Origin of the sequence: Eisenbergiella sp. OF01-20, assembly GCF_003478085.1 — a bacterium.
Lineage (GTDB): Bacteria > Bacillota > Clostridia > Lachnospirales > Lachnospiraceae > Eisenbergiella.
Genome location: NZ_QUES01000013.1, coordinates 115,343 through 169,598 on the forward strand (window position 1 = coordinate 115,343; position 54,256 = coordinate 169,598).

Sequence of the window (54,256 nt, forward strand, 5' to 3'; positions counted from 1 at the left end):
CGTGTCATCCTATTCCTCCCTCATGCGTTTAAGATAATATCAAGTAAGTATCTTTATTGTTTGCTTGTCCTTTTTATTTTTGAGGACATCACATGTGTTGTTTGATATATCTATACACAGTAACGGCCATAAACAGTAACAGAACCACTCCAATGACTATCAACAGAGGATGCTGATGCATCATTCCTAAATAAACAAACAAGCCGACTAAACCGCTACAAAGCCCAATCAGAACGAATCCGGCGATGATTCGTAGTATCATAGGAACCTTTTTACTGCCAATTAGCTCCAGTGTCCCCTCCACAATCAAATCCAAAATCTCAGATATAATTTCCATCGTATTCTCATTATAATCTTTCAACAACCGTAACACAAATCTCTGTAAATCCTCATTTTGAATCGGCGGTTCCGCTTACCGTGCTTTCTCCGCCAGGAGACAAATCCAGTGTTGTTTCCGATTTACATGTGCGGCTATCTGGGAAAAGCCTGCATCTTTTAAGTATTGTGTCAACCGCTCCTGCGTAAAAATACGCATTCCATCGATGATACCAGCCCATTTTTCGTCTTTTGTGTTCCTACCATCCGATTCATTCACAATCATAAATGTGCCACCCGGTTTCAGTACCCGCCAGACTTCTTGAAAGCTCTCCACTGGCCCCGGCCAGAAATAGACCGTTTCAAAGGCAGTGATTACATCAAATGTCGCTGCTTCAAAGGGGAGACGAGATACATCCCCCTGCACAACGTTACATCTCCCAATCTGTACCTCATGCCGGTTGAACTGCTTTGTTTTATCACAAGCGACCTTGGAATAGTCCAGCGCTGTGACCGTTGCAGCCGGAAACCGCTTTAAAAGCGCTGCGGTATTGCGTCCTCCACCACATCCGAAATCTGCGACCATGGAATGCGCCGCCACCGGTATATCTGGAAAATAGGAAAGTCCCCAATCGGAAACAGCGGCATGCCCTTGATTCATACCGTTGACCATCAATTTCCCCATCCAACCGTCCGGCTTTCTGGTGTTGTTAAAAAACTGTTTGAAAATCCCCATGGAATCACCGATCCTTTCTTCTTGTATTACCACGAGTTCCGTGCTGTTTGAATTTCACCCTGATTTCTAAATAAACAAAACCGGGTCAAGCATTATAAACACGCCTGCGATAATAAATAACGTTATATAAATATATTTTGCTTTTCGGGAGATATCGGATATCCATATTGCTCCAATATTTCCTAAACTAAAAGCCAGCCATGCTATGTCACTTTGCATTGGAAACAAACGCAGACCGAATAAATTGCAGCTCAACAAGATGGCACTTAAAATAAGAACAACATCAAATATGATTTTCAATATATTCTTCCGCTTCAAAGCGTCTTGATTGCTTTTACGAAATCCCGGTCGAATTAAGAAATAGACTGCAATTTCCAGGAGAATCAATGTAACAAGACTATACCACCAAGGATATGATACATAATATCCAATGATCTGATCTGCTCCCCCGACAATAAGGGCAACACCTCCATAGCCAAATGCACCGTAAATTCTAAGGCCCTCTTTATCTTCCTTGCTTTTACGAAAGAGTGAGTAACTCAGCCCAAATAGCCCTATACCAAAAAATATCAAAAGAAGATTTAACCATAGGAGCAATCTCTATCCGCCTCCTCTTTTTTGTTAGTTTCAACTAACTGAAATATGTACTTTGCCTGCTGGATCAATGGAACTTACCCACTATCAAAATCAAAGCCAATTAAATGGATTAAGCATCTCTCCAAGAAACTCTATGAAGCAATTCCAAAACGTTTCTTTAAATGTTTTCCTGGTGTTTTCCCGCCCTTTCCTGCTTGCTATCCATGCCCGTATTGATGCAAGCAGCATCACGATAGCAAGATATAGCAGCAATACAAGAACCGCTATTTGCAAAATTCCCATATGTAAAGTTCCTTTTAATGCCCTGATTCGCATTCGTTTTTTCTATTGTACCACAATTCCAAGGGGATGGAAACATATTCTTTGTATGCAGATTTAAAATATATCTAAAAAACGAATTGACAAATTCATAAATTTTCCGTATTATATAACAGTAATATATAACATTGTTACAACAAGGATGAAGTAATGAACAAAAAGGAACAGACAACCTTAAACCGAATATTTTCAGCCGCATTACAGGAATTTCTTGAAAAAGGCTATCAGTCCGCTTCGCTGCGGAATATCGTCAAGATGGCAGGTGTGACAACCGGCGCGTTTTATGGCTACTATAAAAGCAAGGAAGAATTATTTGAAGCACTGGTAGGAAAACATTACAACTTTTTATTGGATCGCTTTTGCAAGGCGCAAAAAGAATTTGCAGAAACATCCCCGGAGGAACAGCCGGACAAGCTTACCTCCACTTCCGGCGAGTGTATGTATGAGATGCTTCTATACGCTTACGATCATCTGAATGAATGTAAGCTTATTCTTTGCAAATCGGAAGGAACTCGTTTTTCAAGGCTGATTGATGAAATGGTGGAGATCGAAACAAAAGGGACGCATGATTATTTGAAGGTGCTTGAAAATCTGGGCAGGCCGTCACCGCACATTGATGAACGGCTGGAACATATCTTAATTACGGGAATGTTCAACACCTTTTTTGAGCTGATTATACACGAAATGCCACTGGAAGAAGCAAAACACTATTTGGAAGCAATGAGAACCTTTTATACTGCTGGATGGATGAAGCTTATGGGGCAATAAACAAAGTCGATCCTACCTAGCATTCATACATAATGGGAAGCACACGCTTTCCATTATATTTGGCGCATTAGTTAGCTGCCGCTAACTATGTAAAACGCAAAGTACTACACAAGGATATTCGAGGGAGGATCATTCCCTGCATATCATAAAAATTTATTAAGGAGGGTTTCTGATGAAAAAACAGTCTAACTTATCCCAATTGATGGGGTATGCCGGGAGGCATAAAATATTGACCTATCTTTCCTGGGTGCTGTCTGCCATGAGTGCGCTGTTGGCGCTTGTGCCATTTTGGTATATATGGCGTATCATTCATGATGTACTGAAAGTTGCCCCAGACTTCGCACGGGCGGAGAATATCACAAGATACGGCTGGTCTGCTGTATTGTCTGCGATTCTCTCGATTCTTGTCTACATAGCCGCTTTGATGTGTTCGCATATGAGCGCGTTCCGGGTTGCAGCTAATATCCGAAAAGAGCTTATGCAGCATATCACAGCCCTGCCGCTTGGTATAACGGAAAAGTATGGAAGCGGAAAACTACGGAGGATTGTAAACAGTTCCAGTGCCGCTACGGAAACGTATCTGGCGCACAGGCTTCCCGACAAAGCGGGGGCAATTGCCACCCCCATAGGATTGATCTTTTTACTGCTTGGGTTCGATTGGAGGTTAGGTATTTTAAGCCTTATTCCCGTTGTGCTTGGTTTTCTAATTATGATGAAGATGACCGGGAAAGATATGGTTGAGAGCATGGAACAGTACCAAAATGCACTTTCCGACATGTCGAATGAAGCCGTTGAATATGTCAGGGGCGTCCCCGTTGTAAAGACGTTCGGGCAGACAATCTTTTCTTTCAAACGCTTCAAAGGAACTATTGATAATTATGAAAAATGGGTGATCGCCTACACAAAGAGGCTCCGCCTTCCCATGATGTTCTATACAACTGCAATCAACGGCGTATTCGCTTTTCTGATTGCCGGTGGGATTCTCTTTACAAGGAATGGCGTAACAAATGAACTGCTACTAAATCTGATCTTTTATATTGTGATTACTCCTGTCATCGGTACGACACTTACAAAAATCATGTTTATGAGCGAGGATGCAATGATTGTAAGGGACGCGCTCAATAGAATTGACGAAGTGATGAACGAAAAGCCGTTATCCGAAAGTCCAATGAAGCATGTACCAAATGACAACGGCGTGACATTGGAACACGTTAGTTACAGCTATGACGGCAAGAAAAATGCCCTCAATGATGTGTCATTGCGGATTGAACCGGGGCAGACAATCGCCTTGGTAGGCGCTTCCGGCGGCGGCAAAACGACCCTTGCGAATATCGTTACAAGGTTTTTTGATCCGCAAGAAGGACGCATACGGATAGGCAATATTGACATACGCGATATTCCAAAAGAAACGCTGATGAATACGGTATCGTTTGTGTTTCAAAACAGCCGCCTTATCAAAGCCTCCATTTTGGAAAACGTGCGTATGGCAAAGCCTGACGCGACACGGGAGGAAATTAACCAAGCCTTGCAAGCGGCACAGTGCATGGACATCATTGAAAAATTACCGAATGGCATCGATACGGTGGTCGGCACAAACGGCGTGTACCTGTCTGGCGGTGAACAGCAGCGAATCGCGATCGCCCGCGCTATTTTGAAAAACGCGCCTATTTTAATCCTTGATGAAGCGACCGCTTTTGCCGATCCCGACAATGAGGTGCGTATACAACAGGCTTTATCGGTTCTTTCAAAAGGGAAAACCGTGATTATGATTGCACACAGATTATCATCCATTACAGACGCGGACTGCATTTATGTGCTGCAAGACGGGGAGATTGCCGAAAGCGGCACGCATAGCGGACTGATACAGAAGAACGGAATCTTTACACGGATGTGGAAAAATTATTCCGAAGCAGCAGAATGGAAGATTTCAAAGGAGGTAAGCGCATGATTCAGATATTACAAAGGCGTTTTGCGTTATCAAGGCAAGGGGCTGTCGATTTGATCAAAGGCTGTATCGCTTGTGTTTTTCAGGACATATCCTTTATGCTCCCTGTCGGGCTTCTCTATAGTTTTGTCATTGATCTCATGAACAGGGGCGTAAATGGGAGCCGCATTGCTTTCTATGCGGTTGGCGCTTTGGCTTGCCTTGTACTCATATTCATAGTAACGTATTTTCAATACAATGCCACCTATTTAGCAACTTATGTGGAAAGTGGGGTAAGGCGTGTTTCCTTAGCGGAACAGCTCCGGAAAATCCCCCTGTCCTTTTTTGGCAAAAAAGACCTTGCTGATTTGACAAATTCCATCATGGGTGATTGTGCCACCCTGGAAACAGCGTTCTCCCATTATGTGCCCGCTTTGGCAGGCTCCCTTATTTCCACAACACTGATTGCAGTCTGCCTTTTTGCCTATGACTGGCGCATGGCGCTTGCGGCTGTTTGGGTTTTACCGATCGCGTTTGTAATCACATTCTTTTCAGCCCGCATCCAAACATACTTTAACCGTAAATCGGTAGAGGCCAATGTCGCGCTGGAAAGCGGTGTGCAGGAGTGTATCGAAAGTTTACAGGACTTAAAGGCGAACAATGCGGAAAAAAGCTACCTAAAAGGACTGAATAAAAAAATAGACTATGTGGAAAAACGGCATATTATAACAGAACTGGGGACGGCCCTGTTTGTTGTGTCCTCCACTCTGATATTAAAATTCGGGATTGCCACAGTTGCGCTTGTCGGTTCAGTGCTGCTTATTCGTGGGGAGATTGATGTTCCACTGTTCTTTCTGTTTTTACTTGTAGCTTCCAGATTGTACGCTCCGCTTGAGGGGGCATTACAAAATCTTGCTGCGGTAATCTCCACAAAACCGAATATAAACCGCATGAATGAAATCCTTGACAAACCTATCCAAACAGGCAGTAACAGGCTAACGAATCAAGGCTATGATATTGTGTTCGATCATGTAGGATTTGCTTATAATACCGGAGAAACCGTATTGAAAGACGTGTCCTTTACTGCAAAACAGGGAGAAGTGACCGCCTTAGTCGGCCCGTCTGGTGGCGGAAAAACTACGGTATCACGCCTTGCCGCTCGGTTTTGGGATATCGGCAAGGGGAAAATCACTGTCGGCGGTATGGATATATCGGAAATAGAACCGGAAACCTTGCTGTCGCTGTACTCGATCGTATTTCAAGATGTGACGCTGTTTAACAACACAGTCATAGAGAATATCCGAATCGGCAGAAAAGACGCAACGGATGAAGAAGTGATTGCAGCGGCAAAGCTGGCAAATTGTGATGAATTTGTTGTAAAGCTCCCGGACGGTTATAGTAGTATGATCGGTGAAAATGGCTGCGAACTATCAGGCGGTGAACGGCAGCGTATTTCAATCGCCCGCGCTTTCCTCAAAAATGCCCCCATCATTTTACTGGATGAAGCAACGGCGAGCCTGGACGTGGAAAATGAAACACTGATACAGACCGCTTTATCAACGCTGATCAAGGATAAGACCACACTTGTAATCGCACACCGTATGCGCACCGTAAGCGGTGCAGACAAAGTGGTTGTGCTTTCAGGTGGTTTGGTTGCGGAACAGGGAACTCCGGAAACTCTGATGAATACAGGAACGATTTATCCCCATATGGTCAAGCTGCAAACGTTGAGTAGGGATTGGGGAATTTAGAAAGTACAATCTATTTCCGGCTGAATTGGTCAAACAATCCTCGATTGCTTTTTGGTTGCCTATTTGTAGAAAAAGTAAATGCCGTTTCCGGGGGGGGATAGTAACACTCAGCCACACCTCCGACCAAGGGAAAAGGCCCAGAGATTTCAGGGCCTTTTCCCTTTACTTTTTCTACGCATGCCCCCTGTGTTTTCGCGCCCACAGCTTCTTGCTCCGGCGCTTGCGCATTTCAGCGCAGTATGGACAGTAAAGGCAGTTGGGCCGCCTGGGAGAAAACCGATTGTATTCGGAACTTGAAATTTGTATCGTATAAAAAAGGCAGCAGCCTTGAAATAAACTACTTCAAAACTGCTGCCCGCTATCTGGGACTTATTTGGAGATCCTGCGCCTACACATAGTTACTTCTGCTTGTATACGCTCTCAGAAACTTATACGATATTGCGGATACCCTCACATATTCGCCTTGCAACCAAGGGATTATTCATCGTATATAAATGAATCCCTTCCACATCGCTGACAAGCAGATCAATAATCTGGCTTAATGCGTAGGACATTCCCGCATCAAAAAGAGCCTCCTTATTCGATTCGTATTTTTGAATGATTTTTTGAAATTGGACGGGAAATGTTGCACCACACATGGTAATCATCCTCTTGATTTGTGCGGCATTGATCACGGGCATGATGCCTGGAATGATCGGAGCCTGAATGTCGGCAATCCTGCAAGCCTCCTGAAAGCGAAAGAACGCATGATTGTCAAAACATAATTGTGACAGCAACACCTCCGCGCCTGCGTTTACCTTTGCTTTTAAGTGCCTGATCTCACCGACTTTATCCTCAGATTCAGGATGACACTCTGGGTAACAAGCTCCTAAAAAGCAAAAGTCCCATTTGCCTTTCAGGTACGCAATCAAATCCGATGCATGACAAAACGATTCTTTTTCCCTCATATCCGGGTTTTTATCACCCCGAAGTGCAAGGACATTTTGCAGACCGGCGTTGGCAAGAACCCTTGCAAACTCATCAATTTCTGCTTTATCATAGTGTAGGCAGGTTAAGTGGACCACCGGCTCTACATGATATTCCTGTTTGATTCGTTTCGCAAGCTCTATGGTGCGGTTGCGGTTCGCACCACCTCCCGCACCGAATGTCACACTGATATAATCGGGATTCAGTTCACATAACACAGCCAGGGTTTTGTCAATGTTCTTTAACTCACTGTCCTTTTTTGGGGGGAATATTTCAAAGGACAAGGTTTTTTTAGAAGGGTTCCCCTGATTCTGTTTTGCTTGGTATAGTTCTGAAATCTTCATTTTGTTATACGTCTTTCCGAATCACTTTTGCCGCCTCTACCATATGTTTAAGGCTTTCCTCTGTTTCCGGTATCCCCCTTGTCTTTAATCCACAGTCAGGATTGACCCAGAGCTTGGTTGAGTCGATTTTGGTAAGCATGATATGAAGGGCCGCAACGATTTCCTCCACAGAGGGAACCCTTGGGGAATGTATATCATATACTCCCGGGCCCACTTCTGTTTCAAAGTTGTGTTCCCGCAGCGAAGTGAGTATTTGCAGATCAGAACGGGATGCTTCAAACGTAATGACATCGGCGTCCATATCGTCAATCGCCGGAATAATGTCTGTGAACTCACTGTAACACATATGTGTATGGATTTGTGTTTCCGGTCGGACGCCGCTGTGTGTCAGGCGGAACGCAGGAATTGCAAAATCCAAATATTCCTTCTGCCAGTCTGATTTCCGAAGCGGCAGTTTTTCCCGAAGAGCCGCCTCATCAATCTGTATGATTTTAATTCCGTTCTTCTCCAAATCCAATACCTCATCACGAATCGCTAGGGCAATTTGGGAAATGGATTCCTTGATAGAAATATCCTCTCGTGGAAATGACCAGTTGAGGATTGTTACAGGGCCAGTCAGCATTCCCTTCATTGCTTTTTTCGTCAAGGACTGTGCATAGACAGACCACTCAATGGTAATGGTTTTTTCACGATAGACATCCCCCCATATAATGGGTGGTTTTACGCATCGCGTACCATAAGACTGTACCCATGCTTTTTCTGTGAACAGAAAGCCTCCTAATGCTTCGCCAAAATACTCCACCATATCGTTTCGTTCATATTCTCCGTGAACCAGCACGTCCAGTCCGATTTCTTCCTGCCATCTGACGCACTCCGTAATTTTCTTTTTGATAAACTCCTTGTATTCTGTTTCCGATACTTCACCTTTGCGGTAAGTGGATCGCTTTACTTTTACATCGTTTGTCTGGGGAAATGAACCGATGGTTGTAGTTGGGAATTCCGGCAATGCAAGTTTCTGTTTCTGCAATACCTGCCGCTTGTTGCGACTGGGTTTTCTGATATAATCATCTTCGGTGATCCGGGAAAGCCGTTGATGCACATCTTCATTCACGCAATCTCTTGCTTGCGCAAACAGCTTTGTGTTCGCCTGATAAGATGACGCTACATGATAGTCCTCACATTGGGCAAGTTCTTTAAGCTGCGCAAGCTCGTCCAGTTTTTCTTCTGCAAATGCGAAATACGATGTGTAGTGTTTGGATAACATGTGCTCATGCTTTAATGTGTAAGGAACATGCAGGAGCGAACAGGAGGTCGATAATACACATTGGATACTCTTTGCCTGCAACATCTTTATCATCCGCAAGGTTGGTTCATAGTGGTTCTTCCAAATGTTTTTTCCGTTAATCAACCCGGCAAATAACTGCTTATCCTGCGGAAAACCATATGCTTCAATCAAGGAAGCGGTCTTTTTCCCCTCAATAAAATCCAAGCCGATCCCGTCAAAGGGCATGGTAAGAAGTTCCTGATAAATATCCCTGACATCTCCAAAATACGTTTGCAATAGAACATGGCAGTTTCTTTTGTCTGAAAGAATCGAATCATATAGTTGCTGGAACAAGGAGATGGCTTCCTGATCCATATCCTGCACAAGAGACGGTTCGTCAAACTGAATCCATGGGATTCCGATTTCTTCACAAGAGTGAAGAAACTCCTGATAGGCTTTCGCAACAGAACCTGCAATATCTTTCAAGGTTTTTTTGCCTGTATAACGGCATAATTTAAGCAGGGTATAGGCCCCGATTACAACGGGTTTTGTTTCAATTCCTAGGGCTTTTGCTTCTTTGTATTCTGCAAACGGCTTGTTCCCCGCAAGTATGATTTGCATATCATCCTCGATTTCCGGAACAATGTAATGGTAATTGGTATTGAACCATTTTTTCATCGCAAGAGCCTTGACATCGCCAGAAGTCCCCTGGTAGCCTCGTGCCATTGCAAAATAGGTATCCAAATCCGACAGGTTCAATTCTTTGTATCGTTTGGGAATTAGATTGAATAAAACCACTGTGTCCAGCACCATATCATAATACGAAAAGTCATTACAGGAGATATAGTCAATGCCAGCCTGTTTCTGTGTATTCCAATGTGTAACCCGCAGCTCTTTCCCTGTTTGTAGCAATTCCTTTTCGGAAATTTCCTTTTTAAAATATTTCTCAGAAGCGAACTTCAATTCCCGTAAGGTTCCGATTCTGGGAAATCCGATTACTGATGTCTGCATCCTTTCCTCCTTATCGTCTTATCTCTTATCGCAATAGAATCCACCAAACTCAAACGAGAATTGGGAACTCCATGAAATCAAACCGGCTATACACCAGATATGATCGTTGTTATCAGTATAAATCACATGACTGGATTTGTATAATATATATAAGTAGCGTCTATCCATAGCTTCAAGCTATGGATAGACGCTTTTCAATCAATGAACAGAGGATAGAAACGGACGTTTTAACTCTCGTTTGAATTACAGCCTCCCATGTGTTCTGCATCTACATAGTGTTTCAAGGCCTCCAAATAAGTCGTTCCCAGCCTACTGATTCTGCCCTTTTGGTGCGTAATATAACCGATGCGCATGTGGCTTTCTTCTGCGAGAGGAACCGCAATAATATCCTTGCCATTCAACTGTTCATCAATTACGCCGCTGCATACCGTATACCCGTTTAACCCGATTAAAAGATTAAACAACGTTGCCCTGTCCCGTACCCGGATCTGTTTTTTTCGTTCTGAAACGGAGAAAAGTTCTTCGGAAAAATAGAAGGAATTATGCTCCCCCTGCTCGAAGGACAGATAAGGATAGGGGGCAAGCTGCTCATTGGTCAGGATGGAACGGCCTGCAAACGGATGGTTTCGGCTGATAAACACATGTGGGGTTGCCACAAACAAAAGATGGAATTTCAAATCGCGGGACTTTAAAATCTTGTTAAGAACCGCTTCGTTAAAATCATTCAGAAACAGGATACCGATTTCACTCTTCATATGAGCCACATCCTCAATAATTTCACAGGTCTGTGTTTCTCTAAGAGAAAAATCATATGTATCCTGCCCGTATTCCTTAATTAAATCCACAAAGGCATTCACCGCAAAAGAGTAGTGCTGTGTGGAAACGCAAAATTGCTTTTTCCCACCGTCTCCGCCTTTATACTTATCTTCCAGAATTGCCGCCTGTTCCAATACCTGCCTGGCATAGCCTAAGAAATCTTCTCCCTCTTTAGAAAGTATGATTCCTTTCTTTGTCCTGTGGAAAATTTGAATCTTCATTTCTTTTTCCAGCTCACGGATGGCATTGGTAAGGCTGGGCTGTGAAAGAAAGAGCTTGTCCGCTGTTTCTGTAATCGTTCCGGTTTCTGCCACTGCTACTACATACCGCAACTGTTGTAAGGTCATTTTGTTCACCCGCTTTCTAATGAAACTGGCACATCGGTATCTTACCAATGTGTGATTACCGCACCCAATAAAGATAAATATATGTATCAGTATAACATGGATTTCTGCTGTTTCATAGGTTGGTCATGGAATGGCCGCCTTATAGAAAAAGTAAATGCCGTTTCCAGGAGAAAAGATATTAACATACGACCACCCATCCGACCAAGGGAAAAAGCCCTGCGAAATCAGGGTTTTTTCCTTTTACTTTTTCTACGCATAGCCCCTGTGCTTCCTCGCCCACAGCTTCTTGCTCTGACGCTTGCGTTTTTCGGCACAGGCCGGACAGTAAAGGCAGTTGGGCCGTCTGGGAGAAAACAGCTTTCCGCACTCCCGGCAGCGCAACGCCTGGCTCCGCTCCATTAGTTCGGCATAAAGCGCCGCGTCCAGTGGGAGGACGGCGGCCTGAAACCATCGGCACAGAACGGAATAGGAAATGCTCTGCACACAAACACATTCCTCTCCATCGTCCAGCAGGAGGCAGTTTCCGTCACAGTAATTGCAGCACTCATGTGTGAGCCTGCGGGCCTTGCGATACTGGCGGTAATTCATTCTCGGTATGTTCATAGCTCCTGTATATGCTCCTTTCCCGGCGTCACCCGCAAAATGCTATCCACGTTCTGCTTGATAATGCCGTATTCTTTCAGCTCTTTCTTTACCTCGTTATACTGTTCTGACAGCCGTTCCCGTTCTTCGTCCAGCTTTTTGTATTCGGCTTTGAGCGCGTATAGGTTGGGGAGTTTCTTCACCCCGGCCTCTTTAAGCGACTTTGCCGCCGCCTCATACAAGATCAGTTGGCTTTCATGCTGCCGCCGGAACGCGGCCTTGTCTTTGGTGTTTCGCAGTTCCAGCGCCACAGGCCGGAGCTGCTTGTAGGCGGAGAGGTTTTTTATCTGCAGCGCTATATCCCCAAGGCGGCATTCCGTGTCTTTCAGGGCGGAGGCCGCCGCATCGTTTGCCGCGCTGATCTCGGCCATTCTGCTTTCCAAGCCCTCGTAGCTGTCGATCTGGTGTTCCGTGATGAAGTTTAAGGAATTGGCGGCCTGCTTCAAGTTATGCAGCTTCGCCCACCGCGCATAGCCCGCACTCTGCTGGGCCTTGATACTGTCCTCCAAGGCAGTCCGCAGGGAGATTTCCCTGGCGCTTCTTCTGCGCGGCCCCCGGTCGATGGCAATGCCCTTGATCCGCTGGGTGATTCGTTCCTCGGTGTAATCCTCCCCCAAGGTCTTGCAGCGTGTAAAGCGTTCCTGTCCGGGACGGAGGCCGTCTGCCAGAGCGCGGAATGAAATATATTTGCCTTGTTTGACTTCATAGCCCTGGGCCTCCATTAGCCGCAGGAAGCCGTCAAAGTCTTTGGCCTGCGGGATAGCGGCGTCGATGGCGATTTTCAGTTTTGCTTTCCAGCTTTTGCCCTTTTTCTGTGCGTCCCACTCGGCGTAGGTCTTGCCCTTGGCTTTGCCGGGCTTTACCACAGACAGACCGTTTTCCTGGCACAGCCGGTCACTGGTGCGCCGGATATAGGCATAGCTCTGCCGGTTGGAATTGTACTTGCGGTGGTTCACCATATCCACGGCACAGAAAATCAGGTGATTGTGGACGTGGCCCTTGTCGATGTGTGTTGTCAGCACATAGGAGTATTTGCCTTGCAGCACTTCGTCGGCAAGCTGCTTACCGATCTCATGGGCCTGTTCCGGGGTGGTTTCCCCTGGCTCAAAGGCTTGTATCAGGTGGTGGGCCAGATTGTTGCCTTTTTTGAACGCCTGATCCAGCAGCATTTGAAACTCGATATCCGCCGTTTCATAGGAACAGCCATAGGAGGAGACAAACAGCTTTTCATCGGTCTTGTCCGGGTTCTCGATGTAGTCCAGCGCCTTTTTCAGCGTTGACTTGATAGGATGGATCTTTGTAACTGCCATATCTGTGTCAGCGCTCCCTTGATGTCCTCCAAGTCCTGCGCGTACACAGTCCCGGTACTGTTGATACGCCTTGCGATCTGGTTGATGTTGACGCCGATTTTTTGCAGCTCTGCGGTCTGCGCCCGGACAGGGCCGGTGTCGATATGGACGATATAGCCGTCGATCAGCATTTTCCGGGCGTAAGCAGAAAAGTTCTTTGTGCCAAGCTGGGCCATCTTCTGTTGGATCAGCGCCCGTTCCTCCGGCGTAACGGGGACGCGCAGCACAAACTTCCGCTTTCGGTTTGCCACATTCTCACCTCCATTCATTCAGGGGTTTGGGGACTTCCCCAAGACACAAACGGGAAGCCGTTTGTCGGGAGTGTAGCCACACTCCCTATGCTTGCTGTTTTTCTTTTTCCTCCACTACTACCAATCCAAGAAGCCCTTAAATTACCCGCAAACAATCAACTTTATTGAAAAAACGTTAAAAAAAGAGGCCCTTGGCCTCCATAGAATAAAGAATAAACCGTTGCCATATAATCCGATGCTTTCGTTCGACAGTCTGCGTCCTCCAGCACATCCGAAAACATGCCCGTTCTTTTGTTTTACCTTTGCTGGGAATACGGTATAAAAGATTCTGTCATATTGCTTTTATATGATCGTGTTAGCTGACAAAAGGTTAAAACTTCCCAGACATCGTTGCTGATACAATAGAGGGAAGATGTTTTATATCCAATGATTGATGAATCTTTCTCAGATGCTTTAAATGTCTGTTTGGCCATGAAATGCAGATGAGGTAAAGCTTGTTTGGGCAAACAATGAGAGGTTTTCATGAATAGCAAAAAATAATGAAAAAATATATTTCCTTTTTAGACGTTGCATGGTAATATAATAATGTGTAATAGTTAGCGATAACTAACTAAATCTAATTACATAATATGAAAGGAAAAATCACATGAAAACAAATAACAAATGGACGGTCAAGGATGTGATTACGACCGTATTGTTGACGGTGGTTCTCATCGGTATTCACTTTATTGTCATTACTGTCTCTATGGTAAATCAATTTTTCAACTGCGTTTTATCTCCTGGAGTATCAATGTTTTTCTCTGCCCCGGTATACATTCTGATGGTCAGCAGGGTAAATAAAAGATTTGTTTCTTTGGCGTCTCTGACGATTCTGGGACTTGTCTATTTGCTGACAGGCAACTGGTATCTTTTGCCGTATTTTGCTTTGCTAGGCTTACTATGCGAGGTGGTGTTATGGAAGCGGGGCTCCTATCGCAATGCAAAGAGACTGACCTTTACATGGTCAATGGTGAGCCTGTTTTACATCGTAAGCAATCTTTTGCCGCTTTGGTTTTTCTGGGACACTTTTTACGCGTTTGCCGTTGCAAGCGGCATGGATCAAAGCTATATTGAGAGTTACCTACAATATTACACCTCCCCCGGCTGGCTGATCTTTATTGTGGCGTTCGCTGTTATCTGCGGCTTTTTAGGCAGCATACTGGGAACCCGGCTGATGGGGAAACACTTCAAGAAAGCGGGGGTTCTGTGAGAAGTGAGCGCTCCTTTGCCGTCCCGGTCAAGTTTTTTGCATTGCTCTGCGCTATGCTGGGTGTTTTTCTGGTGAAAAATATTCTGTTTACCACTGTTTTGGCGATATTCTGTTTCGTATATGTGGGGTTCCAGCGAAACTACCGATTGATGGCATCCTGTGGAGCCTTTTATCTGCTGTTGTCATTGCTTTTATGCGCGATTCGCTTCTATGGATATCATACGGTCATTATTTCCGAGTTCCTTGTGTTGTTTTTCTGGAGCAGTATGGTAATGCTCATGCTGTTTTGGGATTTGTTTATGACGCCTCCTGGAGAACTGTCATCGTTCTTGTCAAGCATCCACATGCCCACTGGCGTCATATTGGGACTGATGGTCATATTTCGCTTTTTCCCCACCATGAAGGCTGAGCTTAAAGCAGTGGGCCTTTCGATGAAAAACCGGGGCCTTACATCGGTAAAACAGTTTACGGGTCATCCACTTGCAAGCTTTGAATATGTCCTTGTCCCGCTTCTGCTCCGTATTTTGCAGATTGCCGACCAACTGGCCGTTTCTGCTGTGGCGCGAGGCGCTGAGCGCCCTGGCGTGCGAAAGAGTTACTACGAAACAACGATGCATATGCGCGACTGGTGTTTCCTTGCGCTTTGGGGCATCGTTACAGCAGCGGTTCTTTGCGTTGGAGGTGTGAAAATTTGATCGAATTGAAGAATGTATCGTTTCAATACGAGGGGAGCGAAGAGGGCGTTTGGGACGTGAACCTATCCATAGAGCAGGGAGAATGCGTGGTGCTCACAGGGGTGTCAGGCTGTGGGAAAACGACTCTGACCAGATTGATGAACGGTCTGGCTCCATCCTATTTCGCAGGTTCCCTTTCCGGAAGTATTTGTATAGATGATAGGGCTATTACAGGAATGGCAGCGTGGGAAATCGGAAAGACCGTAGGAAGTGTATTCCAGAATCCTAAAAGCCAGTTTTTTTCATCAGAACTTGCGGGTGAGGTGGCCTTTGGATGTGAAAACTACGGCCTTCCCCGGGAGGAGATTCAAAAGAGGACGGATGAATCCATTGAAACCTTTTCTCTTTCCTCAGTAAGAAAAAGACCTCTGGATGTGCTTTCCAGCGGGGAGAAACAGCGCGTGGCCATCGCTTCCGTCTATGCCGCGCGCCCCAAAGTATTTGTTTGTGACGAACCAACTGCGAATTTGGATTTGGAGGGGATCGAGCAACTATTAGAAACACTTTTCAAGTTGAAAAAAGAGGGCTACACGTTAGTGATCGCAGAGCACCGTCTCTCATGGCTTTCTGAGCTTGCTGACCGGATGATACATATGGAAAAAGGGAGGATTGTAGGCGAATACACTCCCAAAGAGTTCACAGATATGCCGGAAATGGAACGGCGCAACAAGGGGCTTCGGACGATGCACCGTGCGCAAACACACGAACTACTGCCGCTTCCAAACGTTTCCGAGCGTGCGGCACTGATTATGCATGACCTATGTAAAAGATGCGGGGAAATAGAGGTGTTTACAAACCTTTCAGGCGCTTTCCCACAAGGCTCCATCACTGCTATCACCGGGCGAAATGGCGCCGGAAAAAGCACTCTGGCTTTAGTGCTTGCAGGGCTCTCTAAGAAGAGCGGCGGTGATATCATCGTATACGGGAGTAAACATCATCCGTCCAGCAGGCGGAAAAAAGTATACTACTGCGGCAATGACACGACAACACAGTTCTTTACCGCAAGTGTTTCAGAAGAGATGCTTTTGAATCAACCGTTGACAGAGGAGCGAATGGAAAGGGCAAGGCAGTTGTTAAAGAACATGGATTTGTACGAGTATCGGGACGTACATCCGGCAGCCCTGTCGGGAGGACAGAAACAGCGCCTTGCCGTTGCCTGCGCTTTATTTTCGGAGCGTGAGATACTTCTGTTGGATGAACCTACAAGCGGGTTGGACGGCGCAAACATGAGGAGAATATCCGATGCGTTGAAAGACGCTGCCAGCAGCGGGAAAACCGTGGTTGTTATCACACATGACCCGGAGTTTATGGAAGAATGCTGTCAATATTGTTTTTCCTTCTGAGCGTCAGGGAAGGCTGTTTTGGCAGTATGTACCTGAATATATGCATGGCAGTAAATCAAGATCGAAATGGGAAAGTGCTGTATTCTGCGGTTCAGGGAGATGGGAATCATTTTGAGGCCTCGTTGATTATCAGTTGGATGGCTCAAATCAACCACACCGCTGTTTCGTCAGGTAGTTGATGGTAGCTCTTAACGTTGCTCCCGTTGGAAGCTTAAAGAGGAAACGGTCATGCATGGAAAGGCATATCGGCAAAGGGAAATGGGAGTAGTACCGTTAAAAAAAGCCATCCCCCGGCTGGGGAAAAATATGGCTGGAACAATGAATTATACGATGCAATAAAATACCATAATTTTTTTACGTTCGCCCGGTGGGTTTATGACCTGCCGGGCGAATTTTGTTATTTTTTGCGGGTTGTTCTGAGGACGAAACAAATTTTAAAAAAATTTTCAAAAAGGAGGCGATTAGCGGGTAGCAGAGGGTGTCTGCGGATTGATAGTAGCGGAAAGGGAAAGTACCACCCAATCCCCCAACAGAAAGGGGGTGAGAAATGATGGAAACGAACCCATACGACTATTACGAACAATGCCGGTTTGATGCTTTCTGCAAGGCGGTATTGCGCAACGAAGCCAGGGCCTACCTGCGGAACATGAAGCGTCAGCGAAACCGTGAATTGACGTTCAGCGATCTTTCCCAGGAAGAACTGGACAAGCTCTATGCGGTAGACCGCTACCCTAGCGACAGCTTTGTATTCAGCGCTCACGGGTACGAGTTACATATCGACAATGAGCTTGTAGCCGAAGCCTTTGCCAAACTGTCAAAGACAGAACAAAGCATTTTGATTCTGCACTGCGTTCTGGATATGGCGGACGGCGAGATCGGCAGCCTGATGGGCATGTCCCGCAGTGCCGTTCAGCGCCACAGGGCAAAGACCCTAAAAGCGTTGCGAGTAACATTGATGGCGCTCATGCCGGAAGGAGGTTGACGCGGATGAACCAGCCAAAACACAAAGGAAAGGCACTGTTACCCCTTTCGGTGAGCAAAGCTGCCTGCGCCGGTGATTCCGGGGCTGTGGAGTGTGTATTACGGTACTATGACGACTACATGAACAAGCTTTGTACCAGAACCCTCTACGACAAAGCCGGTTATCCCCATGTGTGCGTAGACGAGTATATGAAGCGCCGAATGGAAATCAGGCTGATCCAAGCGATGATGAAACCGTAATCTTGCGCTCATAGCAGAAAGCAAACAGCTTATCCCTTTCCCCGTCTGCTGACTGCCATTAGCCCAACTGCTCCTTGACAAATACGCCCGCAGGACAATGGCGGTGCGTCATAGGGCATACGGACACATTCTGTCTGCACCGAGCCGGACGGCGGGTGCGCCATGATGCTGGTTTCTACAAACACAGCGGAGCGACCACCACCCAGCCGCAACATAGGCGTGGCTGCTTATGGGCGACGACGTGCAGGCAGGACAATGATACTCCCTTACAGCCACAGTCCGAGCGTTAGAAGCGTCGCAGGCAATGGGTAGGGCCGTGTGAGAACCATACGGGGGTGAAAATCCCGTGGAGCTGGGCCGCCAGCCGTCCGTGTTTTGCCCACATTTACAAGAAACCTTTGTTTTGAACAGAAAGGGGGCCACATTATGAGTAATAACGATGTGCCTATTTGGGAAAAGTATACGCTTACTATTGAGGAAGCGTCGAAATATTTTCGTATTGGAGAAAACAAGCTGCGTCGCCTTGCTGAAGAAAACCCATCCGCTGGCTGGGTGATTTTGAACGGCAACCGCATCCAGATCAAGAGGCAAAAGTTTGAAAAAATCATTGATTCTTTGGACACAATCTAGTGAAAAAGAGCCTTGACTATGCTATAATACCCTTAGAGCGTGTCAAGGCTCTTTCCGTCATGGAAAGGAGCATGACGAAATGTCAAAAAAAGAACGAGATGAAAAAAGACGGGATAACAAAGGCCGCCTTTTGAAATCTGGAGAGAGCCAGCGACCAGACGGAAGATACGCCTACAAATATACAGATACCTTTGGAGAAGTAAAGTTTGTATACTCATGGAAGTTAGTCCCCACGGACAAAATCCCTGCCGGAAAACGCCCGGATATTTCTCTGCGTGAGAAAATCAAGCAGATACAAAAAGACCTTGATGATGGGATTGACACCATCGGAAAGAAAATGACCGTGTGCCAGCTTTATGAAAAATATATCCGGCAGCGGGGCAATGTGAAGCGGGGAACCCATAAGAGCCGCCAGCAGTTGATGAAACTGTTATCCGACGATAAGCTTGGGGCGGCCAGCATCGACAGCGTGAAGCTGTCTGACGCCAAAGAATGGGCCTTGCGTATGCAGGAAAAGGGCGTGGCTTATCACACCATCTGCAACGGCAAGCGTTCCCTGAAAGCCATTTTTTACATGGCCGTACAGGACGATTGCCTCCGCAAGAATCCCTTTGACTTCCAGATCAATGAGGTTATCAACGACGATACCGTACCAAAGGTGCCGCTTACCCCTGCACAGGAAAAGGAGCTTTTGGAGTTCATGCAGAACGATCCTGTTTATGCCAAGTATTATGACGAGGTATTGATTCTGCTGGAAACCGGGCTTCGCGTTTCCGAACTCTGCGGCCTGACGCCTGCCGACCTGAATTTTGAAAAGCGCTGTGTGAATGTAGACCACCAGCTTTTGAGAAGTACCGAGGACGGCTACTACATCGAAGCGCCAAAGACTGACAGCGGCTATCGCCAAGTGCCGATGAGCGCAGCAGCCTATGAAGCGTTTCAGCGCGTGCTGCACAGGCGAAAAAATGGAAAAGGCGTTGTAGTTGACGGATATAAGGGCTTCCTGTTCTTAAACCGGGACGGGCTGCCGAAAGCGGCTGTCCACTATGATGCTATGTTTCAGGGCCTTGCCAAGAAGTTCAACAAGTTCCATGCGGAACCGCTGCCCGAAGTCATGACGCCACACACCATGCGGCATACATTCTGTACCAGAATGGCAAACGCAGGCATGAACCCCAAGGCATTGCAGTACATCATGGGCCATTCCAATATCGTTATGACGCTGAACTATTACGCCCACGCCACGTTCCATTCCGCACAGGAGGAAATGGAACGGCTGCAAGCCCAGGCACAGACCGCCGCAGCAGTCAACGCACAGCCTGCGCCAGAGAGCGCCCAGGAAGCCCAAGCCGCATAAAGCAGTGCGTAGAATGTACTACTGTTTGTACTACGTTTGAGAGCGGAAACATGAGGGGTAATAAAAATGTTTGTGAGGTTCTTCCGATAGGAAAAGTGCCGGAAAAGCCCCAAGTTACGAGCTATACCGGCATATAAGAAAACCTAAAGAGATAATCAGAAATCTATTAAATGATTACTATAAAAGTATAAATCGTTTTATATTTTTCTTATTTATCCCCTGTTATATTGGAAATACAGAAAGGAAGGGATGATATGAGAGCTGTTGCCGTAAAGAAAAGAAAGGGCTGGTTCCGGAAGGAAATGCCGTTCCACCTCATGCTGCTGCCTGCAGTGATAGTTACCCTTATTTTTAAATACATTCCTTTTGCGGGAATCTCCATGGCCTTTGAAGACTATACCCCGCTGAAAGGGCTTTTCCGGCAGAAATGGGTGGGCCTGGATAATTACCAATACCTCTTTTCCCTGCCGGGCTTCGGGAGCGTTATCTGGAATACCCTGTTTATCGCGGTAATGAAGCTGGTGGGTAACCTGATTTTCCCGGTGCTGGTAGCTTTGCTGCTGAATGAAATCCGGGCAAGGCATTTTAAGAAAACCGTGCAGACGGTGCTTTACCTGCCCCATTTCATATCCTGGGCGGCGTTGGCAGGCATTTTTATAGACATTCTTTCCCCGTCGGGCGGGATTGTGAACCAGCTGCTGTCGGCTGTTGGGCTGAAACCGGTATTTTTCCTCGGGGATTCCGCCGTTTTCCCTTATACCATGGCGGTAACCGACATCTGGAAGGAGCTGGGCTGGGGAACCATCGTTTATCTGGCGGCGATTACGGGTATCGACCCCACCTATTATGAGGCGGCGCGGATGGACGGCGCAGGGCGGTTTAAGCAGGTGCTGTATGTGACGATTCCCAGTATTCTTCCCATGATTCTCCTCATGATGGTACTCAGTGTGGGAAATGTCCTGCAGGCAGGCTTTGAACAGGTATTCAACCTGTACAGCCCCCAGGTATATTCCACAGGGGATATCATTGATACCTATGTGTACCGTATCGGTGTCATTGAAGCGAAGTTCGATTTGGCTACTGCCGTGGGGCTTTTCAAATCCGCCATATCCTTTGTGCTTATCATCGCGGGATATAAACTTGCCGATAAGCTTGCCGGCTACAAAGTTTTCTGAGGCTATGGCCGTTCGTGAGGCCTCACGAACAGTCATTTGATGAGAAAGAGGAAGAAAGTTTGAAAGTTCCTTTCAAACTATTCATTAATGCGGTATCGCAGGCTAGCCTGCGATATGCAGGGGGGATAAGAATGAAAATAAAAGAATCGCCATCCAGAAAATTGTTCATGATAAGCAACTATGTCCTGCTGGGCTTTTTGAGCCTTACCTGTCTGCTGCCGTTAATCAACCTGTTTGCCATATCCTTCAGCGCACGATCCATGGTGGATGCCAATACAGTCTCCTTCTGGCCCAAAGGTTTTAATACCGCGGCATACGAGTACATACTTTCCAACAAACAGTATTTCCAGTCTTTCGGAATTACCATTGCGAGAGTGCTGCTGGGTTGGATCATCAACCTGGTTCTGATTATCCTGGTGGCTTATCCGCTGTCTAAGGATGATCCCAGAATTTTCAGGTGCAGGAAATACTATACCTGGTTTTTCCTGGTGACAATGGTGTTTAACGGCGGCCTCATCCCCACCTACCTTGTGGTGAGCAGGATGCACCTGATCAATTCGTTCCTGGCATTGATTCTGCCGGAAGCGCTGCCCATGTTCTGTGTGCTCATCATGATGAATTTTTTCAGAGGGCTTCCCAAAGCCATTGAAGAGGCGGCTCTGGTGGACGGGGCAAACTGGTTTGTAACCATGTGGAAAATTTACCTGCCTCTCTCCAAGCCTTCCCTGGCGACGGTATCCCTGTTTGTGATTGTTAACCATTGGAATGCCTGGTTTGACGGCCTGATTTATATGAATCTGCCGGAAAAATATCCGCTGATGACCTACCTGCAGTCCGTGGTTTTGAAATTTGATGTTACCAAGATTACCTCGGAGCAGCTGATGCGCAATCCCCATCTGATGGAAGTGACCGGAAGGGGGATCAAGGGGGCTTTGATTTTATTGTGTACGGTTCCCATTCTTCTGGTATATCCGTTCCTGCAGAAATATTTCGTGGCGGGAGTGGTGATGGGAAGTGTGAAGGAATAAATAAATAAGGAGGGTTTTACGTTTATGAAAATCAAAAAAATAACAGCGCTGTTTCTGACAGCGGCAATGACGGTATCCCTGGCGGCCTGCGGAGGTGGCGGGGATACGGGAACCTCTTCCGGCACTGCGGGCGCCGGAAGTACGCAGGAAGGCACGCAGGCCGATGCAGGCAAAAATGTGGAGCTGACCTATATGCACAAGCTCAACGGTACGGAAAAATACGTGGGAAGCGATGATATCAACAATAACGTGTATACCAGATGCTATCAGGACGAGCTGGGCATTACTCTGAAATATACCATTGCGGCAGCAGGAGATGATTATACCCAGAAGCTTACTATGGCTATTGCCTCCAATGATCTTCCCGATCTGATGGATCTGCCTCCGGAGGAGTTCTCCGAGCTGGCGAATGCAGGGATGCTTGCGGATATAACGGATGCCTATGATACCTATGCCTCCGACCTTCTGAAGGAAACGATTGAGGCAGACGGCGGGGTCCAGCTGGCATCCGCCAAGGTGGACGGTAAGCTGTACGGCCTTCCCCAGCTGTCCGCAGCGGACGGTACCTGCGATCTTTTATGGATCCGTACCGACTGGCTGGAAAATCTGGGGCTTAAGGCGCCGTCCACGATGGACGAACTTCTGGAGGTAGCCCGGGCATTCCGTTATGACGATCCGGACGGAAACGGACAGGATGATACCTGGGGAATCGGTTTCCAGAAGGATATTGTGAAGGATGACGGAGCCAGCCCCGGAGGCTATGAAGGCTTTTTTGCAGCCTACGGCGCATATGCCAAGGCCTGGGTGAAGGATGAAAACGGCCAGATTTCCTATTCCGGCATCCATCCGGGAATGAAGGATGCGCTTGCACAGCTGAATCAGATGTATGAGGACGGCCTGATCGATCCGGAATTCGGCGTTAAGGATACCGTAAAGCTGGGGGAGGATATCGCAGCAGGAAAGGTGGGTATGTTCTACGGCCTGGAAGGAATGCCCTGGGGCGCCTGCAAGAGTAATATTGAAAATGATCCGGAAGCGGACTGGCAGTGTTATCCCATCGTATCCGCCACGGATGAACCGGCAAAACCTATCACTTATGTCAGGATTTCCCGTTACTATGCGGCAAATGCCAAATGTGAGAATCCGGAAGCCCTGGTAAAAATTGCGAACGTATTCCAGGATAAGATCAATTCCCTGGATGCCACGGAAGAAACGCTGAATACCTTTGGCGTGGATCCTTCCACCGGAATTAACTTCGCGGAATATGCTGCTTTTGCTATGGATCCCGCTATTCAGAAATGCAACACCTATTATAAAGAAATCAAAGATACCCTGAACGGTGAAAGCAAGGTGGAGGATATCCATCCGGAAGCTGCCAGATATTACAACGTAATCAAAAATTTCCTGGACAACGGCAGTAATAAAGGTACGGATTCCCTGGGATGGAATTACTATAAATTCATCGGGCCACAAGGCAGCTGGAACACTATCATCAATGATTACAAGGCAAATGACAAGCTGGTGCAGTCCGTATTCTTCGGCGCTCCCACCCCTACCATGAGCACCAACCTTTCCTCCATGGATAAAATGCAGGCGGAAACCTATGTCAACATTATTATGGGGACACAGGAGCCGGATACCTTTGATGATTTTGTAAAGAGCTGGAAGGAGCTGGGCGGCGATCAGATTACAACGGAAGTAAATGACTGGTATCATACCACCTTCGGCGATCTGCAGTAGGCAGTGATGGCTCAGACCTGTCAGGAATGCAACAGTAAGAAAAAAACGCAGCAGCTCTGTGCAGAGTGGGCGGCTGCAAAAAATCGGGCGGCTGGTTTTTATACGACACCCCGCCCGGATAAAAAAAGGATTATCATCCGGGAAGGCTTGCGATATGAAAGGAAATTACAATATATTTTACACGCCGGAAAAGCAATATCCGGGAATGCCCCATGGCGAGATGTGCGGAGACTTCATGCCCTTTTACTGGCAGGGGACCTACTATCTGTTTTACTTGTATAAATACTGTGTCTATGCGGTGGAAACAACGGATTTTGTAAGCTTTGGACAGCCCTTTCTGGTTCTGCGGAATGGATCGCCCGATGACCAGGACTGGCACATCGGAACAGGAAGTATATTTGCCCATGACGGCCTGTTCCTCTTCCATTATACCGGCTTCTGCGAAGGCAACCAGGATGTGGACGGCAAAAACGAGCAGGTGGTCATGCGGGCCACAAGCAGGGATTTAAAACATTGGGAAAAGGATACGGACTTTTATTTCCGGCCCGACACCAGATATTACGGAAACCTGCACTGGAGAGATCCCCATGTGATCTGGAATGAAGAGCTGGGGAAATTCTGTATGCTGATTACGGCAACCCAGAAAGAGGGCGCCTGTCTGCGGACCGGCTGTACCGCCGTTTATGTATCGGAGGATGTAAGAAACTGGGAGCATTACAAGACGCTTTATGCACCCCGTACTTTTATTACCCACGAATGCCATGACTGCTTCCGCATGGGGGATAAATGGTATTTGACCTTTTCCAATTACTCCCGCTGGTGGGAGACCAGATACCGTGTGGCGGACAGCTTTGACGGCCCCTGGGAGGTACCGGAACAGGACGATATGTTCGACGGCCGGGAATTCTATGCGGCGAAGTCCGTAACAGACGGAAACAAACGTTATATGGTCGGCTGGGAATCCATCCGGGAGGACTGCCGGGACAGCGGAAGGCATCTTTGGGGAGGCAATCTGCTGGTACACGAGCTTGTACCCCGGAAAGACGGCCGGCTGGGAGTCCGGCTGCCGGAAACCATCCGGAAGTCTTTCGGCAAGGCTCTGCCTATAGAAACAGTGCCGATGCAGGGAAGCTTCAGGGAGGATCCGGAAGGAATTACCGGTGATGTGCCTGACGGCTTCGGCTGGGCCGCGTTAGGCAGCCTGGAGGAGACCTGCCTTTTTCGTACAACCATTTCCTGGAAAGAAGGAACGGAAGCGGTGGGCCTGATGATCCATGCGGACGCCGCGCTGGAAAAATGGTGCCAGCTCCGTCTGGAGGTCCGCCATGGAAAAATCCTGATGGACCGCTATAACCGTGTGGACGGCGATCAGTCCTATCAGGATGAGAGGCCCGTCACCTTCCATAAAAACAAAGCGGAAATAACGCTGGTGGTCAGCGGGAATATCATGCTGGTATATGTGGACGATGTGGCACTGACCAGCAGATGTTATGAAATCGGGACAGGAACGGTAGGTGTTTTTGCGGAGTACGGAAGCGTGCGCTGTACACAGACGCAGCTGCTGGAGCAGGAAACGGCAGAGAATCCCATGGGTAAAAATTAGAAAATATGTTAAAAAGCGGTTTCTGGAACGGAAACGGTTCAAACTTGTCTGAACTGTTTCCTGGAATATTCCAAAAACCGCTTTTTTATCTACACCCTATTTTATATAGCAGATTGCTAAATGATATTAGAAAAGGTATAATAAATTAGGATTTCTAACGCAAACTTCGCAGGTGCCAAATGGCCCTCCGAAGTTTGCGTTTCTAAGAAGAATCTATCAATAAAGATGGAAAACCAGATAAAAATTCAGGCAGATATTTGAGTCTGTCCGGTAGTGGGGATAGAGAGGTAATTACATGAATTGTCCGTTGCCAATTGGGATTGAAGACTTTAAGGAACTTATAGAGAACAACTATTATTACGTGGATAAAACCGGATTCGTGAAAGAACTGTTGAATAACAGAAGTTTATTATCATGGATTTCTGGGCGGGCTTCTGAAAATGATGGAAGGTTATACTATCAAATCAAACCGGGAGAGCGGCCTTGGAAGAAGCGATCTCCTGCTGCTGTCCGCGCCTTATGAGGGAATTGCTATTATTATTGAGATTAAGGTGGCAGAAACCTATGCTCAATTAGAAGAGAAAGCAAAAGCGGCGCTGGAACAGATGGAAGAGAAGCAATACGATGCAAAGCTGAGATTGGAAGGATACCGTCACTTCATTAAGTATGGGATTTCATTTTATAAGAAGCTTTGCAGAGTTTTATGCAAATAAGTTCTGTGGAAGAGTGAAGATTTGAATTAGGGGTGGCTGATTATTTGTAATATGAACGCCCGCTAAGGGGTGCTGTGAAAAATTGAGAAATCTTATTTGCGTAAGGGAGGATTTTAATGCGTAAATATTGGCTGTTATTTTTCCTTTTATTAAGTTCCCTTTTTTTTATTTCATGCATGGGAGAACCTGACAAAAAAGAAACCCGGGAAGAAGATATAAACGTATCTCCTAATGTATTTGTTACAGAAATAGATAGGGTAATGAACAAGTATGAAATAAAAGATGGCATACTATATGGTTCCGGGGTCAATAATCTTGGACAGCTTGGTACGGGAGAAGTTGATGACTTATCAAAAGAATATGAACCATTGATAATAGCAGAGCATGTAAAGCATATTGACTTTAACGGTGAAACTCTCATATATATTACAGAAGATAATGAACTTTTTGGCGTTGGCCTGAACCATAGAGGGCAGCTTGGACAGGATATCAGATTTAATGATAATAGCCGTTATGCATATAATTCTATCCCAGAACCGGTAAAAATTCTGGAAAATGTAAGTTTTGCAGCTCTTGGGCAAGCACATATAATCGTTTTAAAGGAAGATGGAAGCGTATGGGCAATTGGGGATAATATGAATGGTCAGTTAGGCAATAAAAAAGAATGGGTAAACAACTTTTCCTCTCCTGATTCCTATTCCAATACACCTGTCCATGTTATGGATAATGTTGTTTCAATAGCTGTTAGCAGCTATAATTCTGCGGCGATTACACGGGATGGAGTATTATATTTGTGGGGAGATAACAGCTGTGGGCAAATTGGAAACGGTAAATCAGGAAATGGTTATCCAACTATTTCTGACTGTGTTTCAACACTGCCCGAAATGATAAAAACAGGCATAACAGATTTTCATTTCTATGTGAATGGACAGGGAAAGCTCCATTGTTATGCTTATAGTGAATGGAATAAAAAGGAATATAGATGGTGAAATTTTACGGAAGAAGAGTCTCTTGGCCAAATGAACATAATCTGTATGAGGAGACAGCAGGGCCGGCTACCCTTGCCGATGGTACAGGCAAAAACCCCGCTGCAAGCAACGGGGCTTCGAACTTAGGATACCTACACCAAAAAGTATGTTACTTGTTACGGCAGGTAGGCCCCCTGCTCCCGGAGGGCATTACGCAGCGTATCCGCAGGAAGCTTCCGCAGGGATCCCTTTCCGGCCAGTGCCCCTGCCGCGCCGGCGGCCATTCCGGTAATAAAACAGCAGGGCATGACCCGTGTGGAACCGTTCATTTCCCGGGTGGTGCTGATACATCTGCCGGCAACAAGCAGATTGTCGGTATTTTGGGGCAGCAGGCAGCGATAGGGTATTCCATAGCTGTTTCCTTTTCCATACCCTTTTTGATACGCTTCATCGAATGCGGTCTTTGCAGCAAACGGTGTGACGGCATGTAAATCAATGGGATAGCAGTAGCGCCCTATTTCGTCGGAAAAGACGGCATGTTTTTCGTAATCGGCAACCGAGAGGACATATTCGCCGAGAATACGCCTTGTCTCCCGGATCCCTAATACGGAGGCGGAGGAAATGGCGTCCGCTTTTTCATAGCCTTCCAGATAATGGGTGTAATAAGTAACGTATTCCGTCATTCTCCTGCGGGCATCCAGGATTCCTTTGGTAAGCTGTTCTTCGTCCGTACCGTCTATGCCGAATACATGTCCGATATTCCCCCCGCCCAAACTGCCTCGAAGCTTCCACATCCCGGGCAGGGACGGATCGGGAAGGGTAAATACCCCGTCACGAAAAGCCTGATCCAGCATTCTGGCATCCGGATCCTTTCCCAATTCGGCGATGGCGCGGTTCCAGTCAATCCCATTCCAGAGTGTGCATAGGGTAGCCGGCATCATACGTCCCTGACTGTCTCCCTTTTCCCACCTGGCGCCTGCTTTTACAGCCAGAGTACCGTCTCCTGTGCAGTCTATATAGGTGTGCGCTTTGACAGCAAAGAGGTTTTCATGTCCTTTAAGAATGACGCAGTGAATCCTCCCTCTGTCGGCCTGGACATCCATAAACTGTGTATCGAATAACAATTCGCAGCCGCTTTCCGAGACAAGTCTGTCATAAAACAGTTTCAGTTTTTCCGTATAAACAGGATATTCCACAGCAGTATCGTCCGTATCCGGGCCATACATCGCATCGAAAACCTCCCGTCCGATACCACCCGCCAGAAAATGTACACCGTCGGAAAAACGCATGAAGGCAGGAACCCCTGCAAGCGTTGCCGCCCCTCCAAGACACTGTCCTTTTTCAGCAAGAAAGACCCGCGCTCCCATCCTGGAAGCCGTTACGGCTGCGGCAATACCCGCAGGCCCTCCTCCGGCAATAAAGACGTCCACCTGTTTTGTGACAGGTATCTCCCGTGTAAAGGTAATTGTTTCCATCTGTTCCCCCTCCTTAAAATAGTAATATATATTCTGCTGTCTAAAGGAGTTTCTGTCAAGCAATTGTTTGCGGATGTTTTCTGTGTTACACTATCCAGTAATTAAAAGCAGCGGTTTAGGGGAATCGCTGCAGGACGGAGGGGTGAGCTTTGGGTGATAAATATAAAGTGTTGATCGTGGAGGATGAGGTTCTTGTCAGAGGCGGCCTTAAAAGTGTTATTAGCTGGGGAAAACTGGGGATGGAGATCATCGGTGATGCTGCCAACGGGAGAGCTGCGCTGGAAATTTATGAGAAAGACAGACCGGATATTATTTTGACAGATATTAAGATGCCGGTGATGGACGGACTTGAAATGATTGCCAGAATCCGGGAAACGGATGAGAAAACAAAAATCGTCATATTAACCTGTTATGAGGAATTTGTGTATCTGCAGGAAGCCATGCGGATGGGAGTGTCCGATTATATATCCAAGCTGAAAATGAAGCCTGCCGAAATTGAGAAGGCTATGGAAAAGCTGAAAAGGGAATTGGACGAAAGCAGGGGCGGATCGGGAAGTGCGGCCGGTGAAAGAACAGGCCAGAAGGAGGATATCTTTAAACAATATATCTTTTACCATCAGATACCTATTGATATTTTCCGGGCACGTATTGGCGGCCTGCATTTGGGTGTCCGTGAAAAGGATATTGTCATGTGCCGGATGATGCTGGGAAAATATGAGAAAGTACAAACTAAGATATCAGATGCACAGGGAATGCTGATCCGGTTTTTGATCATGAATATGGCAGGAGAAATCATAAAGAGATACGGGGAAGGAGAAATTATTCAGGAGAAGGAGGACTGCTATCTCCTCCTGATTAACGTGGATAATACTGCGGGAGAGAAATGCCAGGAATTAAAATATGTGCTGCAGGAGGTGTCCCGCATCCTTTCCGGTTATCTGGATTCCCATGTGATCTGGGGGATCAGCAGAGTCTATGGATCCTGGGACAGGCTTCCCGAAATGTACCAGGAATGCTGCAGGGCTATGAAACATGCATACCTGGAAAAAGGCATCCTGTTTCCCTATGGCATGCGGGATGCCTCCGAAGGGCTGGAGCTGCAGGCAGTCCGGGAAGCCGGCAGGCAGTTCCTCCCTTTCACTCCCTTTTGCGGTGCGCAGCTGGACGGACTTATGAAGCAGCTCACTTCTTATGCCTCGGAGGAAGAATTAACGAAAGAAAATGCGGATGATGCGCTGCTTCATTTCCTGTACCGGTGTAAGGAAAAGCAGCAGGATTTCAGCGAAGAAATGCTGCAAAAGGCAGCAGGGCAGATCCGGGAGAGCACTACCTTCCCTGACGCGGTGCAGACGGTTGTGACTTGCTGCCGGGAAGGTTTCGAACGACGGAATGAACTGAGCGTGGAGATTTACGAAGCGGTCCGGTACATAGAGGAGCATTTAAGCGGAAAACTGACATTGAACCAGGTGGCCGGCCACATCGGGCTGAGTCCCAATTATCTGAGCAGCCTGTTTAAAAAGGAGCTGCATATCAGCTTTGTGGATTATATTACGGAAAAACGGGTGATAAAGGCGAAGGAGCTTCTGCTGGAAACGGATTTAAAAACGCATGAGGTGGCGGAGATCACAGGTTTTGCGGATGACAGCTATTTCAGCAAGACTTTTAAAAAGATTACAGGCAGGCTTCCAAGCTCTTTCCGGAAAAGGACAAAAATATGAAAATACCGGTTTACCGAAGTGTATTTACCAAAATGATCCTGGCGCTTTCCGTCAGCTTCCTGGTGATTATCTCGGGCAGCTTTCTCTATATCTACGCCAGTGTGAGGGATTCCCTGAAAGAAAAGACAGACTCGGAAAAAATACAGAATTTCAGCCAGCTGGAGCACAACATTGATATGCTTGGCAAGGAAGTGGAGTTGATTTCAAGAAGGCTCATCAGTGAAACGGCCCTTACGGATTTGGTATTCGGCGTGGGGGAGGAGAACAGCCGGGAAGTAATTTTAAAGGCGGATCTGTTCCGGGAGATGGAAAAGGTTTTTACAGAATATACCTATGTGGAATCCATTTGTTTCTATAATTCCGAGGACCTGACTCTGATCGCGGATAAGGAACAGAATATTCTGATGAACAGCAGGGATTCCAGGGGAAGATTCTATGAGGAGCAGATTGCGGACAACGGCTATGGTGCAGGGAACGGAGTGAAATGGTACGGCGGCTATACAAACGGTGATTTCAAAATTAAGGCCCTGCAGAATGAAGGGCGGAAAAAAATCAATTACATCACCGCCTGCCGCCCGGTTTACTGGGGGTCCCATACCGCCTGGCTGGTGATTAACATTAATCTGGATTATTTCACTGATATTTATAATTCCCCAGATAAGGAAAACATCCAGCTGAGCACGACATACATCATTGATGAAAGGGGAAAAACGGTTTCCCATTTGGACAAGGCCGTCATTGGGAAAGAGAAGGATAAACAATATATCCGCAGCAAAAGTGAAGGGCCTTATACCTTTGAAGAAGGAAACCAGCAGATTCTCTGCTACCCCCTTCATCTGAACGGCTGGACAATGGTGAATGAAACACCGCTTTCCGTTATCCTGAAAGATATCAAGGATATCCAGATTGTTTTCCGCATTGCGGTAATTGCAGTGGCGGCCTTATCCATATTTTTTACAGTATTCTGGGTACGGTATATTACCCGCCCCCTTTCGGATACTGTGGAGGCCATGAAATGTATGGAAAACGGGATGCTGGGAATTACTCTTGTGCAGAAGACCAAGGGCAGGGATGAGATAGGTCTGCTGGTCAGCCAGTTTAATCAGATGTCACAGAAGATCAGGCAGCTTGTGGAAGAAAACACAAGGATGGAGGAAAACAAACGGGAGATGGAGATTAAAATGCTGAAATCCCAGATGAATCCCCATTTTTTATACAATACCTTAAATACGATAAAGTGGATGGCAATTATGAAGGGTGAGGACAGCATCGTGGACTGTACCAGCGCCCTGGGAGATTTGCTCCAGCCACTGTACAGGGATAACCGTACCTTCTGGAGCCTGGAAAACGAAAAAAATTATATAATAAGCTTTGGGAAAATCATGAATTACCGGTACGGGGAGAAGGTTGCTTTGCAAATTGACATAAAGGAAGAGTTGTATGGAGCTGAAATCCCCAAGTTTGTCCTTCAGCCGATTGCGGAGAATGCTTTTCTATATGGGGTTTCGGAAAAGGAGGAAATTACGGTAATAACCATCTCCGGCTGGCGGGAAGAAGGGGATCTCCTTCTGCGTATTTCGGATAACGGTGAGGGGCTGGAAGAAACAAAACTGGTACAATTAAGAGAAAGCCTCCATGAGAGCCTTAATGAAAGCCGGGAAACCAATCATATAGGGATTTCCAATGTACATCAGAGGATCCAGCTGTTGTACGGGCCTGGCTACGGCCTTGAAATAGACAGTATAAAGGAGAGGGGCTTTTGCGTAACCATGCGGCTTGCTTTCGATAAGCCGTAATATTTTTGTATAAATCCACAGATTTTACCAGAACACCGCCGGGGCACCGGAAATCTGATATGATTTTTGTAAAAATCGGAAGAATGTTTATTGAGCATTCCTCCGGTTTTTATTATTCTTGTTTTATCGAAAGGGGGTTACCACATGCCGGATATAAAGATACGGAAAACCCTGGTGGAACGGCTGGGGAGGAAAAAAGTAAGGGGGTATAAATATCTGCTGATTGCAGTACCATTTCTGCTGTATGTATTCGCTATGAATTACGTGCCGCTCATCGGTTGGATTTACACCGTGTTTGATTACAAAATGGGCCAGCAGTTCCTGGATTTCGGCAATCTTACGTTTATCGGTCTGGATAATTTCAGAAAATTATTTGCCGAACATTCGGAGGTGCTCCGGGTCCTGCGCAACACGCTTGTAATGAGCGCGCTCACGCTTCTGGCAACACCGTTTCCCGTGTTGTTCGCCATCATGATCAATGAGTTGAAGGGAAAATATTTTAAGAAGTTTGTCCAGACAGCCACAACGCTTCCTAATTTCATCAGCTGGATCATTGTGTATGGGATTGCCTTTTCTTTTTTCTCCATGAATGGGTTTGTCAATATGGTACTGAAGAAATTTGGAATCGATATAGCGGGCGCGGGGATTATGGGAAATCCGGATTACGTATGGCTCTTCCAATGGTTCCTGAATATCTGGAAAACGCTTGGCTGGTCGGCAATTATTTATATCGCTGCAATTGTGGGGATAGACGGTGAGTTATTTGACGCGGCGCGTGTGGACGGGGCCAATAAGCTTAAAACGATATGGCATATTACCATACCGGGAATTATGCCCACCTATGTGGTCATGTTCCTTCTGGGAGTCAGCAATATCCTGTCAAACGGATTTGACCAGTATTTTATGTTTTACAATTCCGTAGTGGCGGATAAGATAGAGGTCCTTGATTATTATGTATATAAAGTCGGATTCCTGATCAACGATTATCCTTATTCGATTACGCTGGGAATGCTGAAATCACTGATAAGTATTGTGCTTTTGTTTACAGCAAATATGCTGTCCAAAAAGGTCAGGGGAGAATCCATCGTATAAGGAGCGTGAATTTGCCATGAGTAAGAATAAGATTAAAGTCTCTCTCTCGGAACGTATTCTGCAGATTGTTATTTATTGTTTGGTAACGCTGTTCGTCATCCTGTGCGTCTATCCTTTTTATTATCTGATTATTTATTCTCTGTCCGATCCGACGCTGGCTGCCAAGGGCATATATCTGTTGCCGAAAGGTTTTACCTTCTCCATATATCAGAGAATATTTGAAAAGACGGATTTCGGGCACGCCTTCCTGATATCGGCATCCAGGACCATTATCAATACAGGGCTTTGTATTCTTGGCTCCTCCCTGTTTGCGTACCTGGTCACCAAAAGGGATATGATAGGAAGAAAATTTGTATACCGGTTTGTGGTGATTACGATGTATATCGGGGCCGGTCTGATACCTTACTACATAACCATGAAGGCCTATCACCTGAAGGATACCTATTTTCTCTATATCATTCCGGGAATAATCAACGCCTTCTATGTGATTCTGATTAAGACATTTATCGAGCAGATACCGCCTTCCCTGGAGGAATCGGCGGAAATGGACGGAGCCGGTTTCCTGAGGACCTATGCGAGTATCATCATGCCTCTCAGTAAACCGATTATAGCGACGGTTGCGGTTTATGCGGCTGTGGGGGCATGGAATTCCTGGCAGGATAACTATCTGCTGGTGACGAATCCAAAGCTGCAGACGGTGCAGCTGATATTGTACAATTGCATTAATGACGCGCAGAGGATTGCGGACAGTATGAAAAACGGGGCGATTATGTCCCCGGGAACGGTAACCGTGTCGGCGGAAAGCCTGCGGATGGCTACCACGGTGGTGGCGGTTCTGCCGGTGATGCTGGTCTATCCTTTTTTACAGAAGTATTTTGTAAAAGGAGTAATGCTGGGGGCTGTTAAGGGATGAAACCCTTCAGGTATAAAAGAACCAGAGAATGGGATTGGGAGGTAAGAGCAATAATGAGAAAAACAAAATTATGGAAGAAAACAACGGCAGTTCTTGTGTGTACGGCAATGCTGGCAGGCCTGGGCGCCTGTTCGAAGGAAACGGAAACCGGCGGTGCCGGGACGGCTGCGCAGGCAGAGAGTGCCAAAGCCGGAGAAGAAGCGGATGACGGGGAGGAAGTTATTACTCTCACGGTTATGGGAGAGGTGGGAAATGACTGCATTTCCATCGATGATGCTATCGGACGTAAAATCAAAGAAGAACTGGGAATCGTGCTGGAATGTACCATGGTAACCAATGATAAGCTGAAGGTTATGGCGGCAGGAGGGGATCTGCCGGATATTATAGAACTTCATGAAGCGCCTACTATGGCAAAGAGCCTGATTGACGCCGGAGCTTTATATCCCATGGACTCCTGGCTGGAAAATAACGGGGAAAATATTAAAACCAAGCTTCCGGACGGCCTGAAATGGTCAAAGGATGTCCTGGGCGGCGGCCAGACCTATGTCCTTCCCGTTGCCATTGAAGTGACTGATAAGGAAAATCCCAAGAAAAACGGATTTGTAAGTTTCTTTACAAGATGGGATTACTATAAGGAGCTTGGCTGCCCGGAAATCGCTTCGGAGGATGATTATCTGAATGTGCTGAAGCAGATGGTGGATGCCCATCCGGAAACGGAGGACGGAAAGAAGGTTTACGCCTTGTCGGGATGGACGGACTGGGGCCTTTGGCCTTATAAAATTTCCTATCCGTTCAGCTTCGGTTATGAAAACCTGGATAACAACCAGCTGTTCAGCCATGTAACCGGTGAACTGGAGGATATGTTTACTAAGGAGGACGGTATTTTCTGGAAGAGCCTGGCATTTTTTAACAAAGCCTACCGTATGGGAATCATGGATCCCGAAGCCTTTACCATGAAAAATGCGCAGTACCATTCCAAGGTCGCTAATGGTGAGGTACTGGTAGCCGCCGCGAACTGGGATACGCCGGATCTGGCAATATGCGGCGAAAATGCAGGAATGTATGTACTGCCCGGAGCGTTCCCTTATATTGCAGGTATCTATCCGCTGGAAAGCAGACTGGGCTATACCACCACGAATGCTATCTGCATCAGCGCCAACTGTAAATATCCGGAAAAAGCCATGGAACTGCTGGAATACCTGAACTCCGATGAAGGATCCAGATTGGTACGCACAGGGATACAGGGGGAAGACTGGGATGTTGTGGACGGGAAACCGGAACTGACAGGAAAGCGTCTTGACAACTTTATTAGCAACAATACAAAAGAAAAGGATTATGCGGAAAAAACAAGCCCCCAGGGAATCGGCAAATATGCCTGGATGTGTTCTACCCAGGCTATCAATCCCGCGGCGGACGGATATCCCTATGATTTGACGAACGCAAAGGAATATACCATGCTTAGCGTATCGGCTGCAGATAAAGATTTTTCAGATTACTATAGCGCAGGTAAGGCACAATATCCCGGAGAAGCCTATGTACAGCTGGTAGAGGACGGGAAGATGAAAGCGCTGGATACCAATCGGATAACCGGAAAGCTGATGGAGCCTGTATCGGATGAAGCGGTTAAGATTTTCTCTAAGGCGGATGAATATTTCCAGGCCAATATTGCCAAAATCATAACCTGCGAGGATGAGGCGGCCTTTGAAACACAAAAACAGAAAATGATCACCGATATACTGGCAATGGGATATGAAAAAGCACTGACCCAGGTGCAGGAGCAGTTTGCAAAAGCGAAGGAAATGGAAAAACAATTTCAGTAAAACAGGCAAAGGAACGGATAAACAGATTAATAAAAAGGAAGGGGCTGAAAACCACAGGTTTTCGGCCTCACCGGCTGATGTGGTTACCGTTGGGAAGCAAGGGGATAATTATGAAAAAATATAAGGTATTATTTGGTTCTGCGGACAGGGAAGATGCGGGCAGGACCAGACTGAAGGGCAGAATAGGGGAAATGGAGCAGAGGGTTTTGAGCAGGCTCCGGGGACCGGAATTCAATGAATTGTTTCTGATAGCGGATCTTGATTTTAATCAAAAGCGCTGGTTCACGAATTACAGCGGGGATATATCCGGACGGTTTCTGGAGATCATGTCGCTTGCAGGAAACGGGAGTAAGGATTACCATCCGGCTCTTTCCTTTATGTTGGAAAAGATTCCGGAAAACCAGAGGGATGCGGGGCATTTCGGTATTCCGGTTGACTGGAGCGGGCCTATTGATTATGAACAGCCTATGCCGGACGGTACACAGCCTCCGGTTCCCCGGATGATGCCGATTCTGTGGGGGAGCAGCAGAATGTTTCCCGGCCTGATAGAAGCCTATCTGGCCTTTCAGGATGAACAAATGCTTGCCTGTGCCAAAAAGCTGGGGGATTTTTATATCAATACCAGAGAAGAGCTTGCATCACCCCTCCGGGTGGAGGAATACCATGCCACGGGCACCTATGCCGCGGGGTATGCCACCTGTTATTTTCCGGGTATGGAGGGGCTGGTAAGGCTTTATGAAGTCACGGGGGAAGATAAATACCTGGGTCAGGCAAGAAATATGGCGGATTTCAGAGAGAAATACGGGTTTGACCGGCTGCCCTTTGAACATACGCACGGATATCTCTGCTGCGTTTACAGCCTTTTGCTGATTTACAAAGAAAGCGGTGAAAAGCGATGGCTTTCCATGGCGGAGAAAAACTGGACGGATCTGGTGGAAGGCGGATACGTAACGCCAAGCGGCGGGCTGCTGGAAAAAGGAGTGCCTGGATTTCACCGGGATGAAGGTTGTTCCCAGGCAGATTGGATCAGGGTCAATTTATTATGTTATGAATTGACAGGTGAGGTGAAATATCTGGATATGGCAGAACGTGTGCTTTATAACCAGTTTCGGATCAATCAGTGTGAAACGGGCGGATTCGGCCATAGACGGGTACTCTATGATGAGTACGGAGTGGCAGGCTATGGGAAATATGAAGAAGAGGCGCTGTGGTGCTGCGACTTCCACGGAGCGATGGCATTACAGAACCTGAAAAAGTATGTGGTAATGAAACAAAAAAAGAAGGACGGCTCTTATTTCATTCCTTTTTTGTTTGATTTTGAAGCGCAGAATGAAGAGGTGTTTGTCAGCGTGGAAGAGATCGGGACATCCGGCGGTCTGAAGAGATGGCGGATTATGGGGAAGGCAGAAAATACAGGAACGGCAGAAAATACAGGAACGGAACACCCGGTGGAAATAGCCGTCCGTATCCCGGACTGGGCCGGGCCGTCCACCCTGTATGATGAGGGAGGAACTCCGCTTCCCGTAAGAATAGAAGCAAATATGCTGTACCTGCCAATCGGGAAAGAACCGGCGGTATATCTTTGGGAAGCCTTCTGCCCTGTATACCTGGAAGACAGATGCTTTCATAAAACACATCCGGGACAGGAAGCGGAGAAAAAAGGCTGCATTCTGCGCCAGGGGCCTGATTTGCTGGCAGCCAGGATCGGGGAAACGCAGCCTGCGGTAGTAGGCCGGATGGAGGATAACGGAGAGGCCGTATATATTTTCCATACGTCCCCTTCCGCCGCTAAATGACCCCGATCCAGTCGATCACGGAAAAGACCGCCATCAATACCGGCTGGTGCAGCATATAAACCGGCAGCGTATATTTCCCGAGAAGCTCCAGCGGCCTGCATTTCGGCCTGGACAGCATGGCGGTGAAAGCACCGTTTACCGCCGTCAGAAGCTTCCAGATAAAATATCCGGTGAAGAACAGGAAGATCCAGGGGAACAGGGGAAAATAATCCGTGGAATAAAAGCCATCGTAAGGAAAACCGAGAACCATCATCAGCCGCCCCTGGTACAAAAAGCGGGGGAGCGCAGCCAGCCGCAGCCCCTCAAAACCAAGATAGCCGGAGGAAATTTCACGGGTGAGCAGAAAAAGAAGAAAGCTTGCCGCAAGCCCCGGGAAAGCCGGAATCCGACGCAGGACGGGCTGCAGGACGGCGGTAATGAGCGTGGCAAGGCCGAAAAAGCTTAAGATCCCCATGATAACCAGGGAATCCGGCATGATAGCTGCGGTTGCCAGGGTGATGAGCAGGCCGCAGCCGCTGAGAATAAGCCCTCTTTTTACCGGACGGCGCCCCAGGCAGAAGCACATGCCGGATAAACAGATAAAGGTCCAGCAGATGCTCTGCTGCCACAGATACCCCGGTTCCTCGCGGAACCAGGGTATTTTTATATGAAACAGATAAGACAAATCATAAGCTCCGTGATAGGCGATCATGCTCAGAAGCGTCAGCCCCCTCACCAGATCCAGAAGCGAATAACGGGTACGCACTTTTTTTGCGCTCATTCCTGTCCCTTTCCATTTTTCAAAGACGGTATGTCAGGCTGTGCCATAGCTTGGCCGGCCGGTGCGCCGCTGCCGGGAAGCCGCAGCCTGCGCCGTCTTTCCAACACGACAATAAGGATAAATGCGGCCAGGCTGAGCAGACTGATAACGATTCCAAGGGCAAATCCGGTGGGGGAATAGTGCATTTCAATCGTATGCGCGCCCGGTTCCAGGGACAGGCTGATAAAGGTATCATCAAACAGCCCGGCCTGTACCTCTTCCCCATCCACCCGTATCTTCCAGCCCGGTTCATAGGGGACGCTGAGGAGCAGCTCTCCGGTCTGGCTTACATCAATATGGCCTTTGATATGTGTGGAATCAAAGGAGTCCACCGTCATGGTTTCCTGGCTCAGGATATCGATGGCCCGGGCCATAACCGTTTCGTCCAGGCGGTAAGCGGAAAGGCTTAACGAACTGCTGTCCTCGGAATGCAGAGAGATTACGTCCCCTTCGTCATGCCAGCCCAAATCACAGATATAGCGGTATTTCAGTTTGGTAAAGGATTTGGAAAGGGATTCCGATTCCATTTTCAGGGTATCCACCTTGCCGTTGTTTACATAAGCATAATAGTGGCCGCTCTGCTCCACGGTTATGGTGGTGGCGCTGCCGTCCTCCTGGGTGCCCACACCGGTGAACAGCGCTTCGTCCAGTCCCAGCGCCCGTACCATCAGGTTCTGGGTTTCCACCGGATTGCTGCCCTCCCGGTCCAGCACCTTTTCCAGGACATCGGTCTGGGTATCTTCTATATTCCCCAGAAATTCATCCAGCATTCCCCCGTTTTCCGTTTCCGTCTCGTTTGGCTGCGCGGCTGTGCCATCCCCGTTTTCCCCGGAAGCTGTCTGGGAGTTGCCGGAGGAGGTATTGAACCCGGGATGGTTGCTTACCATAAAGCCCAGAGGGAGAGTGTATTTACATTCATACAGGTAGATATCCCCTTCACTGTCAATCAGCGTATACAGGTTCGGATCCTCCTGGGAGGATTTGGAGAACATATACCGCACCGAAAGAAGGGAAGAGGTAAAGGGCGTCGCGCCGTCAAAGCAGTAGAATACCTTGCTGTGGCTCATCCCCAGTTTTTCGTAGAACTCCTCCACATGGCCGTTTGCCGTGGAAGAGAATAAAGAAGCCGTGGGATAGCCGATCATGGTGCCGTCATTTTTGGTCACCCGGCTGAATTTTTCAAACCGGTAAAAGTCCGGATCCTGTTCCTGGATCCGTTCCACCAGCGTCCGGTAATTGTCATGGTTTTCCAGATATTTGCTGCGGCTGGTTACGGATACGCTGGTCTGGTACATATTGACGGAGGCTTCCGTCGTCACGGCCAGCAGTGTGAGGACGGCCAGCAGCTTCAGGCTGAAATTCCTTTTCTTATAATAATAGAGGAAAATCCCATATAGGCATAAAAATGCGGCCGTGAGCAGGAAGGTTTCCACAGGAAAGGCTTCTTCGTTGTCGATGAGCTTTTCGCACAGGAGGACAAAACCCAGGGAAAGGCAGAAACTGACTCCCAGCGCTTTGTAGGAGCACTCCCGGATGCGCAGGATCGCTTCGCAGCAGAGGGTGAGCAGCAGGAAAATGTACATAAAGGACTGTCTGCAGGGCAGGGAGTCCGGATAATTCATGCCGTGCCATATGAAATTCAGCATATTGGCGGAAAAGCTCACCAGCATAAAAGCCAGAAGGCCGATACGCAGCGCCTTATCCCGCAGGGAAATTTTCCCGTTGGCTATATAAAGGGGGACCAGAAGGAAAACCGCCACGCCGCAGTAGATATTCGGCCAGTGATCCAACCCCGTTTCCACAGCCACGTCCATACAATGCCGTGCCAGCATATCGATGGTGGAAAAATAAAAGGTCAGCTTGGAAGGGAAATTGATATCGCTGAATTTGGTCAGATGCAGCGCCGAATACTCCGGAATGAGCAGAATGGCGGCCATTCCTCCTGCCAAAGCGGAAAATAAGGCAAAACGCAGAATAGCCTTCCCGATATGGCGGAAGGTATGGCATTTGGTCAGCAGCAGTACCAGGAAATACAGAACCAGGAAGATGCAGACCATAATGGATATATAGTAGTTGGACAGGATGCACAGCCCTAAGCTGATGCAGTACAGCTTATATTTTCCTTCCGTTACCAGTTTTTCCAGCCCCAGGGCTATCAGCGGGAAAAGGAAAATGCAGTCCAGCCACATGACATTCCAGTTGTAGGCGGCAAGATAGCCGGACATGGCATAAAATACGGCGAAGGGGACCACAGCCACGCTCCGGGTTTTAAAATGTCTGGTAAGATACCAGGCGAAGGTAAAACCGCAGAAGCCGATTTTGAGGATGACCAGATAGGACATGAATTCTATCAGGTACTGATCCGGGAACAGCACAACAAGCCAGTTGAAGGGGCTTGCCATATAATAAGCATACAGAGCCAGGAAATTGGTTCCCACCCCCACATTCCAGGAGTAGCCAAGGCTTTCATTGTTCCGCAGCTTGCTCAGCATCTCCGAAAGAAAGGGGACATATTGATGGTACATGTCGGAATGCATAAAGCTTTCGTCGCCGAAAGGGAAAATACCGTTAATGATGAAAATAGTGAGCATGATCAGAAACGGAATGGCGAAGGAAAGCAGGCAGACCCAGTTACTGCGGATACGGGAAAGCAAGGAAGGCGGGACGGAAGCAGGATGGGATTCGTTTTTCCGGGCCTGCCGGCCCGCCGTAATGTTATGCACAAATTTCATTTTGTCTTTATACCTCCGGGGCATTGTTTGTGTGGCCGGTCCGTGTCCCCCGTTTGGGCGTGACCGTTATTTACGCGTGCTGGAATCGAACAGCTGATAATACTGGTAGCCTTTATATTGCGACAGCAGGCTTTCCTGATCCTCCGCGTTGGTAAAGGTGCCGTCCTGAAGATCCACATGGTTTGCGGATATGACGGGAACCTCCTGGGAGAAAGCGGCAAGATAGCTGAAGTACGCAGGCATGGGAAGACCCGCAGCTTCCAGAGTTTTTGTGCCGAGGTAGTTGGCGCTGGTTTCCACATCCTGTTCCTCATCGATTTCATAGTTGGCCCAGATAAGGAAGGGCACCTTGTAACGGCGCGATACCTCTTCCTCCGTCAGGGTGGAATTACGCTTGCCGTTAAGCTTCCAGACCGGTTCCACCACGGAATTGGTCGGCTGGTGATCTCCGAAAAAGACAATGATAGTTTCCTCGTCCTGTCCTTCAAAATAGGCGATGAGATCCTGCAGTGCTTCATCGGAGAGCTTCATCAGGGACAGGTAATTATTGAGGGCAGCGGATTCGGTCCCCTCCACCTTGATATCCGGCTGGAAATTGGCAAAGCTTTCCGTATAAGAGGAATGGTTCTGCATCGTCACGTTGAATAAAAAGAGCGGCTGTCCCTCTTCTTTCTGCTCATAGCTTTCTATGATCTTATCATAGTCCGATTTATCGCTGACATAATCCCTCACAAGGATCGGGTTTTTGTAGTCCGGAAGAAAATAGGCTTCCTGGAAGCCCAGGAAAGGATAGACCTTATCCCTGTCCCAGCCGGTGGCTTTATACGGATGCATGGCTACCGTTTTATAACCGAGGGAAGCCAGATGGGAAGCCATGGACGGCGTTTCCCCGGTGATATACTGCTGATAGGGAATGCTGCCCGCCGGAAGAAAGGCCATGGTATTTCCGGTGAGATATTCAAACTCCGTATTTGCAGTATTTCCGCCGAGGACCGAAACATTCAGCCAGCCGGATATGGTATTATCCGCACCGTCCATCAGGCTGTGCGTGAAGGGCATGTAGTCCTCATTTGTCTGAAAGTCCGCCAGCACAGACGGGTCGGAAAACGCTTCGTTCATGATTACAATAATATTGGGTGTTTTTTCCGGCGTTTCCTCCGGCGCGGCGTAGGCCTCAAGTTCTTCCTTGGCCGTGTCCGCATTATAACCCGCGGGCTTGTCGACGGAAATATAGCGCAGCTCCATGACAAAAGCCAGGGCGGTGCCGTTTTTAAAGCTGATCGTGGTGGGAGTGAACAGCTTGTCATACAGACGGAGCTTCTGCTGTACGATTTCGTCGGAATGGAACATGGCGCCGAAGGCAATCAGCATACCGCAGATAACGGCGGCAGTGGGAATACGGAATTTCCAGGTGCCCTTTTTCAGCGTAAAGCGGCAGAAAAATTCCAGCAACAGAAGTACCAGGAAACCGATCACCACCAGCAGCGCCTGTTTATCCAGGGAATATTCGTAATTGTCCGCCACGCTAGCGGCAGTGCGGATGGAAAAAAGATCCCAGGGCTGGATGGGTACGGAACGGAAATTCAGCACAAAATAATTCACAAGCCCATACAGGAAGAAAAAAAGCGTCTCTGCCATAAGCGCCACATGCAGCCTGCCGATTGCGGCAAACAGCAGCAGGGCGATAAGTTCAAACATGATGATGTTCAAAACCTGGGGAGTTGCCTTCATGGTTTTCCAGGGATTATGGGTAAACCACTCCAGAAGATAAAAGGTTACAACCGGATACAGCAGCATCAGAAGAAGGTTCAGCCTGCTGTCCTTTATTTTTTTAAGAAATTTCATGTTACACCTCGTTGTCCTTTGCGCAGGACGTAAATTGATATATAATAAAAAGCACTTTCCCCCATATTCTTGTTACATTCTAGTCAGACCGGTGAAAACTGTCAAGAGAAGCGGGGAATAATTCATAAAATGGAAAGAAAATTATAAAAAAACAATCAAAAACAAACGGATATTTGTTCTGCATGTCTGCATACGGACTGCGGAACAGCCGGCAAAAGATTGGAGTGTGTATCATGCGGATGGATAAGGAGATACTAAGACGGACGCAGGCCCAGTTTCTGATGGACTGCGCGCTTTCCCCGGACTGTGCCGGAACGGGGCAGGGCTATTTGATCGGGAGGAAACCGGAAATGCCGGAACAGGATTTTATGACGGATATTTCCTACGGCTATCTGATGCGGGACTATATGGAGGCGTACCGGGAAAAGGCTTTCACCGGAAAGGACTACGGAATTGTTTCCCGGGCACGGGTATACCAGGGGATGGATTTATTTTTCCGGGCCATTTTATTTTGCGGGAAGGGTTACCTTCTGGCAGACGACGCCATATACGACTGGTGCTGCCGGGAGTACGGGGAGGGCGGGATCCGGCCGGAATGGTTCTGCCGGTTTTCCAATTTGCGCCGGCTGGATCAGCAGCTGGGGCGTTACCGGCGTCGTATTGCGGACACCCATATTTATTTCCTGCCGGGAGGGGAGGAGGAGGCTCCGCTCACCCCTTCGGTTGAGGTGCGCTGGTTTGAACAGGACGAGATCGCCGGCTGGAAGGAAGGAACGGCGTTCCGCCATGCGATCTGCGGTTCGGAGCTGATGCCGGATAAAATCGCCGCGGCAGCGGTACTGGACGGCAAAACCGTCGCGGTGGCGGGAGCCAGTGAGGACAGCCCGCTTTTGTGGCAGATAGGGATTGATGTGCTTCCCTCCTGCGAGGGGATGGGACTGGCTTCCGGTTTGGTTTCCCTTTTAAAAAAGGAAATCCTGCGGCGGGGAAAAATCCCTTTTTACGGAACCAGCGAATCCCACGGAGTATCCAGGAATGTGGCCGTCCGTGCCGGATTCCTTCCCGCCTGGGCGGAGGTATATGTACAGAAGTAACTATTAACAGAACAGGCGTAACCCTGTAGCTTTTTCACAACAGAGGAAGTGCGGCTTGGAGAATTAAGAAAATCTTTACTGTGCCGTCAGTCGTAAATATGATAAAATAAGGGTAACGCTTTGGACTGGTCTGTACAGTTGTGAAGCGTTGCAGACAGAGACAGCATAAAGGCAGGAGAACAGGTGAATGAAAGATAATAAACGAATCAGGGAGCTGGTGCCGATAGTTGCACTGCTTCTTTTTATCATTGCAGTCCTGGTTCTGTGCGTAGTGAGCGCCAGAGGGAAAAGGGCGGAACAGGAAACGTCGGCGGAAACGGCGGCGGAGAGCACGGAAACCCTCACGGAAGAAACCCAGGAGCCGGCCTCAGAGACCGGCGGGGAAAGCATGCATGCCGTGCCGGACAAGGAACCGGTGGAAGTACAGGAAACCATCGAGCTGGAGGCGGAAGAGCCTTTGGAAACATCCTCCGCACAGACGCCGGGAACGGTATCGGGTTCCGACAGTCCGGTTACGCCCCAGGTCAGCGGGAATGCTGCGGTTACGGTGGTGAAGAAAACAAACGCCCAGATGCTTGCGGAAATGATGGATTACTGGTCAAAGGGCAACGTGGAGGCGGTGGAGGATTTAAGCGGCCTGGCACATTACCGGGCCATGTCGGCTTCCCTGAAAAGCGCCTCATACTTCTATTATTATGGGGAAAGGAACGGCGCAGGACGCCCGGAGGGGACCGGCATAGCCGTCTATGGCGAGGATCAGTACTATTACGGGGAATGGAAGGACGGCTTCCGCAGCGGCCAGGGAATGTGGATTAAAATGTATTTCGGTGACGGAAAGGATGCCGGCACGGATCCGGTTTTTATCAGCCACAGCTACGACGGCGCATGGCTGAATAACCTGCCTAACGGGGAAGGCCATGAGCGTTACGATCTGGATGTGGGCAAAGCGGAGCCCGGCAGCCGTTATTTCCAGAATGTAATCGGAAATTTCAAAGACGGCCTTTATGACGGGGAAATGTATATCAACACCCTGAATTCGGATAAAAATGTCCAGGAATGGAAAGGGAAGGCAAAGGACGGTGTATTTGAAACCTTTGAGGGCAGAGATCTGGAGGGAAGGGTGCCCATCTGCCAGGATGTGCAGAACCCCGACAGCCATATGTGGATCCAGCCGCTGGAAAATAAGGATCAGGGGATAGAGGAAGTAAGGGAACAGATGAAAAAGTAACGGCCCGGTAATGCCGGGCCTGCAAATGATAAAAAAACAGGGGGTAAAACGTATGGCAAGATACCAATGCGGAATCTGCGGTTACATTTTTGATGAAGAGACGGAAGGAAAGCTGTTTTCCACGCTGGAAAGATGTCCGGTCTGCGGCCGGGAAACGGAAAACTTCCGTCCGGCGGAAGAGAACGGGGCGGAGAAAGAAAACGGGGCGGAGCCGGAGCGCGTTTCGCAGGAGGAACGCGTTCCGGATTTATCCTATCCGAAGGAATACCGGCGGCAGGATGGAAATGTGCGTTACATGGCACAAATCCATGAAATGGCGATGACGGGAAAACCTATTATCGAGGCGATGGGAACGCAGATGGCCATGCCGGGATGGGATGATATCCTCCTGCTGGGGGCACAGCTGAACCCGCCTCCGCTGGAGGAACATGCGCACGTGGACACCACTACGGTGATTGGCCCCAATGCCAAAAAGCCTCTGGTCCTGAGTCATCCGGTATACATATCCCACATGTCCTTTGGCGCCCTGTCCAAGGAAGCCAAGGTATCCCTGGCAAAAGGCAGCGCACTGGCCCATACCGCCATGTGCAGCGGGGAAGGCGGGATCCTTCCCGAGGAAAGGGAAGCGGCGGAAAAATATATTTTTGAATATGTGCCCAACCTGTACAGCGTGACCCCGGAGAACCTGCGCAGGGCCGACGCGGTGGAAATTAAAATCGGGCAGGGCACCAAACCGGGGATGGGCGGCCATCTGCCGGGCGGCAAGGTGACGCCGGAAATTGCGGCAATACGGAACAAACCTTTGGGAGAGGACGTGATCAGCCCTTCCAGATTTCCGGGAATAGATACCAGAGAGGATCTGAAAGCACTGGTGGATAAACTGCGGGCGGAATCCGACGGCCGGCCTGTCGGTATCAAGATTGCCGCCGGGCGGCTGGAACGGGATTTGGAATACTGTGTATTCGCAGGCCCGGATTTTATAACCATCGACGGAAGAGGCGGGGCGACGGGAGCCAGCCCCAGGCTGGTACGGGATTCTACCAGCGTTCCCACCGTATATGCCCTTTACCGGGCAAGAAAGTATCTGGACAGCGTAAAGTCGGACATTTCCCTGGTGATCACGGGCGGCCTGCGGGTATCCTCCGATTTTGCCAAAGCCCTTGCCATGGGAGCGGATGCCGTTGCGGTGGCTTCCGCGGCATTGATGGCGGCGGCCTGCCAGCAGTACCGGATCTGCGGCACCGGAAAATGCCCGGTCGGGATCGCCACCCAGGACGAAACGCTCCGGGCGCGGCTGAAAACGGATGCGGCGGCGGCCAGGGTTGCCAATTACCTGAACGGATCCCTGGAGGATCTGAAAACATTCGCCCGGATAACCGGCCATGCAAGGCTGCATGATCTGAACGTGAGTGATTTATGCACCATCAGCCGGGAAATTTCGGAATTTACCAATATCCCTCACGCATAACGCTCTGCTTCCCTGTGCGGCCTGCTGCCCGCACAGGGAAGCAGGGCCGGGGGACGCCAAATTTTTTTATCTGCACCCAAGCGGATTGTTTTACTTGCAACCTGCTGTTCTTTCTATTATACTTATACAGTTAGCTAGTTAAGTGATAGAAAGTGGTGTTATTTATGAGTGAAGAACAAAAGAACAAAGTAACTGAAGACGGGAAGGCGGTAAAGACGGCCGGGAACGGAGAGCACACGGAGCGGGAGATGACCAATAAAATGGGTACCATGCCCATGAATAAGCTTCTGCTGTCCATGGCGCTTCCTATGATGATCTCCATGCTCGTCCAGGCCCTGTACAATATTGTGGACAGTGTGTTCGTGTCCATGATCAATGAAGAGGCTCTGACAGCCGTTTCCCTTGCGTTTCCCATCCAGTCGCTGATGATCGCCCTGAGTGCGGGAACCGGCGTGGGTATCAATGCGGTGCTTTCCAGGAGCCTTGGGGAAAAGGATCAGGAAAACGCGAATAAGGCGGCGGAAAACGGCGTATTTCTTGCGCTTGTGTCCTATGCGGCCTTTCTGATTATCGGCCTTCTGATAGCCAGGCCCTTTTATTTAAGCCAGACGAGGGATGAGGCAATCGTTTCCTACGGGGTGACTTATCTGACCATCGTATGTATTTGCTCCGTGGGCATGTTTACCCAGATGACCTTTGAAAAGCTGCTGCAGTCTACGGGACGTACCATGTATACCATGGTTACCCAGTCCGTTGGGGCTGTTATCAATATTATTTTTGACCCCATTCTGATCTTCGGTCTATTCGGATTCCCAAAGATGGGAGTGGCAGGGGCTGCTGCGGCAACCGTGTTCGGACAGGCTGTGGCGGGTGCCCTTGCCATTGTGTTCAATGTGAAGGTCAATAAAGATATCCAGCTGGATTTTAAACGCTTCCGGCCGGATAAGCGGATGATCGGAAGGATATATGCCGTGGGCGTTCCTTCGATTATTATGCAGGCTATCGGATCGGTGATGACCTATGGCATGAATTTGATCCTGATTCAGTTTACTTCCACCGCAACGGCTGTTTTTGGTGTGTATTATAAAGTGCAGAGCTTTATTTTCATGCCGGTGTTCGGCCTGAATAACGGTATGGTGCCTATTGTGGCTTATAACTATGGGGCCGGGAGCAAAAAGCGGGTGAAGAAAGTTACTCATCTGAGTGTTATTTATGCGGTTGCTATTATGCTGGCCGGGCTTCTGGTATTCCAGTTCTTCCCGGACAAGCTGCTTGGCATGTTCAATGCCTCGGAACATATGCTGGCAATCGGTGTTCCGGCGCTGCGAATCATCAGCATCAGTTTTATATTCGCCGGATTCTGTATTGTAATGGGAAGTGTGTTCCAGGCGCTGGGCAACGGGGTCTACAGCCTGGCGGTTTCGGTAGCCAGACAGCTGATAGTGCTGCTTCCCGTGGCATATCTGCTTTCCCTTACCGGAAATGTGGATAATGTCTGGTGGGCGTTTCCTATTGCGGAGCTGATGTCCCTGAGCATGACGATTTTCTTCTACAGAAGGATTAACAGGAAGATCATCAGTAAAATCGGGGAACCGTTTCCGGCGGTGGAGGAATAGTGGTTTCATCCGGATTGTATGCATGAAGTATGCGGACAGGAGAAGGAATGGAAGAAAAGAATAAAATAACCGTCAGGGAAGGCGGCTGGGAGGATTACTGGATTCTGCGTGACGGCATCGGGGAAGAGCAGCATATCCATGCCATGAACCGGCCGGATATTTTTGCGGATCTGGAGGAAAGCCCCTTCAGCCCGGAAGATTTCAGGGAGCTTATGGAGGATAAGAACGGCTTCTTCCTGGTGGCCCTGGTGGATGGAAAAGAGGCGGGGATGTGCAATGTCAAGCTGAAAAAAGCGCCCGTCCATCCCGTCGTGGTACCCCGCAGATATGCCTACATAGATGACATCTGTATCTTGCCGGATTACCGCCATATGGGCGTGGGAAAGGCATTGTACGAAGCGTTGGCGGCACGTATCCGTCCTATGGGGATCACGAAGGTGGAATTGAAAGTATGGGCTTTTAATGAATCCGCCAGAGGTTTTTATGAGGCCATGGGCATGAAGCCGCAGAATATTATTATGGAAGGCAGAGTATGATTTCAGCCCTCTTCTTACATTTCCCTGCATAGGGGCAGCCACTGCAATCCTCACAGGTATAGTATTGTTCCTGCCTCCCGTATTGATTCCCTTTTACTGGTCTTCGGTAAGCAAAATGAAATTTCCTTCCGTTTGGAAGAACGCCTCCAGGCTTCATGCCTGAAAGCGTTCTTTTTTTGGGGACTTTTTTCACAGCCCGCTTTTATCTTGTTCCATATTTTTTCATAAAAACAGCGGCCGGCTTGCCGATGTGAAGAGTGAGCGATATAAAGAGTTTATGCAGTTAGTGATAGAAAGTAGGTGCATAAAATGATATAATTATTTAAAATGAAAGAGGGGATAATCATATGGTATATGGGTTTCATAGGACAAACACGAAAGACCAGCATTTAGGATACAAGATATGAAAGCAAGGGGAGAATGGGAAAAATATGGTCGTCCTTCCGTCATGTCCCTTGAAGGTTTTCGTAAAGAATTTCGAAAGGCAGAACGGGAATGGAACAAGTGAGGAGGATATGGAAGATGGCTTATGAAGATATAAAAAAAGCTTGGCAAGAGCGAAAAATTGAAAAAAAAGAAGATTATGAAACTGCTTTGGATAATTTCAAAATTATTTTTGCCTATAATTCAGGAGTTATTGAAAACCCGGAAATAACATACCATAATACGAGAGAAATATTCAAAAATGGTAAAGTAATTAACTTTACCGGTGATCTACGGACTATATATGAAATTGAAAATCAAAAAAAATGTTATGATTTTTTGATTCAGAAAATAGTAGCGCGTGAACCGATAACGCCGGAACTGATAAGAGAAATTCATAAAAAATTGACAGCAGGTACTTATGATCAGAATAGATGGGAAAAGGGAGAGCGTCCAGGAGAGTATAAAAAGCATGACTATGTTGTGGGCGATGGGCAAGGGGATATGCCTGAAGAAGTGCCTAATGATATGGTACAGTTATGTGAAGAAATAGCAGAAATTCCGGATAAAGGGGAGAACATTCTTAAAACTGCGGCATATCTACATTGTAAATTTGAAAATATTCATCCTTTTGCTGATGGAAATGGGCGTGTAGGCCGAACACTGATGAATTATTATTTAATGATCCATAATTATCCTCCGCTTGTAGTAGCTAATGAAACGAAGGATCTATATTATGGTGCATTAATGATCTATGATAAAACAGGAGATATAGGAGGATTTGTAAATTACATGAAAGGAGCTGCAGAACAGACATGGAGTCTTAAAAAGGCACCGCAGAAGTCTTTGTTTCAACAATTGGATATGTATCATGATTAATAGAAAAATATAACAATAAAAAAAACATAAAAATGTAGTATAACTATCGTAAACAGGTAGACAAAATAATCATTTTGTCTACCTGTTCTAACATTATTTAACAGAATATGCAATATTTAGTTGTAATGGTTCCTGTTTCCCCTGGGGGAACGGTATGCATAGTAACGTCTTACTCTTCAATAGCAGCTTTTCTGCTGTTTACTTCCCGGAAGAAGTTTATGTCCATTTTCGGGGTCCTGTCATAATAATATACGCCGTTTTGTTCCTGCTCCACATCGGTGAGCTGGGTATAGCAGAAACCGAACATGCGGGGATTATCCAGGAGAGCATCGGTAAGCCCTTTATACCGTTCCTTGTATTCCTCTTCCGTTTTGGGGCCGTTGCCGTAACCCCAGGCTTTATCGTCCGTGCTGTCCGGGGCCCATTTAATGCCGCCGTATTCACTGACAAACATAGCCTGGCCTTCTCTGTAAGTCTGCTTGTCGGCAAAGCGGTCATAGAAAATGCCTGTTCCGTCCTTCAGAGGCTGGTAGGTTTCCGCAAATTTTGCCGGATCCTGTTCATAGTCGTGCACATCGAAAATATCCGTAACCACATGGAAATTGCCGCTGGTGTCGATGCAGGGGCGGGTGGTGTCATACTGTTTGGTGATCTGCCAGGTAAGAGCCAGCAAGCCGTCCACCTGCTTTCTTCCTTCATAATCCCAGGTCTCGTTAAACGGACACCAGCCCACGATAGAAGGATGGTTGAAATCCCTCTCTATGGATTGGATCCATTCCGGAATAAAAGCTTCATAGCCGGTATAGGAGCTATAGTCAAAACCCCAGTTGGCCATTTCACCCCAGGCCAGATAACCAAGACGGTCACAGTGATAGAGGAAACGAGGCTCAAATACCTTCTGGTGAAGCCGCGCGCCGTTGAAGCCGGCTGCCATGGAAAGACGGATGTCGTTTTCCAGCGCTTCATCCGAAGGGGCGGTATAAATGCCGTCAGGGTAGAAACCCTGATCCAGGATCAGGCGCTGGAAAACGGATTTGCCGTTAATCAGGAAACGGTATCCGTCCAGCTTCACCTCACGCAGCCCGAAATAGCTGGCCACGGTATCTTCACAGAAAGAGAGGGTGAGGTCATAAAGCCGGCCGGCCCCTGCCTCCCAAAGATGGATTTGTGTCAGCGGGATGGTGACCATGACATTGCCGGATATCGTTTCCGCCGAAGCGTTTCCGCATTCGGTTCCGTCATAGGACGCGGAGGCGGAGAAAGTGCCCTCTCCTTCCACAACAGCCTTGATGGTAACGGTCCCGTCCGCTACATTGGGATAGTACTGGACGCTGCGGATATGGGAAACGGGGGTGAACTCCATCCATACCGTCTGCCAGATGCCGGTGGTGCGGGTATAGGAACAGTCATGGGAATAATACCGGTCGCTCTGCTTGCCGATAGGCTGCATAGGACTTCTGGTATCGTCTTTGGCATAAACCACAAGATGGTTTTCCCCTTCCTTCAGGAGAGCGGAAATCTCAAACGCAAAGGATACATAGCCGCCCTTATGGCTTCCGGCTTCCGTACCGTTAACAAATACCAGACATTCGTAGTCCACGGCACCGAAATGCAGATAAACCTTTCCGGTCAGCTGCTTGGCAGTAACCGTAACGGTACGGTGATACCATACCGCCGGGATAAAATCCGTATAGCCGATTCCGCTCAGCGGGCTTTCCGGACAGAAGGGTACCAGAATCTTATCCGGGAATTCCGTTTTCTTTCCATAGCCTCTCTCCAGGCCGCTGCAGTTAAAATCGAATGCAAAATCCCATGTTCCGTTCAGGTTCATCCAGTTTTCTCTTATAAATTGCGGAAAGGGATGCTCCGCTCTGGGCATTGTTTCCATAAATTCCTCCATTCTGCCGGATAACCGGTGCTCTTGTATTTCTTGTAGTATACCGCTATAATATACCTTGATAAATGGATTATACGCGCAAAAGAGTGAGGAAAACAAGCATTATGGAACACATTATCACCTTCCTGCCCGGACAGCTGCCGGGAGAGTCGGTTTTCGGGATTGAAATGACAGGAATTACCTATCCCGACAGCCATTACCATATTGTCAGGGATAATTCCCCCATCTACTGTCTGGAATATGTGATGGAAGGGACCGGGACGGTCCGGATCGGGGAAGAGGTATACCGCCCGGAGAAAGGAGACGTATATCTCCTGGCAGCGGGGAAAAACCAGGACTACCAGGCAGATACAGGACATCCCTGGCAGAAAATATGGATGAATGTTAGAGGGACGCTGTGTGATACGCTGGTGGACGGCTATGGGCTGCGGGATGTGGTGCTGTTCAAAAACTGCGGCATCTATCCCCTTTTCCGGGAATTTCTCCAGCTGTGTGAGAAAAAAGAAGGAAGCGGGACGGAGCTGGCAAAGCAAACCTCCCTCCTGTTCCATGAAATCCTGCTGAACCTGGCGGCCCATGAAGCGGCCGGCGGCCGCCGGGAGAAGCCGATGCCGGAAACCGCTGTCCAGATCAGAAAATATGTGGATGAGCATATCTACGAAAAGCTGACAATCCGGCAGCTTTCGGAAGCCGCCAGCCTGTCTCCCTCCCAGCTCACCCGCATTTTCCGGCGTACCTACGGACAGACGCCCTATGATTATATCCTGACACGCAAGGTGGATACGGCCTGTCTGCTTCTCTGCAATACCGGCCTTACGGTAAAGGAAATCGCTTACCGGCTTCAGTTTTCGGATGAACATTATTTTTCCAACCTGTTCCGGCAGCGGACGGGGAGCCCGCCGGGAAAATATAAGGAAGGGCGGCAGTCGGCTTCGTTCCCGGCTTCCGGCTAAGCCTTTCCTGTATGCCGCCGCTCCGCCGCCTCCTTTGTGCGCCGGCAGGGGATCAGGATCCGGGTGAGATAATCCTCCATCCGGCAGACGGACAGATCATTCATGCCCTGTTCATAGGCATAGCCGGTGAGGGTGAGGCTGTTTTCCCGGGCAAAGGCGAGAATACGGCGGTAGGTACCGGGAAGGCGGGACCAGTCCCCCCGGCAGTAGGCGCGCAAATAAGCGGAGGCCGGCTTCCGGTGCGGCCGGCAATCGTCTTCGGCGGGGATTGGGATATTTTCTTCGGAAGAAACGGGCATTTTCATGAAAAAGCAGGAGTAGGAATCAAAGTCTCCGGACAGGATGCAGGAAACGGGAAGCATACTGCCAAGGCCGTGGTTAAACAGCCTGTGGGAATGGTTCCGGCCGGCCCGGCGCATCAGGGCGATAAAGCTTTCCTCTTCCGGGAGCAGATGCAGGGAAGGGCTTACAAGGAGTGTTTCTTCCGGGCAGGTGACGAGCGTAATTTCTTCGGTATCCCCGGACTGTTCCGTCAGCAGAAACTCTTCTTTTTCCAGAAGAAGCTGACGGATGCTTTCCAGGGTACGGATGGAAGCATCTGTTTCTTCTTTCTTTTCCCGGATGAAAGCAAGGCAGGAGGCGGAAGAGCGGTTCCGAAGAAAAGCCCGTATATCCTCCACGGACATGGAAAGCTCCCGCAGAGCCAGGATGATTTCCAGTTCGGTACTCTGCCTTATGGAATACATCCGGTAATGATTTTCTTTTTTGACGGCAGGGGAAAAGAGGCCGATATTATCATAATAGTGGAGCGTACGGCGGTTGATGCCGTGGAGATCGGCGAATTCCCTTATGGTAAATAATGTTTTATCTTTATCCATACGATTCCTCCATGTTACTGTTCAAAACCACAGGAAGGGGCACAAGGGGCTGTGAACAGTAATCATAAATGGGTTTGAGAAAAATGGTAAAATTTCAAAGTGAATTCGTGATATCTACCAAACATTGATTTTATAGCA

The 54,256-nt window shown here is 48.0% G+C and carries 47 protein-coding genes and 1 pseudogene (1 of these 48 only partly in view); 30 read left to right on the forward strand and 18 right to left on the reverse strand.

Annotation, left to right across the window (positions count from 1 at the left end; translation table 11 throughout):
* The 5 genes from DXA36_RS16310 to DXA36_RS16330 all read right to left on the reverse strand — a co-directional run.
* On the reverse strand, window positions 1-8 hold the beginning of the coding sequence (locus DXA36_RS16310; protein ID WP_009004422.1) for a DUF6050 family protein. It extends 361 nt beyond the left edge of the window; only the first 8 of its 369 coding nucleotides appear in the window; the start codon lies at window positions 6-8; its stop codon lies beyond the left edge, outside the window.
* A gap of 80 nt (window positions 9-88) precedes the next feature.
* Window positions 89-337, reverse strand: a complete 249-nt coding sequence (locus DXA36_RS16315) for a hypothetical protein (RefSeq protein ID WP_009251536.1) — start codon at window positions 335-337, stop codon at window positions 89-91.
* A 75-nt stretch (window positions 338-412) separates the two neighbouring features.
* On the reverse strand, window positions 413-1,051 hold the full coding sequence (locus DXA36_RS16320; protein WP_009251535.1) for a class I SAM-dependent methyltransferase: 639 nt from the start codon (window positions 1,049-1,051) through the stop codon (window positions 413-415).
* Between the two features lie 66 nt (window positions 1,052-1,117).
* Entirely contained in the window at window positions 1,118-1,648 is a 531-nt protein-coding gene (locus DXA36_RS16325) for a hypothetical protein (protein ID WP_009004419.1), read from the reverse strand.
* 90 nt (window positions 1,649-1,738) lie between these two features.
* Window positions 1,739-1,930 carry a hypothetical protein gene (locus DXA36_RS16330; RefSeq protein ID WP_009251534.1) on the reverse strand — a complete coding sequence of 64 codons (192 nt, stop codon included), beginning with the start codon at window positions 1,928-1,930 and terminating at the stop codon, window positions 1,739-1,741.
* A gap of 186 nt (window positions 1,931-2,116) precedes the next feature.
* On the opposite strand from DXA36_RS16330, the gene DXA36_RS16335 reads away from it, so the two are divergent.
* The 3 genes from DXA36_RS16335 to DXA36_RS16345 all read left to right on the forward strand — a co-directional run bounded on the left by DXA36_RS16335 (window position 2,117) and on the right by DXA36_RS16345 (window position 6,409).
* Entirely contained in the window at window positions 2,117-2,734 is a 618-nt protein-coding gene (locus DXA36_RS16335; RefSeq protein ID WP_009004417.1) for a TetR/AcrR family transcriptional regulator, read from the forward strand.
* A 172-nt stretch (window positions 2,735-2,906) separates the two neighbouring features.
* Window positions 2,907-4,682: an ABC transporter ATP-binding protein gene (locus DXA36_RS16340; protein ID WP_009004416.1), complete on the forward strand. Its 1,776-nt coding sequence runs from the start codon at window positions 2,907-2,909 to the stop codon at window positions 4,680-4,682.
* The gene (locus DXA36_RS16345) at window positions 4,679-6,409 is read left to right on the forward strand and encodes an ABC transporter ATP-binding protein (protein ID WP_009004415.1); all 1,731 of its coding nucleotides are present in this window, start codon (window positions 4,679-4,681) and stop codon (window positions 6,407-6,409) included. The genes DXA36_RS16340 and DXA36_RS16345 overlap by 4 nt, the downstream gene beginning before the upstream one ends.
* Before the next feature lie 428 nt (window positions 6,410-6,837).
* Here the strand turns inward: DXA36_RS16345 and metF are convergent, their stop codons facing one another.
* The 6 genes from metF to DXA36_RS16375 form a co-directional block, all read right to left on the reverse strand.
* Complete coding sequence (metF, locus tag DXA36_RS16350; protein WP_009004414.1) at window positions 6,838-7,719, reverse strand: methylenetetrahydrofolate reductase [NAD(P)H]; 882 nt, start codon at window positions 7,717-7,719, stop codon at window positions 6,838-6,840.
* A gap of 4 nt (window positions 7,720-7,723) precedes the next feature.
* Window positions 7,724-9,994, reverse strand: a complete 2,271-nt coding sequence (gene metE / locus DXA36_RS16355) for a 5-methyltetrahydropteroyltriglutamate--homocysteine S-methyltransferase (protein WP_009004413.1) — start codon at window positions 9,992-9,994, stop codon at window positions 7,724-7,726.
* Window positions 9,995-10,221: 227 nt separating this feature from the next.
* The gene (locus DXA36_RS16360; protein ID WP_009251533.1) at window positions 10,222-11,157 is read right to left on the reverse strand and encodes a LysR family transcriptional regulator; all 936 of its coding nucleotides are present in this window, start codon (window positions 11,155-11,157) and stop codon (window positions 10,222-10,224) included.
* 249 nt (window positions 11,158-11,406) lie between these two features.
* Window positions 11,407-11,760: a cysteine-rich VLP domain-containing protein gene (locus tag DXA36_RS16365; protein ID WP_009004411.1), complete on the reverse strand. Its 354-nt coding sequence runs from the start codon at window positions 11,758-11,760 to the stop codon at window positions 11,407-11,409.
* On the reverse strand, window positions 11,757-13,109 hold the full coding sequence (locus DXA36_RS16370; protein WP_009004410.1) for a relaxase/mobilization nuclease domain-containing protein: 1,353 nt from the start codon (window positions 13,107-13,109) through the stop codon (window positions 11,757-11,759). Before DXA36_RS16370 ends, DXA36_RS16365 begins: the two co-directional genes overlap by 4 nt.
* Entirely contained in the window at window positions 13,070-13,399 is a 330-nt protein-coding gene (locus tag DXA36_RS16375; RefSeq protein ID WP_009004409.1) for a plasmid mobilization protein, read from the reverse strand. Before DXA36_RS16375 ends, DXA36_RS16370 begins: the two co-directional genes overlap by 40 nt.
* Before the next feature lie 646 nt (window positions 13,400-14,045).
* Here DXA36_RS16375 and DXA36_RS16380 point away from each other — a divergent pair.
* The 14 genes from DXA36_RS16380 (at window position 14,046) to DXA36_RS16450 (ending at window position 27,181) form a co-directional block, all read left to right on the forward strand.
* Entirely contained in the window at window positions 14,046-14,648 is a 603-nt protein-coding gene (locus DXA36_RS16380) for an MptD family putative ECF transporter S component (RefSeq protein WP_009004408.1), read from the forward strand.
* Window positions 14,645-15,343: an energy-coupling factor transporter transmembrane component T family protein gene (locus tag DXA36_RS16385; protein ID WP_009251532.1), complete on the forward strand. Its 699-nt coding sequence runs from the start codon at window positions 14,645-14,647 to the stop codon at window positions 15,341-15,343. Before DXA36_RS16380 ends, DXA36_RS16385 begins: the two co-directional genes overlap by 4 nt.
* Window positions 15,340-16,725 (forward strand): ABC transporter ATP-binding protein, encoded by a 1,386-nt coding sequence (locus tag DXA36_RS16390; protein ID WP_009251531.1) that lies wholly within the window; start codon window positions 15,340-15,342, stop codon window positions 16,723-16,725. Before DXA36_RS16385 ends, DXA36_RS16390 begins: the two co-directional genes overlap by 4 nt.
* A 547-nt stretch (window positions 16,726-17,272) precedes the next feature.
* Window positions 17,273-17,707 carry a sigma-70 family RNA polymerase sigma factor gene (locus tag DXA36_RS16395; protein WP_009004404.1) on the forward strand — a complete coding sequence of 145 codons (435 nt, stop codon included), beginning with the start codon at window positions 17,273-17,275 and terminating at the stop codon, window positions 17,705-17,707.
* Between the two features lie 5 nt (window positions 17,708-17,712).
* Window positions 17,713-17,946: a helix-turn-helix domain-containing protein gene (locus DXA36_RS16400; RefSeq protein WP_009004403.1), complete on the forward strand. Its 234-nt coding sequence runs from the start codon at window positions 17,713-17,715 to the stop codon at window positions 17,944-17,946.
* Between the two features lie 426 nt (window positions 17,947-18,372).
* Window positions 18,373-18,576 (forward strand): excisionase, encoded by a 204-nt coding sequence (locus DXA36_RS16410; RefSeq protein WP_002566648.1) that lies wholly within the window; start codon window positions 18,373-18,375, stop codon window positions 18,574-18,576.
* A gap of 79 nt (window positions 18,577-18,655) precedes the next feature.
* Window positions 18,656-19,933: a site-specific integrase gene (locus DXA36_RS16415; RefSeq protein WP_009004402.1), complete on the forward strand. Its 1,278-nt coding sequence runs from the start codon at window positions 18,656-18,658 to the stop codon at window positions 19,931-19,933.
* 254 nt (window positions 19,934-20,187) lie between these two features.
* Window positions 20,188-21,108 carry an ABC transporter permease gene (locus tag DXA36_RS16420; protein WP_118680568.1) on the forward strand — a complete coding sequence of 307 codons (921 nt, stop codon included), beginning with the start codon at window positions 20,188-20,190 and terminating at the stop codon, window positions 21,106-21,108.
* Window positions 21,109-21,239: 131 nt separating this feature from the next.
* Window positions 21,240-22,136 carry a carbohydrate ABC transporter permease gene (locus tag DXA36_RS16425; protein WP_118680569.1) on the forward strand — a complete coding sequence of 299 codons (897 nt, stop codon included), beginning with the start codon at window positions 21,240-21,242 and terminating at the stop codon, window positions 22,134-22,136.
* Between the two features lie 24 nt (window positions 22,137-22,160).
* Window positions 22,161-23,876: an extracellular solute-binding protein gene (locus DXA36_RS16430; RefSeq protein ID WP_118680570.1), complete on the forward strand. Its 1,716-nt coding sequence runs from the start codon at window positions 22,161-22,163 to the stop codon at window positions 23,874-23,876.
* Window positions 23,877-24,030: 154 nt separating this feature from the next.
* A complete protein-coding gene (locus tag DXA36_RS16435; protein ID WP_118680571.1) occupies window positions 24,031-25,479 on the forward strand; it encodes a hypothetical protein in 1,449 nt (482 codons plus the stop codon).
* A gap of 295 nt (window positions 25,480-25,774) precedes the next feature.
* Window positions 25,775-26,002 carry an AAA family ATPase gene (locus DXA36_RS34255; protein ID WP_118680572.1) on the forward strand — a complete coding sequence of 76 codons (228 nt, stop codon included), beginning with the start codon at window positions 25,775-25,777 and terminating at the stop codon, window positions 26,000-26,002.
* The gene (locus tag DXA36_RS16445; protein WP_118680573.1) at window positions 25,920-26,192 is read left to right on the forward strand and encodes a PD-(D/E)XK nuclease domain-containing protein; all 273 of its coding nucleotides are present in this window, start codon (window positions 25,920-25,922) and stop codon (window positions 26,190-26,192) included. Before DXA36_RS34255 ends, DXA36_RS16445 begins: the two co-directional genes overlap by 83 nt.
* Window positions 26,193-26,308: 116 nt before the next feature.
* Window positions 26,309-27,181, forward strand: a complete 873-nt coding sequence (locus tag DXA36_RS16450) for an RCC1 domain-containing protein (protein ID WP_118680574.1) — start codon at window positions 26,309-26,311, stop codon at window positions 27,179-27,181.
* Between the two features lie 155 nt (window positions 27,182-27,336).
* Here the strand turns inward: DXA36_RS16450 and DXA36_RS16455 are convergent, their stop codons facing one another.
* On the reverse strand, window positions 27,337-28,635 hold the full coding sequence (locus DXA36_RS16455; protein ID WP_118680575.1) for an FAD-dependent oxidoreductase: 1,299 nt from the start codon (window positions 28,633-28,635) through the stop codon (window positions 27,337-27,339).
* 149 nt (window positions 28,636-28,784) lie between these two features.
* Between DXA36_RS16455 and DXA36_RS16460 the strand changes: the two genes are divergently transcribed.
* The 6 genes from DXA36_RS16460 to DXA36_RS16485 all read left to right on the forward strand — a co-directional run bounded on the left by DXA36_RS16460 (window position 28,785) and on the right by DXA36_RS16485 (window position 37,770).
* On the forward strand, window positions 28,785-30,353 hold the full coding sequence (locus DXA36_RS16460) for a response regulator transcription factor (RefSeq protein WP_118680576.1): 1,569 nt from the start codon (window positions 28,785-28,787) through the stop codon (window positions 30,351-30,353).
* Entirely contained in the window at window positions 30,350-32,149 is a 1,800-nt protein-coding gene (locus DXA36_RS16465; protein WP_118680577.1) for a sensor histidine kinase, read from the forward strand. Before DXA36_RS16460 ends, DXA36_RS16465 begins: the two co-directional genes overlap by 4 nt.
* A 144-nt stretch (window positions 32,150-32,293) precedes the next feature.
* Window positions 32,294-33,241, forward strand: a complete 948-nt coding sequence (locus DXA36_RS16470) for an ABC transporter permease (RefSeq protein WP_118680578.1) — start codon at window positions 32,294-32,296, stop codon at window positions 33,239-33,241.
* A gap of 16 nt (window positions 33,242-33,257) precedes the next feature.
* Complete coding sequence (locus tag DXA36_RS16475) at window positions 33,258-34,154, forward strand: carbohydrate ABC transporter permease (protein WP_118680579.1); 897 nt, start codon at window positions 33,258-33,260, stop codon at window positions 34,152-34,154.
* Between the two features lie 53 nt (window positions 34,155-34,207).
* The gene (locus DXA36_RS16480) at window positions 34,208-35,974 is read left to right on the forward strand and encodes an extracellular solute-binding protein (protein ID WP_182479108.1); all 1,767 of its coding nucleotides are present in this window, start codon (window positions 34,208-34,210) and stop codon (window positions 35,972-35,974) included.
* 110 nt (window positions 35,975-36,084) lie between these two features.
* Window positions 36,085-37,770 (forward strand): beta-L-arabinofuranosidase domain-containing protein, encoded by a 1,686-nt coding sequence (locus tag DXA36_RS16485; protein ID WP_182479109.1) that lies wholly within the window; start codon window positions 36,085-36,087, stop codon window positions 37,768-37,770.
* On the opposite strand, the gene DXA36_RS16490 is transcribed toward DXA36_RS16485, so the two are convergent.
* The 3 genes from DXA36_RS16490 to DXA36_RS16500 form a co-directional block, all read right to left on the reverse strand.
* On the reverse strand, window positions 37,763-38,530 hold the full coding sequence (locus DXA36_RS16490) for a heparan-alpha-glucosaminide N-acetyltransferase (RefSeq protein WP_118680582.1): 768 nt from the start codon (window positions 38,528-38,530) through the stop codon (window positions 37,763-37,765). The genes DXA36_RS16485 and DXA36_RS16490 overlap by 8 nt on opposite strands.
* Window positions 38,527-41,301, reverse strand: a complete 2,775-nt coding sequence (locus DXA36_RS16495; RefSeq protein ID WP_182479110.1) for a YfhO family protein — start codon at window positions 41,299-41,301, stop codon at window positions 38,527-38,529. Before DXA36_RS16495 ends, DXA36_RS16490 begins: the two co-directional genes overlap by 4 nt.
* Window positions 41,302-41,367: 66 nt before the next feature.
* Window positions 41,368-43,146: an LTA synthase family protein gene (locus DXA36_RS16500; RefSeq protein ID WP_118680584.1), complete on the reverse strand. Its 1,779-nt coding sequence runs from the start codon at window positions 43,144-43,146 to the stop codon at window positions 41,368-41,370.
* Window positions 43,147-43,379: 233 nt separating this feature from the next.
* On the opposite strand from DXA36_RS16500, the gene DXA36_RS16505 reads away from it, so the two are divergent.
* The 5 genes from DXA36_RS16505 (at window position 43,380) to DXA36_RS16525 (ending at window position 49,088) form a co-directional block, all read left to right on the forward strand.
* Window positions 43,380-44,240 carry a GNAT family N-acetyltransferase gene (locus DXA36_RS16505; RefSeq protein ID WP_147366609.1) on the forward strand — a complete coding sequence of 287 codons (861 nt, stop codon included), beginning with the start codon at window positions 43,380-43,382 and terminating at the stop codon, window positions 44,238-44,240.
* A gap of 187 nt (window positions 44,241-44,427) precedes the next feature.
* Entirely contained in the window at window positions 44,428-45,468 is a 1,041-nt protein-coding gene (locus tag DXA36_RS16510; RefSeq protein ID WP_207666363.1) for a hypothetical protein, read from the forward strand.
* 52 nt (window positions 45,469-45,520) lie between these two features.
* On the forward strand, window positions 45,521-46,936 hold the full coding sequence (locus tag DXA36_RS16515; protein WP_118680600.1) for a glutamate synthase-related protein: 1,416 nt from the start codon (window positions 45,521-45,523) through the stop codon (window positions 46,934-46,936).
* 248 nt (window positions 46,937-47,184) lie between these two features.
* Entirely contained in the window at window positions 47,185-48,552 is a 1,368-nt protein-coding gene (locus DXA36_RS16520; RefSeq protein WP_182479115.1) for an MATE family efflux transporter, read from the forward strand.
* Window positions 48,553-48,599: 47 nt separating this feature from the next.
* Window positions 48,600-49,088 carry a GNAT family N-acetyltransferase gene (locus DXA36_RS16525; RefSeq protein WP_182479111.1) on the forward strand — a complete coding sequence of 163 codons (489 nt, stop codon included), beginning with the start codon at window positions 48,600-48,602 and terminating at the stop codon, window positions 49,086-49,088.
* Window positions 49,089-49,098: 10 nt separating this feature from the next.
* Here DXA36_RS16525 and DXA36_RS34260 read toward each other — a convergent pair.
* Window positions 49,099-49,224, reverse strand: a pseudogene (locus tag DXA36_RS34260) (transposase); the annotation flags it as partial.
* 386 nt (window positions 49,225-49,610) lie between these two features.
* On the opposite strand from DXA36_RS34260, the gene DXA36_RS16535 reads away from it, so the two are divergent.
* Window positions 49,611-50,390 (forward strand): Fic family protein, encoded by a 780-nt coding sequence (locus DXA36_RS16535; RefSeq protein WP_118680588.1) that lies wholly within the window; start codon window positions 49,611-49,613, stop codon window positions 50,388-50,390.
* Window positions 50,391-50,559: 169 nt separating this feature from the next.
* On the opposite strand, the gene DXA36_RS16540 is transcribed toward DXA36_RS16535, so the two are convergent.
* Window positions 50,560-52,278, reverse strand: a complete 1,719-nt coding sequence (locus tag DXA36_RS16540) for a glycoside hydrolase family 2 protein (RefSeq protein ID WP_182479112.1) — start codon at window positions 52,276-52,278, stop codon at window positions 50,560-50,562.
* Window positions 52,279-52,391: 113 nt separating this feature from the next.
* Between DXA36_RS16540 and DXA36_RS16545 the strand changes: the two genes are divergently transcribed.
* Window positions 52,392-53,240, forward strand: coding sequence for an AraC family transcriptional regulator (locus DXA36_RS16545; RefSeq protein WP_182479113.1), 849 nt, complete (start codon window positions 52,392-52,394; stop codon window positions 53,238-53,240).
* Here DXA36_RS16545 and DXA36_RS16550 read toward each other — a convergent pair.
* On the reverse strand, window positions 53,237-54,118 hold the full coding sequence (locus tag DXA36_RS16550; RefSeq protein WP_118680591.1) for a MerR family transcriptional regulator: 882 nt from the start codon (window positions 54,116-54,118) through the stop codon (window positions 53,237-53,239). The genes DXA36_RS16545 and DXA36_RS16550 overlap by 4 nt on opposite strands.
* Window positions 54,119-54,256 lie beyond the last annotated feature (138 nt).

Excerpts from the sequence above, each read along its gene's own strand:
- DXA36_RS16520 (WP_182479115.1), top strand. The coding sequence starts at position 47,185 with ATGACCAATAAAATGGGTACCATGCCCATGAATAAGCTTCTGCTGTCC.
- DXA36_RS16465 (WP_118680577.1), top strand. The coding sequence starts at position 30,350 with ATGAAAATACCGGTTTACCGAAGTGTATTTACCAAAATGATCCTGGCG.
- DXA36_RS16495 (WP_182479110.1), bottom strand. The coding sequence starts at position 41,301 with ATGAAATTTGTGCATAACATTACGGCGGGCCGGCAGGCCCGGAAAAAC.
- DXA36_RS16435 (WP_118680571.1), top strand. The coding sequence starts at position 24,031 with ATGAAAGGAAATTACAATATATTTTACACGCCGGAAAAGCAATATCCG.
- DXA36_RS16330 (WP_009251534.1), bottom strand. The coding sequence starts at position 1,930 with ATGGGAATTTTGCAAATAGCGGTTCTTGTATTGCTGCTATATCTTGCT.
- DXA36_RS16480 (WP_182479108.1), top strand. The coding sequence starts at position 34,208 with ATGAGAAAAACAAAATTATGGAAGAAAACAACGGCAGTTCTTGTGTGT.
- DXA36_RS16510 (WP_207666363.1), top strand. The coding sequence starts at position 44,428 with ATGAAAGATAATAAACGAATCAGGGAGCTGGTGCCGATAGTTGCACTG.
- DXA36_RS16485 (WP_182479109.1), top strand. The coding sequence starts at position 36,085 with ATGAAAAAATATAAGGTATTATTTGGTTCTGCGGACAGGGAAGATGCG.
- DXA36_RS16335 (WP_009004417.1), top strand. The coding sequence starts at position 2,117 with ATGAACAAAAAGGAACAGACAACCTTAAACCGAATATTTTCAGCCGCA.
- DXA36_RS16430 (WP_118680570.1), top strand. The coding sequence starts at position 22,161 with ATGAAAATCAAAAAAATAACAGCGCTGTTTCTGACAGCGGCAATGACG.
- DXA36_RS16450 (WP_118680574.1), top strand. The coding sequence starts at position 26,309 with ATGCGTAAATATTGGCTGTTATTTTTCCTTTTATTAAGTTCCCTTTTT.
- DXA36_RS16365 (WP_009004411.1), bottom strand. The coding sequence starts at position 11,760 with ATGAACATACCGAGAATGAATTACCGCCAGTATCGCAAGGCCCGCAGG.
- DXA36_RS16525 (WP_182479111.1), top strand. The coding sequence starts at position 48,600 with ATGGAAGAAAAGAATAAAATAACCGTCAGGGAAGGCGGCTGGGAGGAT.
- DXA36_RS16550 (WP_118680591.1), bottom strand. The coding sequence starts at position 54,118 with ATGGATAAAGATAAAACATTATTTACCATAAGGGAATTCGCCGATCTC.
- DXA36_RS16415 (WP_009004402.1), top strand. The coding sequence starts at position 18,656 with ATGTCAAAAAAAGAACGAGATGAAAAAAGACGGGATAACAAAGGCCGC.
- DXA36_RS16535 (WP_118680588.1), top strand. The coding sequence starts at position 49,611 with ATGGCTTATGAAGATATAAAAAAAGCTTGGCAAGAGCGAAAAATTGAA.
- DXA36_RS16320 (WP_009251535.1), bottom strand. The coding sequence starts at position 1,051 with ATGGGGATTTTCAAACAGTTTTTTAACAACACCAGAAAGCCGGACGGT.
- DXA36_RS16420 (WP_118680568.1), top strand. The coding sequence starts at position 20,188 with ATGAGAGCTGTTGCCGTAAAGAAAAGAAAGGGCTGGTTCCGGAAGGAA.
- DXA36_RS16455 (WP_118680575.1), bottom strand. The coding sequence starts at position 28,635 with ATGGAAACAATTACCTTTACACGGGAGATACCTGTCACAAAACAGGTG.
- metF (WP_009004414.1), bottom strand. The coding sequence starts at position 7,719 with ATGAAGATTTCAGAACTATACCAAGCAAAACAGAATCAGGGGAACCCT.
- DXA36_RS16315 (WP_009251536.1), bottom strand. The coding sequence starts at position 337 with ATGGAAATTATATCTGAGATTTTGGATTTGATTGTGGAGGGGACACTG.
- DXA36_RS16470 (WP_118680578.1), top strand. The coding sequence starts at position 32,294 with ATGCCGGATATAAAGATACGGAAAACCCTGGTGGAACGGCTGGGGAGG.
- DXA36_RS16370 (WP_009004410.1), bottom strand. The coding sequence starts at position 13,109 with ATGGCAGTTACAAAGATCCATCCTATCAAGTCAACGCTGAAAAAGGCG.
- DXA36_RS16505 (WP_147366609.1), top strand. The coding sequence starts at position 43,380 with ATGCGGATGGATAAGGAGATACTAAGACGGACGCAGGCCCAGTTTCTG.
- DXA36_RS16515 (WP_118680600.1), top strand. The coding sequence starts at position 45,521 with ATGGCAAGATACCAATGCGGAATCTGCGGTTACATTTTTGATGAAGAG.
- DXA36_RS16400 (WP_009004403.1), top strand. The coding sequence starts at position 17,713 with ATGAACCAGCCAAAACACAAAGGAAAGGCACTGTTACCCCTTTCGGTG.
- DXA36_RS16340 (WP_009004416.1), top strand. The coding sequence starts at position 2,907 with ATGAAAAAACAGTCTAACTTATCCCAATTGATGGGGTATGCCGGGAGG.
- DXA36_RS16545 (WP_182479113.1), top strand. The coding sequence starts at position 52,392 with ATGGAACACATTATCACCTTCCTGCCCGGACAGCTGCCGGGAGAGTCG.
- DXA36_RS16395 (WP_009004404.1), top strand. The coding sequence starts at position 17,273 with ATGATGGAAACGAACCCATACGACTATTACGAACAATGCCGGTTTGAT.
- DXA36_RS16410 (WP_002566648.1), top strand. The coding sequence starts at position 18,373 with ATGAGTAATAACGATGTGCCTATTTGGGAAAAGTATACGCTTACTATT.
- DXA36_RS16490 (WP_118680582.1), bottom strand. The coding sequence starts at position 38,530 with ATGAGCGCAAAAAAAGTGCGTACCCGTTATTCGCTTCTGGATCTGGTG.
- DXA36_RS16425 (WP_118680569.1), top strand. The coding sequence starts at position 21,240 with ATGAAAATAAAAGAATCGCCATCCAGAAAATTGTTCATGATAAGCAAC.
- DXA36_RS16500 (WP_118680584.1), bottom strand. The coding sequence starts at position 43,146 with ATGAAATTTCTTAAAAAAATAAAGGACAGCAGGCTGAACCTTCTTCTG.
- DXA36_RS16380 (WP_009004408.1), top strand. The coding sequence starts at position 14,046 with ATGAAAACAAATAACAAATGGACGGTCAAGGATGTGATTACGACCGTA.
- DXA36_RS16360 (WP_009251533.1), bottom strand. The coding sequence starts at position 11,157 with ATGACCTTACAACAGTTGCGGTATGTAGTAGCAGTGGCAGAAACCGGA.
- DXA36_RS16345 (WP_009004415.1), top strand. The coding sequence starts at position 4,679 with ATGATTCAGATATTACAAAGGCGTTTTGCGTTATCAAGGCAAGGGGCT.
- DXA36_RS16540 (WP_182479112.1), bottom strand. The coding sequence starts at position 52,278 with ATGGAAACAATGCCCAGAGCGGAGCATCCCTTTCCGCAATTTATAAGA.
- DXA36_RS16475 (WP_118680579.1), top strand. The coding sequence starts at position 33,258 with ATGAGTAAGAATAAGATTAAAGTCTCTCTCTCGGAACGTATTCTGCAG.
- DXA36_RS34255 (WP_118680572.1), top strand. The coding sequence starts at position 25,775 with ATGAATTGTCCGTTGCCAATTGGGATTGAAGACTTTAAGGAACTTATA.
- DXA36_RS16445 (WP_118680573.1), top strand. The coding sequence starts at position 25,920 with ATGATGGAAGGTTATACTATCAAATCAAACCGGGAGAGCGGCCTTGGA.
- metE (WP_009004413.1), bottom strand. The coding sequence starts at position 9,994 with ATGCAGACATCAGTAATCGGATTTCCCAGAATCGGAACCTTACGGGAA.